Origin of the sequence: Rhodococcus sp. UYP9 (assembly GCF_040547235.1) — a bacterium.
Lineage (GTDB): Bacteria > Actinomycetota > Actinomycetes > Mycobacteriales > Mycobacteriaceae > Rhodococcoides.
This window is the reverse complement of sequence record NZ_JBEPPH010000011.1, coordinates 1-57355: the sequence shown is the minus strand read 5'-3', so window position 1 is coordinate 57355 and position 57355 is coordinate 1. Positions and strand designations below refer to the sequence as shown.

The window sequence follows — 57355 nt, the reverse complement described above, 5'->3', positions numbered from 1 at the left end:
ACCATCGGAATGTGCACGACCCAGACGGCAAAGAGGAACCCGTTGACGGCGAATATCGTGAAAATTGCGACGCGTGCCCGTTTCATGCGCGGCGGTACGCCAACGGGAACATCTACCACGAAGCCCAACGTTACCTGGCGATTGTCGGTCGAGTCGGGCCCTGGCGCACTGCATGCCTGTTCGGAAGAAGTATTCGGTGCTGAGTCAGGTGCGGATTGCGCCACTGCTGTGACGCTGGTCACAACGCGTGATTTCGTCTGGCGGCACCAGTGGGAGAGGGCGTAGTTTCTTCCCATCGGCCATGAGCGGTATTCGTTACAGATGGAGCGTAACGATCCTGAAACGGTCTCGACCAGGTCAATGCCTCTTGGGTCTCATCGGCATCACGAGGCGGAGCCGCTCGAAGGAGAAATCATGACGCTCGCAGACGCTCGTTGTTCGGATGCTGTCGCTACTGCCAGCGGTGAAGCGCAGACCCTCTCTCGAAGTCAGCTCGACATGATGCGTGCATTCTTTTGCTATGAATTCGAGGTTGCTCGACTCGAACGCACCTCGCTACCCGAGGCCACTCCCGAGGTCGTAGCCGAGTGGGTCGGCGCCCTCGAGATGAGCGGGCTGTTCGCTGGAGCAGAACTACGCACAATGGCAGACGCCTGGCTCCGTGAGCCCGAATCGCTCGTGTCTCTCCTGGTGGGCGACGTCGATGAGATCGCTGCCCGCCGCGAGGTGGGTTCGACGGTAGAAAGTGTGACCTCCAGCGATGCCGATACAGATTTGATGCGCGCCAGCTGATCCCACCCCCGCTGTCGGGGTCTTGGCTACCATCCTCCCAATCGAGTAAGTGCTGGAGGGAAGGAAGCAAATGACCACAGCAGGTGTGGACGAACCCGCAGTCGCCGAGTGGATCGGAAGTCTGGGTATCGGTGCGGTGTCGCCGTTGAATTTCGAGCGCGTCGGCAACGGACAGTCCAACTTGACCTACTCCGTCAGTGATGCGGGCGGGAGTCGGTGGATCATGCGTCGGCCACCGCTCGGTCACCTGCTGGCGTCGGCACACGACGTCGTGCGTGAGCATCGAATCATGTCCGCGTTGCAGAACACACCTGTTCCGGTACCCAAGATGCTGGCTGTGTCGGACGATCCCCGGATATCGGAAGTACCTCTCGTACTGATGAGCTTCGTGGACGGCGTGGTCCTAGACTCGGTGAACACTGCGGAACGGTTACCAGCGGAGGTCCGTAGAGCAGTCGGCCTCAACATGGTGGGGGCCTTGGCCGCCATCCATCGCGTAGATCTCGAGAGCGTCGGCCTTCTCGACCTTGCAAGCCACGGCTCGTACGCGGCCCGTCAACTCAAGCGCTGGACAAAGCAATGGGAGCAGTCCAAGTCTCGTGAGGTGCCCGCAATCGACTCCCTCGCCGAGCGATTGGCGGCAAACATTCCCGAGCAACACGAGCTTTCGCTGGTACATGGCGATTTTCATCTCAACAACGTGATCGTGTCACCGACCAGGGGTTCGATTCTCGCCGTGGTCGACTGGGAGCTCAGTACGCTCGGTGATCCACTCGCCGACCTCGGCGGGCTTCTCGCCTACTGGCCCGAGGCAGGGGACGCCGTCGCGGGCCCCTTCATGGCGTCCACTGCGGCAGGATTCCCGACGCGCGATGAACTGACTGCCGAATATGCGGCCAAGACGGGCCGTGATGTCACGTCGGCAGGATTTTGGCAGGTGCTGGCGCTGTGGAAGCTTTCGATTATCGCCGAGGGTGTCATGCGTCGGGCCGAGGCCGATGTCCGTAACCGCGCCGACGCCGGATCTCCCACGACTTCGTTGATCGACGACATCGTGGGGCGGGCCGTGTCGACCGCGGACGATATCGGCATTTAGTTCGGTATCACCAGAGTGCGTGCTGCTGCTTCGATTTCGGTGGGAATCGGCACAGGTCGACGGGTCTGGGCGTCGACGTAGACGTGTACGAAGCGGCCGGTTGCAGCAAGCTGCAACTCCTCGCCTACGGCTTCACGAAAGAGGGCGAGCTTGTAGACGATGCTGCGTGTTCCGAGTTTTTCGACCGACAGCCCGACTTGGAGTCGATCGGGGAACGACAGCTCGCGGTGGTAATTGCACGAAGTTTCTGCGACGACGCCGATCGCGGACAGTAGCCGAATGTCGAGGCCGGTCGTCGCCATCAGCCACCCGTTCACCGCAGTGTCGAAATACGAGTAATACGTGACATTGTTGACGTGGCCATAGTGGTCGTTGTCGTCCCACCGCGTCCCGACGGGCCACAGAGCGGGGTATTCGGATGCCGGGTTGTGCTCGGCGCGCTGATCGGCGGAGGCAGTCATGCATGCTTACTCTATCGGCTTACGCGCTAGAACCCAGCGCAGGAGCAGGCCGACAACCAGAGCCCAGAATGCCGATCCGATACCGAAGACCACCACGCCCGAAGCGGCGATGAGGAAGGTGAGGATTGCAGCCTCACGACCGGTCACTGCTTTCAGTGCGCCGGCGAGCGATGCACCGAGTGTTCCGAAAAGTGCAAGACCGGCAACCGTTTCGACGACGCCGGGTGGAGCAACCGCGACGAGGGTAGCCACGGCTGCCGAGCACAGTGCGAGGAAAAGGTAGAACCACCCTGCCGAAAAGGCTGCGATCCAGCGTCGTTTCGTGTCCGGATGCGCACTGGGTCCAGCTGCCAGCGCAGCGCTGATGGCGGCCAAGTTGATTGCGTGACCGCCGAATGGGGCACCGAGGACAGTGCCGATTCCGGTGATACTCGAGACCGGTCGCCACGGGACGTCGTAGCCGAACGAGGTCATCACCGCCACTCCCGGGATGTTCTGCGACGCCATGGTCACGATGTACAACGGCAGCGCTATTCCGATGATTGCCTGCCATGTCCAGTGCGGCATCGTCGGATCGATTCGTGGAATCAGATCGAGTGCGCGGGGAATTCGATCCTGACTCGACACATCGATGGCGATGACGATCGCAGCCGCGCCGAAGGCAGCAGGAACCGCCCAACGCTGGGAGAATCGTTGCAGGACAAGCCATACCAGAATTACTGGAGCGATCACCGCCGGGGAAGTAGCAAATGCTGTGACCGGTTGCAGGCACAACGGCAGCAGTACCCCGGCGAGCATCGCTTGGGCGAGTGATGTCGGAATCGATTGGATCAACTTGCCCAGTCGGGGCCACAGCCCCGTTGCGACGATCAGGACACCCACCACGACGAAGGCTCCGACGGCTGCAGGCCAGCCGCCGACGACAGTTCCGGTGCCCGCCAGCAACGCTGCGCCAGGAGTCGACCAGGCGAGCGTGATGGGCTGTCGATAGCGGCGCGAGAGATACACCATGCCGACACCTTGGGTGATCATGACGGCGAGGAGTCCTGAGGCTGCTTCGGTCGGCGTTGCTCCGACGGCACGAAGTCCGGTGAGGACGACGGCGAACGAACTGGTGAATCCGACGAGCGCGGCGACGATGCCTGCGAGGATCGGCTGCACTCGTCCCTCATCGGGCGCAGTAGTGGTGGCTGGGTGATCGGGCACGAATGTAGATGATGCCCTGTGACATGCGATGGCGCGCGATCAGCGAGTTCGAGAAAACAGGGCACGCGGAGGCGCATACTTTTCACATGCTCGTCCGAAACCTGGCAAGTGTGGTTGTTCTGCTGATGGCCGGTGCGTTCTGTGCCCCTAGTGCGCAGGCTGGTCCGATCGTCGAGCACGTCAACCTCGGTGACAGCTTCAGCGCGGGCAGCGGTGTGCTTCCACTGGCCGCGGGCGCTCCACTCGGGTGCCTGAGGTCGGAAAGAAACTTCGCTCGGATCGTTGCAGAAGAGCGCGGTCTTCAGCTCGAAGACGTGAGCTGCGGCGGGGCGTCGACCGAGGACTTCTACGGCCGTCAGCACCCCGACACCCCGCCTCAATTCGATGCGCTGTCGGACTCGACCGACCTGGTCACCCTGATGATCGGGGGGCGACAGCGACGTTTTCGCCCGTGCGATCTCCTCGTGCGTCAGTGCGGCACTGCAATCGCCGGGTGCGTACAGCCCGTGTGCAGATCAGTACGGGACAAGTTTCGAAGACACCATCACCTCGCGGACCTACCCGGCCATTCGGCAGGCGCTCGGCGACATCGAGCGGCGCGCTCCACGGGCGCGCGTGGTCGTCGTCGGCTATCAGTGGCTCCTCCCGCCCACGATCGGGTGCGCGCCGCAGATGCCGGTCGCGCCGGGAGACGTCCCCTACCTGCGCAGTCTGCAGCGGACGCTGAACACGAGCATCGCCAGCGCAGCCGCCGAGACCGACACGACGTTCGTCGACATGTCCGTGGTGTCCGAGGGGCACGATGGTTGTCAGGCTGTCGGAACGAGGTGGGCCGAACCGCTGTTGTTCTCGGATCAGTTCGTACCGGTGCACCCCAACGCTGCTGGAGAGGCCGCCATGGCCGCGGAAGTGGAGAAAGCGTTAGCGTCGTGAAAACTCGGATGCACGGGCGATTTGATCGCCTGTAGGCCGAACACCGGTGTAGAGGAAGAACTGCTCTGCCGCCTGCAATGCGATGACCTGCGCGCCCGTTACTGCCGGTTTGCCTGCGGCACGTGCTGCGGCAACGAACGGCGTCTCCGACGGCATCGCCACGACATCGAATACTGCTTGCGCAGAATGGATCTGGGCGTCGGTGAACGGTGACGCGTCGGCATCGGGCCCGCCTTCCATGCCGATGGGAGTGACGTTCACCAGAAGGTCCGCAGCCACGGACTCCGGTGCCCAGTCGTACGCGTAGGCCTCCGCGAGCGTATTTCCGGTCGTGGAGTTGCGCGCAACGACTGTTCCCTTGGTGAAACCAGAATCGCGAAGCGCCGCGACGACAGCTTTCGCCATCCCACCGCTGCCGGTGACGGCGACGGTGAACTCTGATGAAAAGCCCGAAGCAGCAAGGAGATCCGCGACGGCCTGGTAGTCGGTGTTGTAAGCGTGCAGGACGCCGTCTTCGTTGACGATGGTGTTCACCGACTCGATGGCACGCGCCGAATCGTGCACTACGTCGACCAGCTCTATGGCAGCTTCCTTGAACGGCATGGACACGGCGCAACCACGGATACCGAGCGCGCGGACACCGCCGATGGCCGCGGGCAGGTCGGTGGTGGTGAACGCCTTGTACAGGTAATCCAGGTCCAACTCGTGGTAGAGGTAGTTGTGGAATCTGGTGCCGATGTTGCTGGGACGCCCGGACAGTGACATGCAGAGTCTGGTGTCCTTGGTCAACGAGCGAGTCATGACCCCAAGTCTATTCCGGCCGGCCGTAGGCAGTATCAGCAGTTCTCGGCCACCGTGGCCAGGGCGCGCTGATCCGCCTGCGTGATGGGTAGCCCGTATTGCGCGGCCACGGAGAGATATTTCCCTGCGTAGAAGCAGTGATATGCCTTGTTCGGGGGCAGCCAGTGCGAAGGTGTGTCGTCGCTCTTCGACTGATTGTCGTGTCCGTTGACAGCGAGAAGATTGAAATCGAGGTCGTTGGCGAATCGCACTCGCTTGTCCGGTAGCCACCCGTTGGCGCCCATGTCCCAGGCTGCGGACAACGCGTACACGTGATCGATCTGAACCGCGCTTGCGTCCGATTTGCTGAACTTCACGACCTCACCCGAGTACGGGTCGGCAAGAGAGCCTTCGAGGACGACACAGTTGTGGGTGCCTTCCCGGAACACCAACGCGCTCATACTGCGAGCGAGGACGTTGTTGCGGGTGTCGCAACCGTCGTGACCGCCGGGTCCGTCGTAGTCGTCGGTCCATGCTGGACCGAAGACGCAACCTTCACTCTTTTTGCACCCACGCTCGTAACCGAGGGCATCCGGCCTCGCGGCAACGACCGGCACCTGGGCGAGAAGTTCCTCGATCTGCACGCGGGTGGGGCTGCCCGGCGCAGGAGGCGGAGGTGCGAAACCGGGTATCCCGCTATCGCAGGAACCGAACGCCGCCATCGCGAAAGTGACCGCCACCAACAGCAGCGCGATACGCAGCTTCTTCACACACACCCAATCCTCGAACCACAGTTGACTCTCGAGAGTGTGCCGTATGGCACCGACAAAGGTGCAATCAGCCGACTTCCAGGACGACCTTGCCCGCAACGTGCCCATCTTCTACGAGTGCCAATGCCGTGCCTGCTTGCTCCAGAGGAAAAACATGATCGATACGTGGACGTAGAACTCCCGAGGCAACCAGTTCTGCCAGACGCGTGAAGGCGACCGCAGTGCGATCCCGGACCACCGAAGTACCGCCCAGCGAACCCGCGAGTGTCGGGTCGGCCACGCTGATGATCGGGGCACCTGATTTCGCCAGCTTTGCCGCGGCTCTCAAGGTGTCACCCCCGACCAGGTCGAAAATGCCGTCCACTCCCTCCGGCACGGCAACCATGATCTCGTCGGAGAAACTGTCGCCGGACTCGACGAACTTCGCGCGCATACTCTCCACCCACTCACGCTTTGCCGCGCTCGCTACTCCGACCGCGGCGATTCCGTCGGCGTGAGCCAACTGCAGCGCCGAGGATCCGACGCCACCGCCCGCACCGAGCACCAGCAGAGTGTCCTTCTTGCGCAGCCCCAGCTGATCGAGTGCGTCGTACGCCGTGCCGGCCGCGACTGCGAGTGTGGCGGCGGAGGTGAACGGAACGCTCTCCGGCTTGTGCGCTGCATTCGCAGCGTTCAACACGGTGTACTGCGCATAGCCGCCATGGCCGGACGCCGTCGCGCCGAAGACGTGATCGCCGACCGAGAATCCGTCGACGTGGGGGCCGATCCGAACGACGGTCCCCGCCACCTCTCGTCCCAGAACCGCAGGCAGAGGCGTCCGAACAGTGTCCTTGCGGTTACCTGCCCTTACCTTCCAATCAGCCGGATTGACCCCAGCGGCATGGACGGCGACGAGTAGTTGTCCCGGCCCAGGATCGGCGATGGGAATGTCGAGAAAGTATTCGGTTTCGGGGCCACCGTACTCACTGAATCCGTAAGCGATCATCTACATACTGTGCCTCAATGTCCGGTTCTTCCGTTACCGAAGTCGCCTCGATTCGCCGATTTATCGGTCTCCGAATGGGCATGGTGTTCCGATTACGCACCGAGCGGACGGGATCCCGTCGGAAATGGATGCAACTGGAACACCACACCCAACTGCGCTGATACCGCCCTGCTTGGATGGACCAATGCTGCATGGTCTCTGGTCTCCAGGTTCGGGGCTGATGCTGTGGCAGGAAGGGGTGTCCGGCAGTGAACCGGATCTTCCGGCCACGCACGCCCGGGCGGCGGCCCGGACCTTCCGTCACAAGGTCGAGGTCGCGTTCCCGCCTGCAGGTGCGGGCGACCCACGGGTGGTACGTGTGCCTGCTCTTGCGCTCGCGCCGGTCGATGCTGCCGAGCTTCTACTGCGCACCCCGGCCTCGCACGCGGCGATGTCCGGGGACCTTCGGTATCTCGGGCATGTTGCGCGAGGAGTCGAGCGATGGGTGCGGGCCGGGCGCGTCGTGCCCGCGCTGATCCTCATCGAGGGGCACTGGTGGCCCCGGTGGCGTCTCGTCGGTGGGGAACGTCAACGCGCATGGCTCAGCGAACTGGCTGTGACGATGCCTTCGGTCCAGTGTCATGGCAACAGGCCGAAGAAGTTGCTGGAGGACTTCCTCGAAGAGATCACCGACCCGATCGTGAGATCGATACTGGGAAGGCCTGATTCGGATCATCCGTTGTTGGCAGCCCTCGTTCGCGACGATTCCGTCGAAGACGGTACAACGCAGACCGCGACGTTGTTGGACAAGTGGCGGGCAAGCCTCACCGTCGACGAACCCGCGCTCGTGTTGCGTCTGCTGGAGCCGGACGACGAGGCCGCGGAGGCAGACGAGAGCGAAGGGGCGTTGTGGAAGCTTCAGGTGTGCCTGCGGGCCGATGGGGAAGCTCCGATTCCGGTGCCCATGAGCCGAAAGGTCGACGCGAGCCTGTTGAGCACGGCGGTCCGCAAGCTCGGAGAGGCGGTCGCGGCGTACCCGCGGTTGCGTGACCTCCCGTCCCACCCTGGGACCCTGGATCTTCTGCTGCCCACCTCTGTGGTGATCGATCTGGTCGAACACGGCGCGAAAGCACTTTCGGAGTCGGGGACGACCGTCCTGCTGCCCAGGGCATGGAGTCGACTGGACCCGTCGATGCGACTGCGGGTCGATTCGCCTGCCGTGACGAAGGCCGCCGAGAACCGCGCCGTCGGGATGGATGAGTTGGTTTCGTACGACTGGCAACTGCAACTCGGCGACATGGTGCTGACGGAGGCCGAGTTGAATCGGCTGGCAGTGTCCAAGGGCGACCTGGTTCGTCTTCGTGGGGTGTGGGTGCTGGCCGACGGAAGCCAGCTCGCCGCCGCCGCCAAATACGTTGCGCAGCATCATGGCGACGGAACCGAACTGGGCAAGTTGATGCGCGAAATGACGATCTCCTCGCCGCCGCCTGCACCCGTCGAGGAGATCACCGCTACCGGGTGGGCGAAGACGCTGCTGCAGCCCGACGCCGTCCCGGAGCGGATTCCGTTGCCAGCGGGGGTGAATGCTGTTCTGCGGCCCTACCAGGAACGTGGTCTGGACTGGTTGGCGTTCATGTCTCGGTTGGGGTTGGGCGCAATTCTGGCTGACGACATGGGTTTGGGGAAGACGCTGCAGGTGCTGGCTCTGCTCGCGCACGAGAAGAGCCCGACGCCGACGCTGTTGGTCGCACCCATGTCGGTCGTCGGCAACTGGCAGCGTGAAGCCGCGAAGTTCACTCCTGACTTGCGGGTCCTGGTTCATCACGGTCCGGCGCGGTTGCGGGACGACGCCCTCGAGCAGGCGATCACCGAGCACGACCTCATTGTCACGACTTACGCCCTGATGGCCAAGGATCGAGCGCAGTTCGCGGCACGGACGTGGCGTCGGGTGGTTCTCGATGAGGCTCAGCACATCAAGAACGCCGGGACGGTTCAAGCCAAGGCTGCTCGCGCGATTCCCGCCGATCTGAAATTGGCATTGACCGGCACGCCCGTCGAGAACAGGCTGGACGAGCTTCGATCCATTCTCGATTTCGCGAACCCGGGAATGCTCGGTGCGCCTGCCGATTTCCGCAAGCGGTTCTCGGTGCCTATCGAGCGTGAGCAGGACGAGAGTGCGGTCACACGATTGCGCGCGATCACCTCGCCGTTCATTCTTCGTCGCGTCAAGACCGATCCGACGGTCATTGCCGACCTGCCGGACAAGGTCGAGATGACGGTTCGCGCGAATCTGACGGCCGAGCAGGCGGGGCTCTACAAGGCAGTCGTGGACGAGATGATGGCTCAGATCGCGGACGCGAAGGGCATGAAGCGTAAGGGGGCAGTGCTCTCTGCCCTCACTCGCTTGAAGCAGGTCTGCAATCATCCTGCGCATTTCCTGTCCGACGGTTCGCCGGTGATCAAGCGTGGTCAGCATCGGTCCGGCAAGGTCGGATTGGTGGAGGACATTCTCGATTCGGTTCTCGGGGACAACGAAAAGGTGCTGCTGTTCACGCAGTTTCGCGAGTTCGGGGAACTCGTCGGACCGTATTTCGCCGAGCGGTTCGGTACCGAAGTTCCGTTCCTGCACGGTGGCGTCAGCAAGACGAACCGTGATGCGATGGTCGAGAAATTTCAGGAGGACGGCGGGCCGCCGATCATGATGCTCTCCCTCAAGGCAGGCGGCACCGGTCTGAACTTGACTGCGGCCAATCATGTTGTGCACCTAGATCGGTGGTGGAACCCGGCGGTGGAGAATCAGGCTACCGATCGTGCGTTTCGAATCGGTCAACGCAAGAACGTTCACGTGCGAAAGTTGTTGTGCGTGGGCACCGTCGAAGAACGTATCGATGGGATGCTGGATTCGAAACAGGATCTTGCGGACCTCGCCGTCGGGACGGGTGAGAACTGGGTGACCGAGATGGACACCGGCGAATTGCGTGAGTTGTTCCGCCTCAGCGAAGATGCGGTGGGGGAGTGATGGCAGACTTCGGGCAGTACGGTAGACGTCGTAAAGTCAAGGGCGGCATCGAATCACAGAACAAGCGTGGAGCTTTCGGGCAGACCTGGTGGGGCCGCCACTTCGTCACCGCCATGGAAGAGCTGGCAGATCCGGGTCGGATTGCGCGGGGGCGTACGTATGCCCGAGGTGGTCAGGTGCTGACGCTCGGGGTCGAACGAGGTCAGATCTACGGTGAAGTTCAGGGAAGTCAACTCGAACCGTTCTCTGCATCGGTGACCGTGGATCCGCTGTCACAGGGTGAGGTTTCGGCTCTGGTGGGCAGGGTGCGCTCCAATCCGGGGATGCTTGCCGAACTGGCGTCCAACGCGATTCCGCAGGCGCTTGCCTCGACGCTTCTGCCGCACGACAAGGGTCAGCTCGATTTCGATTGCACGTGCCCGGACGACGGGTGGCCGTGTAAGCATGCGGCCGCGCTGATGTATATCGCGGCCGAGCATATCGACGCTTCGGCAGCGACGATTCTGACGCTGCGTGGCGTCGATCTGGAAATGTTGATCGAGGATGTCGGGGAATCCGAGGTCGAGTTCGATCGCGAGGACTGGTTCGGCAACGAGATGCCGTTTCCGTCGTTGCCGCGTGTCGAGTTTTCTCCGGCAATCGACGATCTCGACCCGCTGATCCTGCGCCGCGCCTTCCGCTCGGGTGGCTACGAGGAGTTCGAGGTCAGCTCCGCTGTCGCCGATCTCGTGGGCTTCTATCGGAGGTTGGGCGAGTAAGCCTCTAGACATACATGGATGTCCGACTATAGGATGACAACACATCATCTTCTCGTATCGGTTAGGACGGATCTCATGACTCGCGAGCTCTCGCACTTCATCGGCGGCAAGCACGTCTCCGGCACCTCGGGCAACTTCGGTGACGTTTTCGATCCGAACACCGGCGAGGTGCAGGCACTCGTGCCGCTGGCCAGTGATGCCGAGGTCGAGGCCGTGATCGCGGACGCAGAGAAAGCCCAGATCGAATGGGCCAAGTGGAACCCGCAGCGTCGCGCCCGCATCCTGATGAAGTTCGTCGAGCTCATCAACCGGGACATGGACGAGCTGGCCCGGTTGCTCTCGAGCGAGCACGGCAAAACCGTCGCAGACGCCAAGGGTGACGTCCAGCGTGGGCTCGAGGTCATCGAGTTCGCGATCGGTGTTCCGCACCTGCTCAAGGGCGAATACACCGAGGGCGCCGGTGGAGGCATCGACGTCTACTCCATGCGTCAGCCGCTCGGCGTCGTTGCAGGTATCACCCCGTTCAACTTCCCCGCAATGATCCCGCTGTGGAAGGCCGGCCCAGCCATCGCTACCGGCAACGCATTCATTCTCAAGCCTTCCGAGCGAGACCCCTCGGTGCCGCTCAAGCTGGCCGAACTGTTCCTCGAAGCAGGTCTGCCGCCGGGCGTCTTCAACGTCGTCAACGGTGGCAAGAACGCCGTCGACGTTCTACTGAACGACGATCGCGTCAAGGCCATCGGCTTCGTCGGCTCCACGCCGATCGCGCAGTACATCTACGAGACCGCCGCCAAGAACGGCAAGCGTGCACAGTGCTTCGGCGGCGCCAAGAACCACGCCCTGATCATGCCCGACGCCGATCTCGACCAGGTCGCCGACGCACTCCTCGGTGCCGCGTACGGCTCTGCGGGTGAGCGTTGCATGGCGATTTCGGTTGCTGTTCCGGTCGGTGAAGAGACGGCCGACGCACTGGTGGCCAAGTTGACCGAGCGTGTCAAGAACCTGAAGATCGGCCGCAGTGACGACGAGAACGCGGACTTCGGTCCACTCGTCGGTAGCGATGCACTGAAGCGAGTCAACGACTACACCCAGATCGGCGTCGACGAGGGTGCCGAACTCGTCGTCGACGGGCGCGGCTTCGAGCTCGAGGGCCACGAGAACGGATTCTTCGCCGGCGCAACACTGTTCGACAAGGTGACGACGGACATGCGCATCTACAAGGAAGAGATCTTCGGTCCCGTCCTGATCGTCGTCCGCGCCGAGGATTACGAGGATGCACTGCGTCTGCCGTCCGAACACGAGTACGGCAACGGTGTCTCGATCTTCACTCGCGACGGTGACACCGCGCGTGACTTCTGCTCACGCGTTCAGGTCGGCATGGTCGGCGTCAACGTCCCGATTCCGGTGCCGATCGCGTACCACACCTTCGGTGGTTGGAAGCGTTCGGGATTCGGCGATCTGAACCAGCACGGACCCGATTCGATTCGCTTCTACACCAAGACCAAGACGGTCACGCAGCGTTGGCCTTCGGGCAAAAAAGAAGAAACTGCGAACCACTTCGTCATCCCGAACATGGACTGACCGCCGATGTTCACATTGACCGAGGACGAACGGGCGATCAACGAAACAGCACGCGACTTCGCCGACGAGTTCCTGGCACCGAAGGCAGTCGAATGGGATCAGAACAAGCACTTTCCCGTCGACGTACTGCGCAAAGCTGCCGGCCTGGGTATGGGCGGAATCTACATCGGTGAGGACGTCGGCGGGTCGGATCTGACGCGCGTGGATGCGGTGCGCATCTTCGAGCAACTTGCCACCGGTGATCCGTCGATCGCGGCGTACATCTCCATCCACAACATGGTGACGTGGATGATCGACACCTATGGCAACGACGAGCAACGTCGTCAGTGGGTGCCGGGGCTGTGCGCGATGGACCAGCTCGGAAGCTACTGCCTCACCGAACCAGGTGCCGGATCCGATGCCGCGGCACTGACGACCAAGGCTGTCCGCGACGGCGACGACTACATCCTCAACGGAGTGAAGCAGTTCATCTCCGGGGCCGGGGTATCCGAGATCTACGTCGTGATGGCGCGAACGGGCGAAGCTGGGCCCAAGGGCATTTCGGCAATCGTCGTACCGAAGGACTCCGCAGGCCTGTCGTTCGGAGCGAACGAGAAGAAGATGGGCTGGAATGCCCAGCCGACGCGGCAGGTCGTCTTCGAGGATGTCCGTGTTCCGGCCGCCAACGTGCTCGGAAACGAGGGCGACGGTTTCCGCATCGCGATGAACGGCCTCAACGGCGGACGCCTCAACATCGCCGCCTGCTCGATCGGTGGCGCACAGAGCGCTCTCGACAAAGCGGTGTCCTACCTCGCCGAGCGCAAGGCCTTCGGCAATCGATTGCTCGACGCGCAGGCCCTGCAGTTCCGACTGGCAGATATGAAGACCGAGCTCGAAGCCGCCCGAACTCTGCTGTGGCGCGCTGCGGAGGCGTTGCAGACCGGGGCCGAGGACAAGGTCGAACTCTGCGCTATGGCAAAGAGATTCGGAACCGACACCGGATTCGACGTCGCCAACGCCGCACTGCAGTTACTCGGTGGCTACGGCTATCTCGCGGAGTACGGTGTGGAGAAGATCGTCCGAGACCTTCGTGTCCATCAGATCCTCGAAGGGACCAACGAGATAATGCGAGTCGTCGTGGCTCGCTCGATTGTGGGAGCAGCATGAGCGAACCCGAGGTGTTGTTCGACCTGCGCGGTGGCGTCGGCCGAATCACGCTCAACCGTCCGAAAGCCATCAACGCGTTGAATCATGCGATGGTGCTCGACATCGCGCCGCAGCTCGAGAAGTGGGCCGTCGACGATGAGGTCGAACTGGTACTCCTCACCGGCGCAGGCGAACGTGGCTTGTGTGCCGGTGGTGACATCGTCTCGATCTACCACGACGCAAAAGAGGGCGGTAGCGGGTCGAAGGTCTTCTGGCGCGACGAGTACATCCTCAATGCGGCTATCTCGCGATTCCCCAAGCCGTACGTGGCAATCATGGACGGAGTGGTGATGGGCGGCGGTGTCGGACTGTCCGCCCACGCCAACACCCGAATCGTGACCGACCGCTCGAAGCTCGCGATGCCCGAGGTCGGTATCGGTTTCATCCCCGACGTCGGCGGGACGTTTCTGCTCTCCCGTGCCCCCGGAGAATTGGGAACGCACCTCGGCCTCACCACCGCCCGCATGGGTGCAGGTGACGCCATCGCGGCCGGGTTCGCCGACCACTACATCCCCTCCGACAAGTTGCCGGACTTCTACGCTGCACTCGAAACCGGAACCCTCGCCGATGCGTTGGCTTCGTTCACCGAACCGGCACCCACATCGAGTCTCGACGCTGCACGCAGCTGGATCGACGCCGCGTACAGCGCCGATACCGTCGAAGAAATCGTGGACCGCTTGCGGCGCAGTGAGGTACCCGACGCACACATGGCTGCCGACGACATCGAATCGAAGTCACCGGTCGCCCTGAAGGTCACGCTGAAATCGCTGCGGCGGGCCGCCGATGCCGCCTCGCTCGAGGAAGTCCTCGACGATGAATATCGGGTGTCCTCGGCCAGTCTGGATTCACATGACCTCGTCGAGGGAATCCGAGCACAGGTGGTGGAGAAGGACAGAAACCCTAAGTGGTCTCCGCCGACACTCGCCGATGTCACCAGCGAGGACGTCGATCGCTATTTCGCCCCGTTGGGTGCCGCCGAACTGGGATTGAGCAACGAACTTGGAGGGCAGCGATGAGTGAGAACACGATCGGTTTCGTCGGTCTCGGCCATATGGGCGGACCGATGGCAGCGAACCTGGTGAAAGCCGGATACACGGTTCAGGGCTTCGATCTCGTCCCTGCAGCGCTGGCGCAGGCAACGAAGGACGGCGTGACCGTCGTCGAATCTGCCGTGGCTGCAGTGTCGAACGCGGATGTCGTGATCACGATGCTGCCCAACGGCAAGCTCGTGCTCGATCTGTACAAGGATCTACTTCCAGTTGCCGCGCCTGGAACCTTGTTCATCGATTCCTCCACCATCGATGTCGCCGACGCGCATGCGGCGCACAAGCTTGTCGACGACGCGGGCCACCGCGGTCTCGACGCTCCGGTATCGGGTGGTGTCGGCGGTGCGACTGCGGGCACGCTGACGTTCATGGTCGGCGGGTCCGAAGAGGACTTCGCCTCGGCTGCAGCTGTTCTCGATGTCATGGGTCGCAAAGTGGTGCATTGTGGCGCAGCAGGCAACGGCCAAGCCGCCAAGATCTGCAACAACATGATCCTCGGGGTGTCGATGATTGCGATCAGCGAGGCCTTCGTGCTCGGTGAGAAGCTCGGCCTCAGCAATCAAGCGTTGTTCGACGTCGCATCCACCGCGTCCGGGCAGTGCTGGGCGCTGACTACCAATTGCCCTGTGCCAGGACCGGTTCCGACCAGCCCGGCCAACAACGACTACACTCCAGGGTTCGCGGCAGCCTTGATGGACAAAGATCTCGGTCTTGCTGCCAATGCGCTGCGCAACAACGGTGTTCACGGCGTCCTCGGACTCAAGGCCGCTGAGCTCTACTCCGAGTTCAAGGAAACATCCGGTGGCGGAACGGACGTGGACTTCTCCGGCATCATCAACGACATTCGCGAACGTTCGACAGGGGAGAGTACATGAGCGACTACGAAACAATTCTGCTGGAGCGGCGAGGTCGCGTCGGTATCATCACGCTGAATCGGCCGAAGGCGCTCAACGCGTTGAACTCTCAGCTGATGCACGAGGTGGTGTCCGCGGTCGAAGACCTCGACGGCGACCACTGTATCGGAGCCATCCTGATCACCGGCTCGGAGAAGGCATTCGCTGCGGGTGCCGATATCAAGGAAATGCAGCCGAAGTCCTACATGGACGTCTATGTCGAGGACCTGTTCAGTGCCTGGGATCGACTGTCGGCAGCGCGCACACCGATCATTGCGGCTGTATCGGGATATGCGCTCGGTGGCGGCTGCGAGCTGGCGATGCTGTGCGATGTTCTGATCGCTTCCGACACAGCGGTATTCGGTCAGCCGGAGATCAAGCTGGGGGTCATCCCCGGAATCGGTGGGTCGCAGCGCCTCACTCGCGCAGTCGGTAAGGCCAAGGCGATGGAGATGGTCCTGACCGGGCGAAACATGAAGGTCGACGAGGCCGAGCGAGCGGGGCTCGTCTCGCGAATCGTGCCCGCCGCAGACCTGCTCGACGACGCTATCGCCACCGCGACGACCATCGCCGAGATGTCGCTTCCGATTGCGATGATGGCCAAGGACGCGGTCAACCGTTCGTTCGAATCCTCGTTGTCCGAGGGCATTCGTTTCGAGCGTCGGCTGTTTCATTCGACCTTCGCGACCGAGGATCAGAAGGAAGGCATGTCTGCCTTCATCGACAAGCGTAAGGCGACATTCGTCAATCGGTGACCGATGCGTTCAGCCCTGTTGTCCGACAGTGACAGCAGGGCTGCTTCGTGCGCGGACACAGCGAAGCTGAGCGTGCTCCCTTCACCAGGCCGGTGAGGACCCGATGTCCTCGAAGTCACCTGCTGTGCGCCTCAGTTCGGCAAGAATACGCACCAGCGACGTCAGGCGTTCCTTCGGCAAACCAGGCTTGCTGAATACCTGTTCGTTGAGTTTTTCGGTGGCGTCGACGGCCAGTGTGCGACCCGCTTCGGTGATCTCCACCAACGTAGTTCGACGATCACTCGGGTGAGGCATTCGGCGCACGTAGCCCGCCGCTTCGAGGCGGTCGACGGCGTTGGTGACGCTAGTGGGGTGTACCTGCAGTCGCGCACTGGCCTTCGCCATCGGCAGTGCACCGTTCTTGGTGAACGTCAGCAGGGTGAGAAGTTCGTAGCGGGAGAACGTCAATCCAGTGGGCTTGAGCGTCTCTTCTACTCGCGCGAGCATGATCTGCTGAGCCCGCATCAACGAAGTGACAGCGGCCATTCCGTCGGCGACGTCACCCCATCCATGTGCGGTCCACTGACGGTGGGCCTCTGCTATGGGATCGAGTGGAAGTGGCGCTGGCATTCCTCCATCCTCCCATGGGACGCGGGGAGGATGCCCGTCTCTGCCCAGTAGAACGATGCCTGCTGCAATCGTGTCCTCGACCCGAAAGGTCAGGCAAGCAGTTGAGGAGCTCTGGCTACGGTCACAGCCCAGTCCGCACCCTCGTGCCACGGTCGCAGATCCCACGTCGAGAAGCGGTGCTCGTGAAGTAAGCCGGCCGACTTCAGGTCGGCGTCGAACTTCTCCACGGTGTACTCCCTGTCGGTGGCGAATCCGGCGACGAAGACTCCTCCGGGCTTCAGGTGCGCCGCCATCCGCTCGAGAGCTGATCGTTCGGTGCCCGGTGTCATGAAGACCATCACGTTGCCGGCGACCACGACGGCATCGAATGTCTCACCGAGGTCGAGTTCGGTCAGATCGGCCTGATGAACTGTCAGGTCGGTGTGCTCTCGTGCGGCTTCGACGAAGACCGGATCGAGATCCACTGCGGTGACTCGATGTCCGCGCCGGGCGAGTTCGGCGCCGAGACGGGCTGTGCCACAACCTGCGTCGAGGACCGAACTGCCCGGCGCCAGGAGTGCGTCGACCATCCGCGCCTCGCCGTGTAGGTCGACGCCTCGCGCTCGAAGTCGCGCGAAACGTTCGACATACTCTCTGGACTGGTCCTCGGTGTTGTCGATCTGCCAGCGTGTCGGAGCCATCCCGCCACCCTAGCGTTCACCGGGGTCGTGCATCACCGACCTGCGGAGTTATCTCGTCCCGAACCGGCGGTCGATGTCTTCGCCGTCGAGGCCGAAGTCTTCGAGCGTGTACTTGTGAGCGGGCCGCCGTTGCCCACTTCTGCTTTCGGTGTGCATGGCGTCCATGGCGGAGCGTGCATTCTCGGTGAGATCGAGTCCGAAGTTCTGGTACACCTGCTCGACTGTGCGGAGGGGGTCGGCGACGAAGTCGTGGTAGTCGACGTCGTAGAACTGCGCCGAGTTCGCACCGGACCGTGCGGCGGAGAAACTGTTGAGCCCACGCTCCCACAGATCGACCTGGGTGCGCCCGATGACGTTGCCGCGGAACAGGTCCGACCAGCCTTCGGTGGCGTGTTCGGCGAGGCTGCACATCGACGGCATGATCGTGCGGGGTTCGCGGTGGCACTGGATGACCAGCGCGTCCGGGTAGACCTGTAGCAACTCGTCGAGTGCGAACAGGTGGCTCGGATTCTTCAGAACCCAACGGCGATCGGTGTCGTTCATTCCGATGAGCTGGAGGTTCTTCCGGTGTCGCTGGTAGGTCGAGAGCCAGCTCTGTTCGGCCAGCCACGCCGAATAGGTCGGTAGGTAAGCAAGGCATTCGTAGGCTATGGACTGCCCCGATTGTCGCAGTAGCTGCCAGCATTCCTCGACTTCGGCGGCGGACATGTAGTGCACCCCCATGAACTCGGGGTGTTCGACGTGGTGTTGCGCAAACCCTTTCTCGATCTGCGCGAACAGAGGATTGGTTTCCCAGGTCTCACGCGGCGGCCGAGGTTGCGGCATCTCGGTCAGCCACATCTCCAAACCCTGGTGCGACGGGTCGGCGGTGAGCAGCCGATGCAGCGCCGTCGTGCCGGTGCGAGGAAGGCCGGTCACGAAGATCGGCCGCTCGATCGTGACGTCGGCGTGTGTCGGATTCTGCTTCCACGCGAGCTCACTGAGTGAACGCGCGACCAGCGCGCCGCGCAGGAAGTACCGGCTCATCTTCGATCCGAGTGCGGAAAGTTGGGCATCACGGTTGTACGAGTCGAGCAGGACACCGAGAGCTTCGACATAGTCGTCGGAACCGAAATCGTCGAGGCCGGTGAACTTGGTGGCCGATCTGTGTAGATCCTCGACGGTACCGACGTCGGTGCGTTCCGTGCTGGTCATGTGCGCTCCTAGTGGTGGTATTCGCCGCAGTTGACGTCGAGACATTGGCCGGTGATCGCGCGAGCCGACGGGGAAGCGAGGAATACGACGGCGTCGGCGATCTCGTCGGGTTCGGGCAGCCGTCGCAAGTCCATCGTCGCGGCAGTTTGCTCGTAGATCTGTTCGCTGGTGATGCCGTACTTCTTCGCCATGTGGTCGAAGTAGCCTTTCAGTGACTCGCCCCAGATGTATCCGGGCGCAACAGTGTTGACCCGAATTCCCTGCGGGCCCAGCTCGCTGGCGAGGGTTTGCGACATGGCGAGCAATGCAGCTTTGGCGATCTTGTAGCCGCCGTACTTGGGCTGCGAGTGCCTGATGACGGCCGAGTTGATCATGACGATCGAACCGGTGGACTCCGCCAACGCCGGGGTGAACAACTGCGAGAGGCGCAGCGTTCCGAACAGTGACAGTTCCAATCCCTGCCGGATGACGGCAGGGTCGGTGTGGGCGAGGTCTTTCATCGACGGTATCGCGAAGGCATTGTTGACAAGTACGTCGACGTGGCCGAACTCCTCGACTGCACGGGTGACCAGCGCTTGGGAAGAAGCTTCGTCGGTGATGTCGGTCGTGACGGTGACCGCTGTTCGGCCGAGTTCGGCAACTTCTTTGCCGACTTCGAGAAGGTAGCTTTCGGTGCGTGCGGCCAGCACCAGATCGGCGCCCGCGGCGGCGCTGCGTAGTGCGATGGACCGGCCGAGGGATGGTCCGACGCCGGAGACGACGACAACTTTGCCGTCGAGTTGTCCTGTCATCCGAGCATCCTTCGTCCGACAGCGTCGCGACGGGCTGCGATGCGCAGGGCGAAGTCCGCCGGTGAAATCTTGTTCGCGTCGTAGTGCGGTAGATGCGAGGAAATGTCGTCGAAGTCGACTACTTCTACGGTGGGTCCGTCTGCCGCGGTCATCTCTCGGGCGACTCGTTGCCATCGGAACTGCGCGTAACCGCGGGCATGACCTGTCGTTTCGATCCAGTTGGTCACCTGCGGGTTTCGTTCGCTGACCACCAGCCGGATGTAGCCGTCCGGATCGGTCTGCGCCTGCTCTGCAGTCAACGAAGTTTGGTGGTTGATGTAGTCGAGGGAGATGTACCACATGCTGCCCAGCTGGAACCCTTGATACGGTGCGTCGGACACGGGCACCGTGATGATCATGGCCTGGTCCTCGCGCAGTTCGTAGTGACCGGCCGAAGAATACTGGGTGCTCAATCCTCCTGGCGTGAGCCGCGGTTCGGTGAGGGTGTTGACGTCGAGATTGAGGTAGAACCACTGTGGGAACTGCAAAAAGGTGTGGATGCGGCCGAGGAGCATCTTGCCTGCGGTGGCATAACGTTTCGCCACAGATTCTTTCGTGGGCGGCGCGGGGGATTCCCCTGATGTGCCTGCCCGATGGATGGTGAGCGTGCCCCTCGCTGCGGACCAGTCGTTGTAGACCTCGCGGACAACCAGCATCGAGGAACCCTCGCCGAGGGTGAAGTGGTTGGGCAGGTCGGAAGGACGACCGAAGTGCACTTCGAATGTGCCGTCGTCGGCGATGTCGATCGAGCGATCGTCGAAGGCGGTCAAGCTGTCCGGCACATCGACGGGGGAGTAGTCACCCTTGAGTATCTGAAAGCTGAGATCGGTTGTGGTGCCCCGTGTTCCGCGTACGATGTATTCCGCATCGTCACGAATGTTGGCGTGAAAGTAGAGCGTGTCCGGGTTGTCGAGGCCCATCTTCGTGTACGGGCCGGTCGAGCTGGCGAAGAACGGGAAGTCCTTGTCGTACGCCCAGGCCATCTGTATGGATGCGCGGATGCTGCCGGCGAGGTAGTCGTATCCCTCGAGCAGGTCCTGTTCTGTTCGTATGTGCGGAGCGTCTTCGATGATCTTCTCGGCCGCTGTGATTGCTTCTGCGAGTGAATCGGTGAGCACACCCATCTCCTCGTGCCTAGTGGTACAAATATGTACCGATGTGGTAGAACGGGTTCTGTATCGACAATAGAACGTGTTCTAGGAGGGGTCAATGACCAGTCGCAACTCGCCCCCCACCGACCGCGTCGTCGCGGTGCTGGACTTCATGGTTGCCAGGAGTGACCGACGTTTCGGACTCTCGGCGCTGGCACGTGAACTCGGTCTGAGCAAGCCCACCTGTCTGGGCATCCTGACCTCACTGGTCGGCGCTGGATACCTGGTCCGCGACCCTGTTTCGGTCACCTACGGCCTCGGTCCCGCGCTGATCGCCGCCGGGCGTGCGGCGCAGCAGGGGTTCGCGGTCGGCCCGCTCGCGCGCACGCACCTCGAAGCTCTCAGTGCGCGATACGACACGACGTGCACGGCTTCGGGCGTGGTCGGCGATCGCATCACCATCCTCGAGTTGACCTGCCCCGACGGGCGGCAGGCTGCCGTGAAGGTGGGGCAGGTCTATCCGTTCGCGCCGCCGGTAGGGCTCATGTACGTGCTGTGGGATACCGACGAGCGACTCGATTCGTGGCTGGGTCGTGAACCGACACTGCCGGTGCGGATGGACGTCGCTCATCTTCGCCGCGTGGTCGACGAGTGCCGCAGAACCGGGTATCTCGTCGAGACGTTGACGGCTGTGGGGCAGAGGTTGCATACCGTCATGGCGGGTGTTGCCGCACACGATCTTCCGGGGGAGGTCCGCGAACTCCTCGGTGAGATGGTGTCCGGCCTGGGTGAGCGGGTGTACCTGGGCGCGGAGGAGGCTGGTGCCGAAGCTACGCACGAGGTCAGCGTCATCGCGGCCCCGACATACGACGCGCAGGGTCATCAGTCGTTGGTGCTGACTCTGCATGTCGGAGCGTCGATCTCGGGCGAGGACATTGCCGAGCGTGGGCAAGCGCTCGCTGCGGCTGCCGGTGCGATCACGGCAGAAGTAGGCGGTCTTGCGCCGACCCGTTGACCAATACTGAAACACGTTCTATTCTTCGATCACGGATTTGAACCGCACCGGTCCAAATATGGACCGATGCGTTGTGATCGGAGGGCTTCACCGATGTCGACCTCGTACGAACTCACGCACCTTGCTGCGCTCGAAGCGGAAGCCGTCCATATCTTCCGTGAAGTCGCCGCTACCGCCGAACGTCCGGTGCTGCTGTTCTCCGGCGGCAAGGACTCGGTGGTGATGCTTCATGTGGCAGCCAAAGCCTTCTGGCCCGCCCGGCTCCCGTTCGCCGTCATGCACATCGACACCGGCCACAATTTCGACGAGGTCCTGTCCTTCCGCGACCGTGCGGTCGAGCATTTCGGCGTCAACCTGACCGTGGCCAGCGTGCAGGACGACATCGACTCGGGACGCTCGATCGAGGAGAGCGGGCCGGGGGCCAGTCGTAACCGACTCCAGACCGCGACACTGCTACGCGCGATCGCCGAGAACTCGTTCGACGCCGTGTTCGGTGGTGCCCGTCGGGACGAGGAGAAGGCGCGTGCGAAAGAGCGTGTCTTCAGCTTTCGCGACGAACACGGCCAGTGGGATCCGCGTCGCCAGCGCCCGGAACTGTGGCAGTTGTACAACGGCCGTCACCGGCGAGGCGAGCACTTTCGGGTGTTTCCGCTGTCGAACTGGACCGAACTCGATATCTGGCAATACATCGAGGCAGAGCAGATCGAACTCCCACACATCTATTACGCGCACAATCGCACGGTCGTGCCACGAGCCGGAATGCTCCTGGCAGTCTCGAGATTCGTACCGGTGCTGCCAGGGGAAGAACCCTTCGAGGAGACGGTCCGCTTTCGTACCGTCGGCGACGCGACCTGCACCGGGTGTGTGCAGTCCTCGGCCGCCGATGCGCACGACGTCGTACTGGAAGTAGCCGCCAGCAGAATGACCGAGCGTGGCGCGACGCGGGCCGACGACCGCATATCGGAGGCCGGAATGGAAGACCGCAAGAAGGAAGGGTACTTCTGATGTCGCAACTGCTTCGAGTGGCTACTGCGGGAAGCGTCGACGACGGCAAATCGACACTCATCGGTCGGCTCCTCTACGACTCGAAGGCGATCTTCGAGGATCAGTTGGAGGCCGTGGAGAAGACCAGTCGTGAACGTGGCGGCGACACCGTCGATCTCGCACTGCTCACCGACGGACTGCGCGCCGAGCGGGAACAGGGCATCACGATCGACGTCGCGTATCGCTACTTCTCCACGCCGAGAAGAAAATTCATCATTGCCGATACGCCGGGGCACCAGCAGTACACCAGAAACATGGTCACCGGCGCTTCGACCGCCGATCTTGCGCTGATACTCGTCGATGCGCGTCACGGGATCCTCGAACAGACGAAGCGACATGCGTTTCTCTCGTCGTTGCTCGGTATCCGACATCTCGTGTTGTGCATCAACAAGATGGACCTCGTCGACTATTCGTGCGCTCGGTACGAAGAGATCAAAGCGGAGTTCCGCGAATTCGCGATGAAACTCGAAGTACCCGACCTCACGTTCGTACCGATGTCGGCCATCGACGGAGACAACGTCGTTCATCGCACCGCGCAGATGCCCTGGTACGAGGGGAGCTCGCTTCTGCACCACCTCGAGGACGTCCACGTTGCTTCCGACCGCAACCTCATCGACGCCCGATTCCCGGTCCAATATGTAGTACGGCCGAAACACAGCTCCGGTGAGCATGCCGACTTCCGGGGGTACGCAGGCACCGTCGCCAGCGGAGTGTTCAAACCCGGGGACGAAGTCGTAGCGCTCCCCTCCGGATTCGTCACCAGAATCGCAGCGGTGTGGGGACCGGGTGGAATGCCGCTCGACGAGGGGTTCGCGCCGTCGGCGGTATGTATCGAACTCGAGGACAAGGTCGACGTCGGGCGCGGGGACATGCTGTGCCGTCCCAACAATCGTCCGCTCGTCGGAACAGAGCTCGATGCCATGGTCTGTTGGCTCGCAGAGGGCGCACAGTTGCGCAGTGACGACCGGTACGTGCTGATGCACACCACGGCGTCGACACCAGCGCGGGTGGAAAAACTGGACTACCGGCTCGACGTCAATACTCTGCATCGTGACGAAGCTGCACAATCGTTGAGTATCAACGACATCGGCCGAGTGCAGATCCGCACCCACAATCCGATCCTGTTCGATCCGTACCGACGCAACCGAGTCACCGGCAGCTTCCTGCTCGTCGACGAGTCGTCCGGAGCCACCGTCGCCGCCGGGATGATCACCGGCCCCACGTTGTCGGCAGCGAAAGTCGTCTGGCATTCGTCCCGTGTCGCCCGCGAGGAACGTGCAACGCTCGGCGCCACGATCTGGTTGACCGGCTTGTCGGCTTCGGGAAAGTCGACTGTGGCAGCGGAACTGGAACGTCTGCTGGTGGCGTCGGGGCGACCGGCATATCGGTTGGACGGAGACAACCTGCGTCACGGGCTCAATTCCGATCTCGGGTTCGATGCAGCCGACCGCACCGAGAACGTACGGAGGGTGGGGGCCGTCGCCCAACTGATTGCCGACGCCGGAGTGGTCGCGATCGCCTGTCTCATCAGCCCGTACCGCGAAGACCGCGACGAGGTGCGGAAGGTGCACGAGAAGGCCGGACTGCCCTTCTTCGAGGTGTTCGTCGACACTCCGTTCGACGTCTGCGCAGCGCGCGACCCGAAAGGTATGTACGCCAAAGCTATCGCTGGTGAGATCACCGGTTTCACCGGGGTGGACGACCCTTACGAAGCTCCCGAGCACCCCGAATTGGTGTTGGCGGCCTCCGACGGTGATCCGGCAACACAGGCCGCTCGGATTGTGGAATTGTTGGGATCGTGAGCGCCCTACATTCGGCCGAAGACGATGCCCGATTCGCCGCCGACCTCGCCCAGTCCGCAGGCCGATTGCTGCTCGACATCCGCGAACGCGAAGGACGAACGACTCAGGGACGGGAGCTCGGCAGGCTCGGCGACACCGAAGCCGATGCCCTGATCCTGGGCCGATTGGCAGGTGAACGCCCCGGCGACGCAGTGCTTTCCGAAGAGTCGGCCGATGATCTCCGCAGGCTGGATGCGGCCCGTGTCTGGATCATCGACCCCCTCGACGGTTCCCGCGAATACGGCATCGACGGGCGAACCGACTGGGCAGTGCACGTGGGCCTGTGGGAAAAAGACAAGGGGATGACGGCGTCGGCAGTCGCCCAGCCTGCGCTGGGCGTCGTCTACTCGACGGCCGACGTCACCGGCCCGCCGCCGCAGTCCGGTAGGCCCACGCTTGTGGTCAGCGACTCTCGGCCGCCCTACTACATGAACGATCTCGCGCGCGCGGTCGATGCCGACGTCGTGACCATGGGTTCGGCAGGTGCCAAAGCCATGGCAGTCGTGCGCGGGGAGGTCGACGCCTACGTGCATTCCGGTGGCCAGTGGGAGTGGGACTCGGCAGCGCCCGTCGGCGTCGCACTCGCCGCGGGTTTGCATTGCTCGCGCATCGACGGAACACCGTTGCGGTACAACCAGTCCCATCCCTATCTGCCGGACTTGCTGATCTGCAGGCCGGAGCTCGCGCAACCACTCCTGGCTGGAATTGCCACCTACGCCACGCGTGAGGTGGATTCCGGTCGCGTCGCGATGGCACGTGAATACATCAAGGCTCTGCTCAGTCACGATGCCACCAAGGTCCGTCTCGCCGACGGGTGTCGACGTGTGGAGAACGGACAGCAAACCGGTGACACCGGAGCATTCATCAGGCACGAACTCGAGAACGGCGCCCAGTACACGCCGATCAGCGGCATCGGAGAGGTAGCGATCCGCGAATGGGGCAACAGCGTCGTGGCACGTTTCTCTCTCGAGTTCGACGGCGGTATGTCGGTGGCAGTGACCGAGCATTTCGACATTCCGGCAGGCGATATCGTGGCCATCACGGCGATCATCGAACCGGTAGGTTAGCGGCCGAGGCCCTCCACCGCGCTACGCAACTCGGCTGTTCTGGCCTCGGCATCGGTGAGAACTCGTCGCAGGCGTCGCGCTTGGCGATCCGCCGACTTCTCGGTCGTGCGGGCCGAAGCCTCCTCGACCTCGGCGTCGTGGAGTTCGGCACGTAGGCGGGCCAATCGCTCCTTGATCTCGGAAAGGTCCGTGGAAGCGGCTTCGGCCGCAGAGTCTGCAGAGTCGACGGCCTCGCGGGCGGACTCTTCGTCCTCTTGGGCGTCGGTGAGCTGTTCGCGGGCTTCCTCGAGGCGCGTGTCGGCTTTCGGTTCCTCCGGTGGTTCCTCGGCGGTGTTCTCGGGCTCGGGCGCCAAGGTGAGCACTGCGGGCCCGAAACCGCTGTAGGACTCCGCAGTCACGACGCGGCCTGCCTGCACCCGCGCGCCGATCTCGGGGTCCGCGAGCGCGGCACCCAGCGTCTGTCCGACTTCTCGTGCCGCATTCTCTGTGCTCGGGTGGCCGTGTTCGCGAGCAATCTCCACGGCCCGACGCGTCAGCGCGCGAATCGACTGTGCGCGCGCGGCGGAGAGTTCCTTGAGTTCGTCGGCCAATGATCTTCGCTGCGCCTCGCGCAGGCTGTTGCCGATATCGAACAGCTCTGCGATGTCCTCGGGTTCTTCGCGTACCAGGAGGTTGACCATCCATGCGACAGTCGTGGGTTTACGGAGCTTGCCGATCGCGGCCGCGAGTTTTCGGTTGCCGGATTCCTTGGCCGCTGCAACCGCGGCTGTGCGCGCGGCGACGAAGCCTTGTGGATCGACGGCACACAGTTCGGATGCGGTGTTGTCGAGTTCGGTATCGGCCACGACCCATGTTTGCATCAAGGGTGGCATTAGGAAAGCGTGTGACGCAGGTGTGCCCCCGGCAGGATTCGAACCTGCGACCTTTCGCTCCGGAGGCGAACGCTCTATCCCCTGAGCTACGGGGGCGCGCCGGAGTTGTGCGTACTGAAATTCCGGCGTGCCTGTGGGCGGGTCCAAGACTAGCGCATCCCATCCGTCACCTGAAATCACCCTCATGTTGACCTAGAAGGAGGACAGTCGGGGGGCATCTACGTAGAGGAAAGGACACACGTGACCGATCACAACTATTCGAGCGAAGATCTGGACCTCGATCTGAGGTGGTGGGCAGCTGCCAACTACCTGACCGTGGCCCAGATCTACCTGAAGGACAACACGTTGCTGCGTGAGCCCCTCACCGCGGCGCACATCAAGCCGCGTTTGCTGGGGCACTGGGGGACCAGCCCGTGCCTGTCGATGATCTACACCTTGCTCAACCGAAACATCAAGAACACCGGCGCGGACTGGCTGTACGTGACGGGCCCCGGCCACGGCGGGCCGGCACTCGTCGCGTCGACCTATCTCGAGGGAACGTACTCGGAGATCTATCCGCATATCTCGCGGGACACCGAGGGTGTACACCGTCTGTGTCGTCAGTTCTCCTCGCCCGGTGGCATTCCCAGTCATGTGAGTGTGCAGACGCCGGGCAGCATCCACGAGGGCGGCGAGCTCGGGTATGCGCTCGTACATGCCGGTGGTGCAGCGTTCGACCGGCCGGATCTGACGGTGGCGTGTGTGATCGGCGACGGTGAGGCCGAAACCGGCCCTCTCGCAGGCTCGTGGAAGTTGCCGGCGTTTCTCAACCCGCGCCGCGACGGTGCCGTGCTGCCGATTCTGAATCTCAACGGAGCGAAAATTGCAGGGCCCACGGTATTCGGACGCAGCAAAGACGAGGACATCGTCGACTTCCTGCACGGGCAGGGTTGGGACCCGGTCGTCGTTTCCGGTGATGATCCTCGACTCGTTTTTCCAGCCCTCGAAGAAGCAATACGAAACTCGCACAGCAAAATTCGTGACATTCAAGATGCAGCACGATCAGGCAGTGCCCCCGCCCAGGTGCGATGGCCGGCCATCATCGTGCGCACCCCGAAGGGGTGGACAGGGCCGCACACCGTCGAAGGGGTCCTGGTAGAGGGGACCTTCCGGGCCCACCAGGTGCCGCTGTCCGGAGTGCGGAGCAACCCCGCACATCTTGCGCAGCTCGAATCCTGGATGCGCTCGTACGAGCCGGAGGCGCTGTTCGACGCCGACGGCGCTCTCGTTCCCGAACTTGCTGCATTGGCACCGTCGGGGGACAAGAGAATGGGATCGACGCCGTACGCCAACGGTGGCAGACTCCTTCAGCCTCTTCGGATTCCGCCGCTCGAGAAGTACGAGATCGCGATCGAATTACCTGGAGGGGGCTTCCACGAGACGACCCGGGTCCTCGGCGAACTCATGCGCGACATCTACGCCGACAACAAACGCCCCGACGGCGGTGGCAACTTCCGGCTGTTCTGCCCGGACGAGACGTCGAGCAATCGACTGGCCGCGGTGTTCGAGGAAACCGATCGATGCTGGCAGCTGCCGACCGAGGAGTGGGACGACCATCTTTCGGCGGACGGTCGTGTCATGGAGGTGCTCAGTGAACACCTGTGCGAGGGATGGTTGGAGGCATACGTTCTCGCAGGCGGGCACGGCGTCTTCGCCAGCTACGAGGCGTTCGCGATGGTAAGCGTGTCGATGATGATCCAGCACGTGAAATGGTTACAACATGCAGCCGACCTGCCGTGGCGTGAACCAGTCGCGTCACTGAACGTCCTGCTGACCAGTACGTGCTGGCGAAATGACCACAACGGCTTTTCGCACCAGGGCCCAGGAATGATCGACGCCGTCATCCCGCTCTCACCTGCGGTCGTTCGAATCTGGCTGCCGCCGGACTCCAACACGTTGCTGTCGATCTCCGATCACTGCCTGCGCAGTCGTGATCACGTCAATCTGATCGTGGTCGACAAACAGCCCCACCTGCAGTATCTGACGCTCGAGCAGGCCAACGCGCATTGCGCAGCGGGAGCGTCGATCTGGGAGTGGGCGGGGACCGAGACCGACTCCGACGGCGCTCCGAACGTGCCCGACGTCGTCCTCGCCGCGGCGGGGGATGTTCCCACTCAGGAGGTACTTGCGGCGGCGGAGATCTTGCGCGATTGGGTTCCGTACCTGCGGGTTCGGATGGTCAACGTCGTCGATCTGATGGCGTTGATGACTCCGGACGAGCATCCGCACGGCTTCCCGGAGGACAAGTTCGTGGGTCTGTTCACCGCAGACACCGACGTCGTGTTCGCATTCCATGGCTACCCACGCGCAGTCCACGAACTACTGCACGGCCGCACCGGCGCGGGTCGCTTCCACGTCCGCGGGTTCAACGAACAGGGCACCACCACAACGCCGTTCGACATGGTCGTGCTCAACAAGATGAGTCGGTATCACCTCGTGCTCGAGGCGTTACGGCGATCGCGTCGAGTACCGGAAAACGGCAGTGAACTCGTGAAATTCTGTAATGCGCAATTGGTGCGGCATGCGAGCTACATCGTCGAGCACCTCGAGGATATGCCCGAGGTGACCGACTGGACGTATTCCGCGCGCTGACGCGAGCCGAAGGTTCGACCTAATTGAAAGGAAGTGGTTCGGCGCCACGCTCGGCGAGCATCTGCTTCATGAGCGTGGCTTCACCTTCCTGCGTCGAGATCATCGACTGTGCGAGCCGAACCAGCGCAGGCGTCTCCGCGTGATCTGCGGCGTATTCCATCATCGCAAGCCCACCCTCATGATGCCGCAGCATCAACTGCAGGAACATCACGTCGACGGCAGGGCCGGTTGCCTTCCGCAATGCGGCCAGCTCGTCGTTGGTTGCCATACCGGGCATGGCTGCCATCGAGCCTGATTCAGCCGGCGTCATCGATGCCATCGAATGGCCGTGCTCGTCCCCGGACATCCAGCCCATGTAGCCGTCCGGGCCCACAGGAGAGCGATCCCAGACCGCGAGCCAGCCCTGCATCTGACCGACCTGGTTCTGCTGGGAAGTCAGCATGTCGAACGCCAAAGTCTTCACGCGCTGATCCTCGGCGTTGGTCAACGCGACAGCGGACATGTCGATCGCTTGGTTGTGATGGACCGACATGTCCTGCGCGAAACCGACATCGACCGAGTCTGCGGCAGGAACCGAGTCGTCCCCGCCGAGAAACGTAGTGCGCGCGAGGAAGCCGAGTGCGAAACCGACCGCAATCGCGGCGACGGTGCCGAGAATCAGCAACGCCGTCTTCTGGCTCCGTACGGCCCGGGGCTGCTCCTCCACCGACGTCATGGTGTCGGAGCCTGCTGCTGCAGTTCGGGGGGCAACTGCAGATCGCTCGGAAGTTGCAGATCGGCCGGTAGACCCGCGGTGCCAGCACCGGCACCCGACATCTCACTCGCGTCCGGAGTGATCCCTGCACCATCCATGGGCACAGCCTCAGCGCCGGGCGCCGACGGATCGAACGGCGGTGGGTTGTCCGGATCGAACGAACCCGGAATGGTCGCGCAGCTCGCGCCGACCTCCGGGTATGCGTAACGGTTCAGACGCAGCGCTGCGATGAACTGGCCGATCCGCTCGTCGTCGACACTGTCCAACTTGAGCTGGTGGCCCCACGACTGCAAAGAGACCGGCGTATCCATTCCTGGGTACGGCGACATCATCATGTAGGACTCGCCGTCGACCTTGTCGGCCAGCTTCGAGATTTCGTCCTCGCTCAGTTCGTCGGGGTTGTATGTGACCCAGACGGCACCGTGCTCGAGACCGTGCACTGCGTTTTCAGTGCGGATGGCTTCCGGATAGACGACGCCGGTGCAGGTAGCCCACACCGCATCGTGCGGACCACCGAACGGTGGCAGCTGGTCGTACGCGACGCGTTGCTCGGGAGAGACGTGCAGCGCGGCGGGGTAATCCATCTTCACTACATCGGCGATCGACGACGAAGGGTCCTGGTTGCTTTCGCTCGGCGCGAACTTCTGCGCCTCGGCCTGGTCCTGATACTTGGGGAAGAGGTTGACGGCCAGGATTGCGACCAGGCCGACGACGACCACCACGGCACCGATGGTCAGCCAGGGAACCTGCGGTCCACTCTTGGCCAATCCGCCTTTGACGGCTGGTATGCCTCTGTTCTTCTTTTTTGCGCCTTTGATGGCCTTGTTGGCTTTGGCGGCCGACTTCTTGCCCTGACCGCCGCTCTCTTCACCCGTGGGCATCGCTGTCGTCGCTCTTTCCGTTGTGGGGCGTGTGCCGGAGCACACAAAGCTGGCAGGCTCTGCGACAAGATGGCGACCGTTATCGCAGAGCGCCACCACTGTACGTTCTCCGCTCCGAGCGGACCCTTCGAGGGAGCTGCAGCGGTGACGGTGGTCTCGAGTGGGTCTGGTGTAGGTACTGGCTGCGAACCGGCCGTGCTCCAGACCATAAGATGGTTACCTGTGACTCCCGCCGACCTTGCCGAACTGCTACGCGCGACCGCCGCGAAGGTGCTTGCCCAACGCGGCCTCGACGTGTCCGTGCTGCCCCCAACGCTGACGGTCGAGCGTCCGCGGAACCCTGAGCACGGCGATTACGCCACCAATGTTGCTCTTCAGGTCGCCAAGAAGGCGGGCGCGAATCCGCGTGACTTCGCCGGGTGGCTCGCCGAAGCACTTGCCGCCGAGCCCGCGATCGCCAGCGCCGAGGTCGCCGGGCCCGGGTTCCTCAATATCCGGCTTGCCGCCGATGCTCAGGGCGCGATCGTTGCGCAGGCTCTGGCAGAGGGCACAGCGTTCGGCAACGGAACGTTGCTCGACAACGTCAAGGTCAACCTCGAGTTCGTCTCCGCCAACCCGACGGGTCCGATCCACCTCGGTGGTACCAGGTGGGCCGCGGTCGGTGACGCTCTCGGCCGGATTCTTTCGGCACAGGGAGCCGAAGTGGTGCGTGAGTACTACTTCAACGATCACGGCGCGCAGATCGATCGCTTCAGTCGCTCGCTCATCGCGGCGGCAAAAGGCGAACCCGCACCCGAAGACGGATACGCGGGTGCCTATATAGGTGAGATCGCAGCGGCGGTACTGGCCAAGAACCCGCAAGCACTCGCATTGTCCCCGGACGACGCGGCCGAGACATTTCGGTCCATCGGCGTCGAGTTGATGTTCGAACAGATCAAGAAGAACCTGCACGAGTTCGGCGTCGACTTCGACGTCTACTTCCACGAGAACTCGCTGTTCGAATCCGGTGCCGTCGAGCGCAGCGTCGAGTACCTGAAGAATTCCGGCAGCCTGTACGAGGCCGATGGGGCATGGTGGCTCAAGAGCACCGACTACGGCGACGACAAAGATCGCGTCGTCATCAAGAGTGACGGCAACGCCGCGTACATCGCCGGCGACATCGCGTACTTCCAGGACAAGCGCCGCCGTGGCTTCGATCTGTGCATCTACATGCTCGGCGCCGATCACCACGGGTACATCGGTCGACTCAAGGCCGCTGCGGCTGCCTTCGGTGACGATCCGAACACCGTCGAGGTGCTGATCGGCCAAATGGTCAACCTGGTGCGTGACGGTGTCGCCGTCAAGATGAGCAAGCGCGCGGGCACGGTCATCACGTTGGACGATCTCGTCGATGCCATCGGCGTCGACGCGGCTCGGTACGCCCTGGTCCGGTCCTCCGTCGACTCGAGCATCGATATCGACTTGGAACTGTGGGCCAGCGAGAGCAGCGAGAACCCGGTCTATTACGTCCAGTACGCGCACGCCCGGCTCGCATCGCTCGCTCGCGGCGCCGTCGAACTGGGAGTCACCGCTGAAAACCCGGATCTGAGCCTGCTCACACACGAGCAGGAAGGCGAGTTGATCAGGACCATCGGCGAATACCCGAGAGTCGTCGCCAGTGCCGCAGACTTGCGTGAACCGCACCGCATCGCCCGCTACCTGGAAGAATTGGCTGGCGCTTACCACCGTTTCTATGGAGCATGTCGTGTACTTCCCCAAGGAGACGAGGAGCCAGGCCCAGTGAATACCGCACGTTTGGCGTTGGGTAGTGCAACCAGGCAGGTGCTGGCCAATGGCCTTGCGCTGCTCGGGGTCAGTGCACCGGAGCGAATGTGAGCGCACATCCTGCAGGACCGAAGCATGCCGCAACCTCGATCGGGGACACCGTGACCGAAAAGCCGGCAACTGCATCGGACATGACAATGCTTCCTGCGCATGTCTATCCGCGCAACGCCGAACGCGCCGACGACGGCGTTGTCTCCCTGGCCGGAGTGCCGGTCACTGAGTTGGCAGCCGAGTACGGAACACCGTTGTTCGTCATCGACGAAGACGACTTCCGTTCGCGTGCACGGGAAATGGCTGTTGCTTTCGGTGATCCCGCACGCGTTCACTACGCGTCCAAAGCGTTCCTGTGTGGGGAAATTGCGCGCTGGGTCGCCGACGAGGGGCTCTCGCTCGACGTGTGTTCCGGGGGCGAACTGAGTGTCGCCCTTGCCGCGGGGTTCCCGGCCGGCCGAATTGCCATGCACGGTAACAACAAGTCCGTCGCAGAACTTACTGCCGGCGTCACCGCCGGTGTCGAGCACGTGGTCCTCGATTCGATGATCGAGATCGATCGGCTCGACGCGATCGCCGGTGGAATGGACGTCGTACAGGACGTCCTCGTGCGCGTGACCGTCGGAGTCGAGGCACATACACATGAATTCATTGCAACTGCCCACGAGGATCAGAAGTTCGGCTTCTCGCTCGCCGACGGTTCTGCCCTCGAAGCCGTCCGCCGAGTGTTCGCGGCAGGGAACCTCCGGCTCGTGGGACTGCACAGCCATATCGGGTCGCAAATCTTCGAGGTCGACGGATTCGAACTGGCTGCGCACAAGCTGATCGGCATGCTGGCAGAGGTGGTCTCCGAATTCGGCGTGGACAAGACGTCACAGATTTCGACGATCGACCTCGGCGGCGGCATGGGTATTTCCTATATACCGAGCGACGATCCGCCACCGATCGATGAGCTTGCCGCCAAGTTGAAGTCGATCGTCGCGACCGAATCCGCTCGGGTCGGTCTGCCTGTTCCGAAGATCGATGTCGAACCTGGCCGCGCCATTGCAGGTCCTGGCACGGTGACTCTGTATGAGGTCGGAACCATCAAGGACGTCACCGTCGATGCCGCGTTGCGCAGGCGCTACATCAGCGTCGACGGCGGAATGAGTGACAACATCCGGACCTCGCTGTATCAGGCGGAGTACGACTGTCGGCTTGCCTCGCGAGACAGTGAGGCCGAGGGCGTTCTGGCGCGTGTCGTCGGAAAGCATTGCGAGAGTGGCGATGTGGTGATCAAGAATACTTGGATGCCGAGTGATGTCGGTCCGGGTGATCTGCTGGCGGTAGCTGCGACGGGTGCTTACTGCTACTCGATGTCGAGCCGCTACAACCTGCTTACTCGACCTGCCGTGGTGGCAGTGAAAGACGGAAAGTCCCGCCTCGTTCTGCGCCGGGAGACATCGCAAGATCTGCTCAGCTTGGAGGTGCAACCATGACATCGAAGAAGACCATAGGCATCGCGGTACTCGGACTCGGGAACGTCGGCAGCGAGGTAGTACGCATACTGACCGAGAACGCGTCGGATTTCGAAGCGAGAGTCGGTGTTCCCCTGGAGATCCGGGGTATCGCCGTACGTCGAGTCGACGGAGATCGCGGGGTCGACCCAGCGTTGCTCACCGATGACCCGGCCGCGCTGGTGGATCGTGACGACGTCGACATCGTGGTCGAGGTCCTCGGTGGGATCGAGGTACCGCGCAAGCTGATCCTCGCCGCGCTGGAGAAGGGCAAGTCGGTGGTGACCGCCAACAAGGCGCTGCTGGCGGAATACACCGGAGAGTTGGCGGACGCGGCCGAAAAGTCGCGCGCCGACCTGTACTTCGAGGCTGCGGTCGCCGGTGCCATTCCCGTCGTCCGTCCGCTCATGCAGTCCCTCGCAGGCGACCGTGTCAACAAAGTGGCCGGAATCGTCAACGGCACCACCAACTTCATCCTGTCCGCGATGGACGAGACAGGTGCGGACTACGCCGAGACATTGGCCGAGGCAGGGCGATTGGGCTACGCCGAGGCGGATCCCACCGCCGACGTCGAAGGCTACGACGCGGCATCGAAAGCAGCCATCCTTGCGTCGATCGCATTCCATACTCGCGTGACGGCAGGCGACGTCTACCGTGAAGGCATCAGCAAGATCACCTCGGCCGACCTGGAGATGGCGCGCTCGCTCGACTGCACCATCAAGCTGCTCGCTCTCTGCGAGCGCATCACCACACCCAATGGCCAGGACCGAATCTCGGCGCGTGTGTATCCGGCATTGGTTCCGCTGGACCACCCGCTGGCCACAGTGAACGGCGCGTTCAACGCCATCGTCGTCGAGGCCGAGGCTGCCGGACGTCTCATGTTCTACGGGCAAGGTGCCGGCGGCGCTCCGACTGCGTCTGCCGTTCTCGGTGACCTCGTCATGGCCGCCCGAAACAAGTTCTACGGTGGCCGTGGCCCGCTGGAATCCAAGTACGCAAAGCTGAAGATTGCTCCCATGGGCGACATCACCACCAGGTACTACGTCAACATGCAGGTGGCCGACCGCCCAGGTGTGCTGGCCACCGTCGCTGCTGAATTCGCCAACCACGACGTGAGCATCTCGACCGTGCGTCAACAGGGTTCGGGCGACGGCGCCTGCCTGGTGGTCGTCACTCATCTGGCGTCGGATTCCGCGTTGTCCAAGACCGTGTCGGCGTTGGAAAAGATGGACGTCGTCACCTCCGTTTCAAGCGTTCTCCGATTGGAAGGCACCACCGTATGAGCGTCCACACCCCCTGGCCAGGCCTGATCGAGGCGTACCGTTCTCGCCTCGCGATCGGTCCCGACTGGAAGACCGTGACGCTGCTCGAGGGCGCAACTCCGCTCATCCATGCAGAGCGACTGTCCGAGCTCACCGGTTGCGAGGTCCATCTGAAGGTCGAGGGCTTGAACCCGACCGGGTCGTTCAAGGACCGCGGTATGACGATGGCAGTCACCGACGCGCTTGCGCGCGGGCAGGAGGCTGTTCTGTGCGCCTCGACCGGCAACACCTCGGCGTCCGCGGCGGCCTACGCGGCCAAGGCAGGCATGGGCTGCGCGGTCCTCGTCCCCCAGGGGAAGATCGCCATGGGCAAACTTGCCCAGGCAGTCATGCACGGCGCGAAGATCATTCAGGTGCAGGGCAACTTCGACGATTGCCTGGAACTCGCACGCAAGACCACCGCAGAGTTCCCGACGATCGGACTCGTCAACTCGGTGAACCCCGTTCGTATCGAAGGCCAGAAGACAGCGGCATTCGAGATCTGTGACGCAATGGGAAATGCTCCCGACGTCCATGTGCTGCCGGTAGGCAACGCAGGCAACATCACTGCGTATTGGCGCGGCTATTCGGAGTACTTTCGGGACGGCCTTACTACGGTCAAGCCGCGGATGCTCGGAGTGCAGGCCGCAGGTGCGGCACCGCTCGTACACGGCGCGCCCGTTGCCGAGCCGGAAACGATTGCAACTGCAATTCGTATCGGGTCCCCGGCGTCGTGGAACGGTGCAGTGTCGGCCAAAGAGGAGTCGGGCGGTGCATTCCGTGCCGCCACCGACGAGGAAATCCTCGAGGCGTACCGTCTCGTGGCCAAGACCGAGGGCATCTTCGTCGAGCCTGCGTCCGCGGCGAGCATCGCCGGCCTGATTGCGGCGCGGAAGGAAGGTTGGCTCGACAGTGGCCTGACCGTAGTCTGCACGGTCACCGGCAACGGACTGAAGGATCCCGACACTGCTCTGGCGGGAATGCCTGTGGTCGAGCCGATTCCGGTCGATCCGGTAGCTGTCGCGTCGGCCCTCGAGCTGGCCTAGTGGCGAAGACTCAGCCCATGACGACAACACTCCCGCAGGGTTTGACGGTGACGGCCCGGGTTCCCGCGTCCAGCGCGAACCTCGGGCCCGGCTTCGACACCCTGGGAATCGCGCTGGGACTCTACGACGAGATCTCGGTGACGACGACTGCGTCCGGGCTGAGCATTCGTGTTCAAGGTGAAGGTGCGGACGACGTGCCTTGGGGTCCCACCCATTTGGTGGTGCGAGCGATCGAGAGGGGACTCGAAGCCGCCGGGGTATGGGCAGATGGTCTGGATGTGGTGTGCACCAACGTGATCCCGCACTCGCGAGGATTGGGATCTTCGGCGTCGGCCGTCGTCGGGGGTTTGGCCGCGGCCAACGGGCTCGCTGCCAAGCTCGATCCTGCCCTGACTTTGAGCCTCGATCAGCTCGTGCAGCTGGCGTCGGAGTTCGAGGGCCATCCTGACAATGCATCTGCCAGCGTCCTCGGCGGTGCTGTGGTGTCGTGGAGCGAGCCGGCGAGCGCGAGCATCACTCAACGAAAGTATTCGGCCGTCCGGCTGGCGGTTCATCCGGACATCCACGTCGTCGCGTTGGTTCCCGCCGAACGGTCCTCGACGTCGCACACTCGCGGGCTCTTGCCCGAACTGGTTCCGCACCGCGACGCTGCATTCAATGTCAGCCGCGGAGCTCTGACCGTCGTCGCGCTCACCCAACGTCCGGATCTTCTGATGCCCGCCACCGAAGATCTGCTGCATCAGGGGCAACGGTCGGTCGCACTACCGGAGTCCGCGAAGTGGATAGAGACGCTGCGCTCGAGGGGTATCGCAGCGGTGCTGTCCGGTGCTGGACCGACGGTGCTGGCACTGTGCACCGTGCCCTTCCCCGAGGACCTCAAAGTGCTGGCCGAGGATGAAGGTGTAAGGGTTCTCGAGCTCGCTGTAGCAGACGGTGTCTGCATTTCTTGAAACTCGCTGGTAACCGGTTGTTGCCGACTGCGCTCTCGGAGGCTATCCTGAGGAAAGTCCGTACATCGTGCGCTTCAGACGCCGGTTATCACCAGGGCAATCACGTCACAGTATTCGGGGGAATCAACGTCCGAGTTTCGTGATGTACCTGGCTCGGCCCCTCCCGTAGTTTGCATGCGGTCTCGGGTCGGTCGTCTGTCCGAATCGCGTCGATCATGAACGGAAATATCCGGGTTCGATACGACCTTCGTGCTCCGGAACGAACCCTCTGCTGCGCACTGCGAGCGAGGGAAGGAAAGGACCTCCGTGACCGATACGGAACTGATCTCCGCCCCTGACAAGACGCGCCGCGGAGCTGGGCTGTCCGGAATGGTGCTCACCGAGCTACGCAGCCTAGCTGGCGAACTCGGAATCAAGAGTGTCTCCGGCATGCGCAAAGGCGACCTGATCGCCGCCATTTCGGCGCGTCAATCAGGTAGCGGTGCGCAAAAGTCGGACGGCTCCAAGTCTGGCGCATCCAAGTCCGGCGCCGCTGAGCCCGATGCAGACAAGGCACCGTCGAGCCCAGGTACAGCCACCGTCGGTGTGAGCTCGACGCCTGTCGTCGATAGCCCTGCGCGTGCAGAGAATGCACCTGACCGGACTGCTGCGCAGTCGGCCGGACAGGCTCCTGCCGAAGACGCGACCGACGCCCCACGCCGTACCCGAGGCCGTAGAGCCGCAGGTCGCCGCGCAGGTGCGCCCGACCAGTTGCCGCTCGACGATTCCGCTACGCCGGCTGACGCCACGCCACAGGCCAACGCCGCTACGCAGGCAAACGCCGCCACTCAGCCTGGCGCCGCTGAATCACCCGAGGCCAACACCGAGCAGTCCTCGGTGAACGCAACCCCGAACAGTTCGGATCAGTCGGAGTCCTCGTCCAACGAGCGACCACGAAGGACCCGTTCAGAGCGCGGCAACGACTCACGCGGTGACCGTGGTAGTGAATCCCGTGGCAGTGAATCCCGTGGCAGTGAAACCCGTGGCAGTGAATCCCGCGGCAGTGACTCGCGTGGAAATCGTGGCGATTCATCGGACGAAGACGGCAACAGCCGCACCGACAACAACCGTGGTGAGAACAACCGCAACGACAATCGCAACGAGAACAACCGTGGCGAAGGCAGTCGCAACGAGAACAACCGCAACCGAAGTCGAAACCAGAGCGACGGTCGTGGCGAAGACCGCAATAGCAACAGCAGTGGCAACAACGGTGGCAACAACGGTCCTCGCGACAGTCGGGACAACAACAACCAGGACGACGAGGGCGACGGCCGGGGGCGTAGAGGCCGTCGGTTCCGCGAACGTCGTCGTGGACGCGATCGTGGCGAGGGTGGCGAAAGCCGCGAGCGTGAGCCCGAGATTCGTGAAGACGATGTCCTACAACCCGTAGCCGGCATCCTCGACGTCCTCGACAACTACGCGTTCGTTCGTACCTCCGGGTATCTTGCCGGGCCCAACGACGTCTATGTCTCGATGAACCTCGTCCGTAAGAACGGTCTTCGTCGTGGTGACGCCGTGACAGGCGCGGTTCGCGTTGCACGCGAAGGCGAGCAGTCCGGTCAGCGGCAGAAGTTCAATCCGTTGGTTCGTCTGGACACGGTCAACGGTGGCGACGTCGAGGCAGCACGTAAGCGCCCCGAGTTCGGCAAGCTGACCCCGTTGTACCCCAACCAGCGTTTGCGCCTGGAAACGACGCCGAACATTCTCACCACTCGAATCATCGACTTGGTGATGCCGATCGGTAAGGGTCAGCGTGCGTTGATCGTGAGTCCGCCGAAGGCCGGTAAGACCAGCGTTCTGCAGGCGATCGCCAACGCGATCTCGGTCAACAATCCCGAGTGCTACCTGATGGTCGTCCTGGTGGACGAGCGTCCCGAGGAAGTCACCGACATGCAGCGTTCGGTGAAAGGCGAGGTCATCGCCTCGACTTTCGACCGCCCACCGGGCGATCACACCGCGGTGGCGGAACTTGCGATCGAGCGTGCGAAGCGATTGGTAGAAGCAGGCCAGGACGTAGTCGTCCTCCTCGACTCGATCACTCGACTCGGCCGCGCGTACAACAACAGTTCGCCTGCCTCGGGCCGGATCCTCTCCGGCGGCGTCGATTCGACGGCGCTGTATCCACCCAAGCGTTTCCTCGGTGCGGCTCGAAACATCGAGAACGGTGGATCGCTGACGATCATCGCCACGGCGATGGTCGAAACCGGTTCCACCGGTGACACCGTCATCTTCGAGGAGTTCAAGGGCACCGGCAACGCGGAGCTCAAGCTCGATCGCAAGATCGCCGAGCGACGTGTGTTCCCGGCGGTCGACGTCAACCCGTCCGGCACGCGTAAGGACGAGTTGCTGCTCAATCCTGACGAGGCGGCAGTGCTGCACAAGCTGCGGCGTGTGCTGTCCGGCCTGGACTCGCATCAGGCAATCGACCTGCTTGTCGATCGTCTGAAGAAGAGCAAGAGCAACCTCGAATTCCTGATGCAGGTGTCCAAGACCGCTCCCGGCGGAATCGACGACAACTAGCAGGGAACAAGCCGACAGGTGCGAGTGTTGTTGCACCTGTCGGCATCGAGACATCGGGCGAAAGATCCGGTGATCGGGTCAGACATTTCGTCTGGCATACTGAACGGCTGAGTCCGGTTCCGGTTCACGTCCTCGATTGGCGAGGGCGACCCGGCGACCACTAGAAGAACGGTAAGGGACACCATGAAGGCAGGAATCCACCCCAACTACACGCTCACCACTGTTGTGTGCGGTTGCGGCAATACTTTCGAAACCCACAGCACCACCGACAAAGAGCGCATCAGCGTCGAGGTCTGCTCGCAGTGCCACCCGTTCTACACGGGCAAGCAGAAGATTCTCGACACCGGTGGTCGCGTTGCACGTTTCGAGGCTCGTTACGGAAAGCGCGCCGGCAAGAAGACCGAAGCCGACGCCGACGCATAGCTGTTCCGCCGACGCCCGTCCTGCGAAGTATGCAGGGCGGGCGTCGGCTTTTTCATGTGGTGACTGTGTCGTGCAGCGACTGTGGATCTATTGAAGACGGAGAAATATCATGGCGAGGACGACAAAGCCTTCGGCAATCGACGATATTCTCGCCGAGCATTCGGGCCTCGAGCAGCAGCTGGCCGATCCCGCGCTGCACAACGATCCCTCGGCGGCGCGTCGAGCAGGCAAACGTTTCGCCGAACTGGCACCCATCATGTCGGTGTACGGCAAGCTCACGACCGCACAGGACGATCTCGAAGCTGCCCGCGAACTTGCGGCCGACGATGCTTCGTTCGCCGCGGAGATTCCGGACCTCGAAGCGACGGTAGTTCGCTTGGAACACACACTCGCAGACCTTCTGGCCCCGCGTGATCCGCACGATGGCGACGACATCGTCATGGAGGTCAAGTCAGGGGAGGGCGGCGAGGAATCGGCGCTGTTCGCCGCTGATCTTGCGCGCATGTATCTCCGGTACGCCGAACGTCGGGGATGGCGGGTAGAGATACTGGACGCGAACGTCTCGGACCTGGGCGGATACAAGGACGCCACATTGTCGATCAAGGCCAAGTCCGGTTCGCTCGACGGCGTGTGGGCGCGGCTGAAGTTCGAAGGCGGGGTGCATCGCGTGCAGCGTGTGCCCGTCACCGAATCTCAGGGTCGAGTGCACACCTCCGCGGCGGGAATTCTGGTCTATCCGGAGCCCGACGAGGTGGAGGCAGTCCAGATCGACGAGACCGATCTCCGCATCGATGTCTATCGCTCGTCGGGCAAGGGCGGTCAGGGCGTCAACACCACCGACTCCGCCGTACGAATCACGCACCTTCCCACGGGAATCGTGGTCACGTGCCAGAACGAGCGATCACAGCTGCAGAACAAGGCCCGTGCCATGCAGGTGCTCGCAGCGCGAATGCAAGCCGCAGCGGAGGAGGCTGCCGACGAAGAGGCAGCGGCCGGACGGGCGAGCCAGGTTCGTACCGTCGACCGTTCGGAGCGGATTCGCACGTACAACTTTCCCGAGAACCGGATCACCGATCACCGCATCGGGTTCAAGGCGCACAACTTGGATGCCGTGCTCGACGGTGAACTCGACGCGTTGCTCGATGCGCTGGGCAAGGCCGACCGTGAAGCACGGATGCAGGCCGAGTAGTTTCGGCTGTTTTCCTCGTCCCCTTGTGCTCTGAACAGGCGTTTTCCTTCACCTCGCGGCGTCATGGCACGCTGTACCGGTGACCCGTAAACCACTACGCCTGGCAATTCTCGAAGCGACGTCGACGCTCGAGGCTGCTGGAGTTCCCAGTCCCCGCGTCGATGCCGAATTGCTGGCATCGCATCTCCTCGGTGTCGAGCGTGGTCGGCTGGGCCTCGTGCCGCTCGTGGAACCGGAGGTCATCGACGCCTATCAGAAGACGATCGCTCAACGGGCAAAGCGTATTCCTCTTCAATACATCACCGGCACAACAGCTCTGGGCAATGTCGACGTCGAGGTCGGCCCTGGTGTGTTCGTTCCGCGTCCGGAGACCGAGTTGCTGCTCGGGTGGGCGCTCGCCTTCCTCGAAGGCGTCGATCATCGCCCTCCCGTCGTCCTCGACCTGTGCACCGGGTCGGGAGCACTCGCCCTCGCCGTGGCGAACGCCAGACCCGACGCTCAGGTCCACGCTGTCGAACTCGACCCTTCGGCACTTGCCTGGGCGAGACGCAATGCCGACTTGCGCGCAGGGCTCGGGGACACCCCCATCACCCTTCACCACGGCGACGTCACCGATCGGTCACTACTGGCAGAGCTGGACGGTCGGGTAAATGTCATCGTCGCCAACCCTCCGTACATCCCTGAGGACGCCGTTCTCGAACCCGAGGTAGCCGATCACGACCCCCACATCGCGCTGTTCGGTGGCGTGGACGGACTGTCGGTGATCGGGCCGATGATCGACAACATTGCGCGGTGGCTTCGGGTCGGCGGGGGAGTCGGTGTCGAGCACGACGACTCGCACGGCGAACGGGTCGCAGAATTGTTCGAGCGCAGGCGAGTATTCACCGACGTTGCTCCGCACCCCGACCTGACCGGCCGTCCACGGTTCGTCGTCGCATCTCGAGCTGTCACTCCGGAGTCCTGAACTTCACCTGTGAGGCGCGCAGGGTGAGGCTCGGGAATCTGTGGCCGGAACGCAGTGACAGGATAGAGGGGTGAGCACTGTCTACGACTGCCAGCAAGCCGACTCCCGCGCGGCAGGATTGACCGCAGCCAGAGGCGCCCTCAAGTCAGGTCGTCTGGTCGTGATGCCCACCGACACCCTGTACGGACTCGGCGCCGATGCATTCGACAGCAGTGCTGTCACCGATCTGTTGCGCGCCAAGGGGCGAGGACGCGATATGCCCGTTCCGGTTCTCGTCGGATCCTGGAGCACCATCGACGGACTCGTTACCGGTGTACGCCCGAGGACGCGCGATCTGATCAAGGCCTTTTGGCCCGGGGCGCTGAGTCTCGTCGTCCAGCAAGCTCCTTCGTTGGCGTGGGATCTGGGAGATGCGCAGGGAACAGTCATGCTTCGGATGCCGCTGCACCCTGTCGCCCTCGAATTGCTGCGCGAAGTGGGACCGCTGGCAGTCTCGAGTGCGAACATCTCCGGCCAACCCCCAGCCACCACCGTCGGTGAGGCACGTGATCAGCTCGGTGGGGCGGCTGCGGTCTACCTCGATGGTGGTCCGTCCGAGCACGCTGTCGCCTCCACCATTGTCGATTTGACCTCCGAGACACCGCGGATCCTCAGGGAGGGCGCGATCTCTGCAGCGGCTGTCGCGGAGGTTCTCGGCGTGCCTGTCGAGAGTCTGCTGCGGGGGAGTGCCAGCGCATGAGTGAAGCGCCTTTCTACGGCCCGGACTTCGCCGAACTGCACGCTGAGGATCCGGAGATCGCCGATGTCCTGCTCGGTGAGCTGGAGCGGGTCCGCGGTGGACTGCAGCTCATCGCCAGTGAAAATCTGACCAGCCCGGCAGTGATGGCTGCGCAGGGAAGCATCCTCACCAACAAGTACGCCGAGGGGTATCCCGGACATCGGTATTACGGCGGTTGCGAGATGGTCGATCGCGCTGAGAACCTCGCTGTCGATCGGGCAAAGGCACTGTTCGGTGCCGACCATGTCAATGTTCAGCCGCACTCGGGCGCAAACGCGAATCTTGCTGTGTACGCTGCGTTCGCAAAACCGGGCGACGCGGTCCTGGCCATGAGCTTGCCTCATGGCGGACACCTCACTCACGGTTCGAAAGTCAGCTTCTCGGGCAAGTGGTTCAGCCCCGTTCCCTATCATGTTCGGAAAGACACCGAGCTGATCGATTACGACGAAGTACGAGATCTGGCGTTGGTGCATCGTCCCAAGATCATCGTTGCCGGAGCTACGGCGTACTCACGCCTCATCGACTTCGCTAACTTTCGTTCGATCGCAGACGAGGTCGGCGCCATCCTATGGGTCGACGCGGCTCACTTCATCGGTCTCGTTGCGGGCCAGGCTATTCCGTCTCCGGTCCCGTTTGCCGATGTCGTGTCCGCCACCACCCACAAGGTTCTGCGAGGTCCTCGCGGCGGCATGCTGATGTGCCGTGCCGATCACGCTCGTGCCATCGACAAAGCAGTCTTCCCGTTCAGCCAGGGTGGACCGCTCATGCACACCATCGCGGCAAAGGCTGTGGCGTTCGCCGAGGCTGCGACGCCGAGCTACCGCAAATATGCGCTGAACGTCGTAGCCAACGCCCAAGCCTTGTCCAACTCGCTCGTCGAGTCCGGAATGCGCACGGTGTCCGGCGGAACGGATACCCACCTCGCGCTACTGGATCTGCAAGGTCTCGCGATCGATGGCCGCAGCGCGGAATCGCGGTGTGAGGCAGCGGGGATAACGCTCAACAAGAACACGATTCCCTTCGACCCCGCTCCGCCTGCGGTGGCATCCGGTATACGGGTCGGATCGGCCGCGGTCACGACGCAGGGTTTCGACACGTCCGAGATGGCCGTCGTCGGAAAGCTCGTCGCACGTGCGGTTCGCGCAGAACAGGGGACGGTCGTCGGTGATCGTGAGATTGCCGCTGTGAAGGCAGAGGTCGGCGACCTCGTCTCACGCAAGCCGGCCTATTCTCGCGCATGAACGTCGTCGCCGTGGGTGCACCCTACGACGTGCTGGCCCAGGCGAACCAGGGCGCCGGCGTCCCCATTCGAGAATTGTTGTTGGTGTGTCTGACTGCTGCGGTCGTGACTTTTCTTGCGACCGGCGGCGTCCGGGTGCTGGCGAACAAGTTCGGCGCGGTTGCAGCACCACGTGAGCGTGATGTTCATGTCGTTCCGACACCGAGACTCGGTGGGACCGGCATGTATCTCGGAATGCTGGTCGCATTGCTGTTCGCATCCCAACTCCCAGCGCTTGCACGCGGTTTCGGGTACACCCAGGACATCCCTGCTGCGCTCGTCGCCGGCTTCGTGATCGTCGGCGTCGGAGTTATCGACGATCGTTGGGGCCTGGACGCACTCACCAAATTCGTTGGCCAGGTCACCGCGGCCGGTGTGCTCGTCGTGATGGGCGTGAGCTGGTACATCATCTATGTGCCCTGGTCGGACGGCGGCTTCACGGTCGTGCTCGATCAACTGCAAGCCGGTCTGGTCACGGTTCTCGTCACCGTGGTGATGGTCAACGCGATGAACTTCGTCGACGGCCTCGACGGCCTCGCTGCGGGCTTGGGGCTGATCGCCTCGGTGGCAATTTGTATCTTCTCCGTCGGTCTGCTCAACGAGCAAGGGGGAGACGTCGGCGTCTACCCGCCGGCGGTGATAGCTGCCGCATTGGCCGGTGCCTGCCTCGGTTTCCTGCCGCACAACTTTCAGCCGGCGCGGATCTTCATGGGTGACTCGGGTTCGATGCTGATCGGGCTGATGCTGGCCACGGTATCGACCAGCGCCTCCGGCCGTATCCCGCTGACCGCCTACGGGCCCCGGGATCTGGTCGGACTTCTTACGCCACTCCTCCTCGTCGGTGCCGTCATGTTCATTCCGATGCTGGACATGCTTCTTGCCGTCGTACGACGAACACGCGCCGGACGCAGCCCTTTCAGCCCGGACAAGATGCACCTGCATCACCGTTTGCTGCAGATCGGTCATTCCCATCGCCGCGTGGTGCTGGTGATCTATCTGTGGGTCGGGGTTCTGGCGTTCGGCGCCGTCGGATCGTCACTGATCGATCGGAGAATCGTCGTCCTGCTCGTGGCAGCGGGTTTGGTATTCGCGCTGGTGGTGACCGCCGTACCGACCGTCCGACTCGACATGGCACGAGAGCGAAGACGCGCGAGGAACAGCAGTCGACGAGGCCGTCGGTCCTGACGAGTGATTGTGCTGGGTAGTCTGTGCGTCTGTGAGCTTCTCTCCTGCGCCCGTGCCCGATCAATCCGACGCGATGCGTTCCGCCGTTCGCTACGGCGTCATCGGTTTGGTTGTGCTGACTGTTCTCGGCGCGATCATCGCTACCCTCTTCGCGGGGCTGCCAGGATTGTGGGGTGCGCTCATCGGCGCTGCCCTCGGAGGGGGGTTCATTCTGACCACGGCCCTATCCATTGCCTTGACGTCCAAGTTCCCGCCGACGATGGTCGGTGCGGTTCTCCTGGGCGGCTGGCTCGTCAAGATGTTGCTGGCGATCGTCGTCCTCGGGCTGCTCAAGGATATGGACTTCTACAGTGAGAAGTCGCTGGCACTCGTCGTGGTGGCGGCGTTGGTGCTCGTTTTGGGGGCGGAGGTCTACGGTGTCGTCCGTACCAAAGCGCCGTACGTGGACGAACAGCCCGACAAGCACGAGTCCGACTGAACGTAGTACGACACTGTGTCGTAATCGGTCAAGAAGAGGCCCCACCTACACAACGTCGTAGTTGGGTTGATAAAGTTCCGACCAAGTGAGGGTTGAACTGCCGCGAACAGGACATTTCGCGAGCACGACAATCTTTACAGGTAGCCGAAAGCGCGTGCGTAGTTTCGAGACGCGCTCGACAAGCTGCCGAGTCGACGTGAGTCGCCGACACCCGACAGACGCTGGCCGGTGAAGACAAGGCCTCAGCTGCTGACGACCTCGAGCCGATATCGTCGACTTGATAGATCGTCAATGTCCGATCGAACCGCAGTCTTAGCAGTCTGCGGCCCGAACACGGGAGAGACCGCTGAGCGTCACCAACCTGGCTGCGGAGTTCCATCCGCCGTCTATATCCGACTTCTTTCCTCCCGCCGTGTTGTTCGAAGGGACCCCTTTCGAACTCGACCGGCTGATGCTTATCCGCATCCTGATGAGCCTCGTGCTCGTAGTGTTGTTCGCGGTCGCCATGAGAAGCCCGAAGATCGTTCCTCGTGGGCTGCAGAACGTCGTCGAGTACGGACTCAGTTTCGTCAAAGAGCAGATCTGCGACGAGATTCTCGGCAAAGAGCAGGGCAAACGGTTCGCGCCCATCATCATGACCATCTTCTTTGCGGTTCTGTTCATGAACCTCTCGTCGGTGATTCCGTTCCTGAACATCTCGCCCAACGCTCGAATCGGTATGCCACTGGTTCTGGCCTTGATTGCGTACGTGGCGTTCAACTACGTCGGTATCAAGAAGTACGGGTTGTTCAAGTACGTCAAGAGCAGCATCGTGGTTCCGGATGTGCCCCTCGCGCTGCACTTCGTTCTGGTGCCGGTCGAGTTCATCTCCACCTTCATCCTGCGGCCGTTCACGCTGACTGTTCGTCTCATGGCCAATATGCTTGCCGGCCACCTCATGCTCGTGCTGTTCTTCAGCGCGACTCAGTTCTTTTTCTTCCAGGCCGCGGCGGGAATGAAGATCTTCGGTATTTTCTCGCTGACCGCAGGTTTCGGCTTCACTCTCTTCGAACTCTTGGTCATCGGCTTGCAGGCGTACATTTTTGCGCTGCTGACAGCCGTGTACATCGACCTTGCGCTGCACGCAGATTCACACTGATCCACCACTAGCTAGACCTGACCCACGCGCCGTCCGGCGAGTGGGCAACAGAAAGGGAACGGAATTCTAATGAGCCTCGCGTACCTGGCACAGGAAACGACCAGCACGGTGACCGGCGCTGGATACGGTGCAATCGGTTACGGTCTCGCCGCGATCGGACCTGGTATCGGTATCGGCATCGTGGTTGGTAAGGCCATCGAGGGCATCGCTCGCCAGCCCGAACTGCAGGGCACCATCCGTACCAACATGTTCCTCGGCATCGCGTTCACCGAAGCGCTCGCGCTGATCGGTATCGTCGCCGGCTTCCTGTTCGGTTAATCCCCACATGGCAACCAACATCGCAATCTTGGCCGCGGAGGCCGAAGAGGACATCAATCCTCTGCTCCCCGCGACATACGACATTGTTTGGTCTGCGATCTGCATCGCCATTATCGGCTTCATCTTCTGGAAGTACATTCTTCCGAGTTTCCAGAAGGTATTGACCGAGCGCGGAGATCTGATCGAAGGCGGCATCAAGAAGGCCGAAGAAGCTCAGGCCGAGGCCAAGGCAGCACTCGAGCATTACAATGCACAGCTCGCCGAGGCACGTTCCGAGGCTGCACAAATCCGTGAGGAAGCGCGCACCCAGGGTCAGGCGATCCTCGCTGAAATGAAGACGAAGGCGCAGGAAGAGAGCGACCGGATCGTGGCCGCAGGCCACAATCAGCTCGTTGCTCAGCGTCAGCAGATCGTCACGGAACTTCGAAGCGATCTCGGACGCACAGCAGTAGAGCTCGCTGAGAAGGTCATCGGAGAGCAGTTGTCCGACGAGGCGAAGCGAGCAGGCTCGATCGACCGTTTCCTGAGCGAGCTCGACTCCGTCACCGCTGACTCTGCAGCCGGAAAGTGAGATAACCATGTACGCAACTTCTCGTGAGGCTCTTGCCCGCACGCGTTCGGTTGCGAACGATGCACTGGGTTCTGCGTCGGCAGGAGTTGCAACTGCTGCTGCCGCGCAGACGGGTGCCGAGCTCTTCGCAGTCGTGGAGACGCTCGACGGGCAGCGCACGTTGCGTACCGCGCTCGCGGATGCGTCGGTTTCGGCCGAACGCCGCAGCGCGCTCGCTCAGCAACTGTTCGCAGGCAAGGTGTCCGAGACCACTACGAAGATTCTCGTGAGTGCTGTTTCGGACAGCTGGTCCAAGCCATCGGATCTGCTGAATTCTCTGGTCGAACTGGGACGTGAAGCTCTGCTTCGCGCCGCAGCAGATCAGGATCAGCTCGATACGGTCGAGGACGAATTGTTCCGGCTGGGTCGGATCGTGGCGGCCAACCCCGTGCTCGAACAGAACCTGTCGGATCTCGGCAAGCCTGTTCACGCGAAACGCGAACTTCTCGGACGCCTGCTCTACGGCAAGGTGACAGCAGTTACCGAGGCGTTGGCACTCCAGTCTGTCGGTCGACTCCGCAAGGCGGCGCCTGCCGACGCATTCGACCATTTGGCAGGACTTGCCGCGCAGGTGCGCAATCAGATCGTTGCGCACGTCTCCAGTGCGGCTCCACTCAGTGACAGTCAGCTCGAAAAGCTGACCGCGACGCTGACCCGTACGTACGGCAAGCCGGTCACCGTTCACGTCGAGGTCGATACCGAACTGCTCAGCGGACTCGTGGTCCGGATAGGCGACGAGGTCATCGACGGTAGTGGGGCAGGCCGCCTCGCTGCATTGCGAAAGACACTCAAGTAGTCCGAGTACGGACACCACAGTCCGATAAGAAGCGCTTCGAAAATTCGAAGCCTTGGACACCGCGATCATTTAAGGAAGAGCAGGAAAAAATATGGCGGAGCTGACGATCTCCTCCGACGAGATCCGTAGCGCGATCGAGAACTTCACCGCGAGCTACTCACCGGAGTCCTCCCGCGAGGAGGTCGGCACGGTTACTGACACGAGCGACGGAATCGCCCATGTGTCGGGACTGCCGTCGGCTATGTCCAACGAGCTGCTCGAATTCCCCGGTGGAGTGCTCGGTGTTGCACTCAACCTCGACGCCACCGAAATCGGTGCCGTCATCCTCGGTGACTACGAGCACATCGAAGAGGGCCAGGAAGTCAAGCGGACCGGTGACGTACTTTCCGTCCCCGTCGGTGACGGCTACCTCGGTCGCGTTGTCAACCCTCTCGGACAGCCCATCGACGGCCTCGGAGACATCGAGTCCAGCGAGAATCGCGCTCTCGAATTGCAGGCAGCCTCGGTGCTCGAGCGCCAGCCCGTCGAAGAGCCGCTCCAGACCGGTATCAAGGCCATCGACGCGATGACCCCGATCGGCCGTGGACAGCGCCAGCTCATCATCGGTGACCGCAAGACCGGTAAGACCGCGGTCTGCATCGACGCGATCCTGAACCAGAAGGCCAACTGGGAGAGCGGCGACGAGAACAAGCAGGTTCGCTGCATCTATGTCGCCATCGGTCAGAAGGGCTCCACGATTGCAGGCGTCAAGGCTGCTCTCGAGGAGCGCGGTGCGCTCGAGTACACGACGATCGTCGCGGCTCCCGCATCCGATTCGGCCGGCTTCAAGTGGCTTGCTCCGTACACCGGCTCGGCCATCGGCCAGCACTGGATGTACCAGGGTAAGCACGTTCTGATCGTGTTCGACGACCTGACCAAGCAGGCCGAGGCATACCGTGCCATCTCGCTGCTGCTACGTCGCCCGCCGGGCCGTGAGGCATACCCCGGTGACGTCTTCTACTTGCACTCCCGTTTGTTGGAGCGCTCGGCGAAGCTGTCCGACGAACTGGGTGGCGGCTCGCTGACGGCACTGCCGATCATCGAGACCAAGGCCAACGACGTCTCGGCCTACATCCCGACCAACGTCATTTCGATCACCGACGGTCAGGTCTTCCTCGAGTCCGACCTCTTCAACAAGGGTGTTCGTCCCGCAATCAACGTCGGCATCTCGGTCTCCCGTGTCGGTGGCGCTGCGCAGACCAAGGGAATGAAGAAGGTCTCCGGCTCGCTGCGTCTCGAGCTCGCTCAGTTCCGTGAGCTCGAAGCCTTCTCCGCTTTCGCCTCCGACCTAGACTCCGCCTCCAAGGCACAGCTCGAGCGCGGCGCTCGTCTGGTCGAGCTGCTCAAGCAGGATCAGTACTCCCCGGTCGCCGTCGAAGATCAGATCGTCTCGATCTGGCTCGCTGGCCAGGGTGCATTCGACTCCGTTCCGGTTGCCGACGTGCGCCGGTTCGAGACCGAGCTGCTCGAAGACCTGCATCGCAACGCCAGCGGCGTCTACGAGAGCATTGCCGGCGGCAAGGCACTCGACGATGGCGCGCAGAAGGCGCTGACCGAGGCCACCGAGAAGTTCAAGTCCGGCTTCTTGGATTCCGAGGGCAACCGGGTAGTCAACGAGGCAGAAGCGGACACGCTGAACGCCGACGAGGTTAACCAGGAACAGGTCAACGTCACTCGCAAGACAGTCAGCAAGTAGGTCAGCGACATGATCAGTGTTCTCACGAGTAGAGAAGGGAGCGTGAACAGCTAGATGGCAAGCATTCTCGAGCTGCGTTCCCGGATCAAGTCGGTCAACTCGACCAAGAAGATCACCAAAGCGCAAGAATTGATCGCGACATCGCGAATCATCAAGGCACAGGCCCGCGTTGCGGCGTCGAAGCCGTACGCGGAGGAGATCACCAATGTGCTCTCGGCTTTGGCGAGTGCGTCCGGTTCGCTGGACCACCCGCTACTGAACGAGCGTCCTGAGCCCAAGCGTGCCGCGGTTCTGGTAGTCACCAGCGACCGTGGAATGTGCGGTGGCTACAACTCCAACGTCCTCAAAGAGGCGGAAGAGCTTTTCCAGCTTCTTCGCAAAGAGGGCAAGGATCCAGTCATCTACGTGCTCGGGGCGAAAGGGCTCGGTTACTACACCTTCCGTGAGCGCGATGTGAAGGCAGCTTGGACGGGCTTCTCGCAGGAGCCCGGTTACTCCGACGCAGCCAAGGCCAGTAAGCACCTGGTCGAGCTCTTCATGGCAGGCTCCGGCAACGAAGTCGATGCGCCGAACGGTGAAGGCACCATCGAAGGTGTCGACGAACTGCACATCGTCTACACACGTTTCGTGTCGATGCTGACGCAAAAGCCCGAGGTGCGTCGGATGGCTCCGCTGGAGGTCTCGTACACGGACGAAGAAATCGAAATGGGTGCCGATGCACTCACCGATTCCCCGTCTGCGTCCGATGTCCAAGCCCAGTACGACTTCGAACCAGAGGCAGGAACGCTTCTGTCGGCTCTGCTGCCGAAGTACATCAGCACGAGGATCTACTCCTCGCTGCTCGATGCGGCTGCGTCCGAGTCGGCTGCACGCCGTACCGCCATGAAGGCCGCGACGGACAACGCGAACGAATTGGTCGAGACTCTCAGCCGTCAGGCTAACCAGGCTCGGCAAGCCCAGATCACCCAGGAAATCAGCGAAATCGTCGGTGGCGCTAACGCGTTGGCTGACAGCGCAGGAAGTGACTAAGCAATGACCGCAGCAGTAGCCCAAGAGAACGCGAGCGGAGCGGACACACAGTCCGGCCGTGTCGTTCGGGTCATCGGCCCCGTTGTGGACGTCGAGTTCCCGCGCGGCGCCATCCCCGCCCTGTTCAACGCTCTCCATGCAGAGATCACTCTGCCCACGGTGGCCAAGACCCTGACACTCGAGGTTGCTCAGCACCTCGGTGACAACCTGGTCCGCACCATCTCGATGCAGCCGACCGACGGCCTGGTTCGTGGAACCTCGGTGACCGACACGGGCAAGCCGATCTCGGTTCCTGTCGGCGACGTCGTCAAGGGCCACGTCTTCAACGCCCTCGGTGACTGCCTCGACACACCCGGCCTCGGCCGTGACGGCGAGCAGTGGGGCATCCACCGCAAGCCACCAGCCTTCGATCAGCTCGAAGGCAAGACCGAGATCCTCGAGACCGGTATCAAGGTCATCGACCTTCTCACCCCGTACGTCAAGGGCGGCAAGATCGGCCTCTTCGGCGGTGCCGGCGTGGGCAAGACGGTTCTCATCCAGGAGATGATTACCCGTATTGCTCGCGAGTTCTCGGGCACCTCGGTGTTCGCAGGCGTCGGTGAGCGCACCCGTGAGGGAACCGACCTCTACCTCGAAATGGAAGAGATGGGCGTCCTTCAGGACACCGCCCTTGTCTTCGGCCAGATGGACGAGCCGCCGGGCACGCGTATGCGCGTCGCTCTGTCGGCGCTGACCATGGCGGAGTACTTCCGCGATGTCCAGGGTCAGGACGTTCTGCTGTTCATCGACAACATCTTCCGTTTCACACAGGCAGGTTCGGAGGTGTCGACCCTCCTGGGCCGCATGCCTTCCGCCGTGGGTTACCAGCCGACGCTGGCGGACGAGATGGGTGAGCTCCAGGAGCGCATCACCTCGACCCGTGGACGCTCGATCACCTCACTGCAGGCGATCTACGTTCCCGCCGACGACTACACCGACCCGGCGCCCGCCACGACGTTCGCGCACCTCGACGCAACGACCGAGCTTTCGCGTCCGATTTCGCAGATGGGTATCTACCCCGCTGTGGACCCGCTGAGCTCGACATCGCGAATCCTCGAGCCCAGCATTGTCGGCGCAGAGCACTTCCGCGTCGCCAACGAGGTCAAGCGGATCCTGCAGAAGTACAAGGAACTGCAGGACATCATCGCGATCCTCGGTATGGACGAGCTTCAGGAAGAGGACAAGGTTCTGGTCGGCCGCGCGCGCCGTATCCAGAAGTTCCTCGGCCAGAACTTCATTGTTGCCGAGAAGTTCACCGGTGAAGCCGGATCGGTCGTGTCGTTGACCGACACGATCGAGGCCTTCGACAAGGTCACCAAGGGCGAGTACGACCACCTTCCCGAGCAGGCCTTCAACAGCTGTGGTGGTCTCGACGACGTCGAGGCAGCAGCCAAGAAGATGGCCGGAAAGTAGCCCGACGTGACTTCTTCGGAAACGAACGGCATGGAGGTTTCACTCGTCGCGGTCGAGCAGAAACTGTGGTCCGGTAACGCGACCCTGGTGAGTGCTCAGACCACGGAGGGCGAGATCGGCATCATGGTGGGGCACGAGCCCGTGTTGGGCCAGCTGGTCGAGGCCGGGACCGTGTCCATCACCACGACCGACGGAGAGAAGATCGTCGCTGCTGTGCACGGCGGATTCTTGTCGGTCACGGGAAAGACCGTCACCGTTCTGGCGGAGTCTGCGGACTTTGCTCAGGACATAGACGTCGATGCAGCTCGCTCGGTGCTCGACGCAGGCGGCGACGACAAGGAAGCCCTCGCAATCGCGAAGGGCCGAGTTCGCGCCGCTGAGCGCGCCTAGATCAACGAGAAGCCGCGACGGAGTCTGCGACATGCGCATCGGAATGATTGTTCTGGTCATTCTGGTTGTGCTGCTCGCAGCAATCGTCGCGGCTTTTCTGTATCGACTGACCATTCTTCGCCAAGGTGGAACCGCCGCGATCATGCGCGTGACGCCGTCCTCGGGCGGAAGTGGATGGCGCCACGGCGTCATCCGATACGGCGACAACACCGTAGTTTTCTTCAAACTCTCGAGCTTACGTCCGGGTCCGGACCACAAGCTGACCCGTCAGGGCATCGAGGTAGGCGAGCGGCGTAAACCCCGCGAGAACGAATTCGACATCATGAGCGACGAAATTGCGGTGCTCGAGCTGACCGACGCCGGCCGCCATTTCGAGATCGCCCTCGACCGAGGCGCACGGACCGCCTTCATGTCATGGCTGGAGTCACGTCCGTCCGGCAGATCGCAGCGCGGACGGCCGGCAGGTTGATCGCGTGGGGCGTTCGAGCGTGATCACTCGCCGCTAGAGCGCGACGCTCCCGGCACCCACTGAACATCGCCGCCAGGATTGGCATACCTACTGAGGATGAACAGTAGATCGGACAGCCTGTTCAAGTATTTGGACGGCAACGTGCTGGTGTCCTCGGGACTCGCGTCGACAGCGGCCCATGCAGCCCTTTCGGCGCGTCGAGCGATCGTCCGAGCCGTGTGGAGGAGCGCTCCGAGTGGTGTTCCACCCGGGAGTATGAACGACGTCAACGGATCGAGCTCTTCGTTGAATTCGTCGCACCATTGTTCCAATCTGTCGACGTACGACTGATCGATTCGTAGCGGCGGGTACTTGGGTTCTGCGACGACGGGTGTGGACAGATCTGCGCCTGCGTCGAACAGATCGCTTTGAATCGTCCGAATGACCTTCACGATCTTTTCCGGCGGATTTCCAAGCGCCAGAACGACTCCGAGACTTGCGTTGGTTTCGTCGCAGTCGGCGTAGGCGACAAGACGGGGGTCGTTCTTGGTGACACGGGAAAAATCGCTCAGTCCGGTCGTCCCGTCGTCACCGGTGCGAGTGTAGATACGGGTCAAGTGCACAGCCATGGAGCAACGGTACCGCTCCAGTAGGGAAGTCGGACCCGGCTACGCTGTTGAACCGTGAGCGAACGCTTTTTGGTATCCGGAGGAAACCGACTCGTCGGCGAGGTGTCTGTCGGCGGTGCGAAGAACAGCGTGCTCAAGTTGATGGCGGCAACCTTGTTGGCCGAGGGGACGAGCACCATTACCAATTGTCCGGACATACTCGATGTTCCTCTGATGGCCGAGGTCTTGCGAGGCCTGGGCTGCGAGGTTGTACTCGAGGGTTCGGTCGTGCACATCACCACGCCGGCAGAGCCGAAGTATCACGCGGATTTTCCGGCAGTCAAACAATTCAGGGCTTCGGTCTGCGTGCTGGGGCCGCTTGTTGCCAGGTGCAAGCGAGCGGTGGTTGCTCTTCCCGGTGGCGATGCAATCGGGTCGCGGCCCCTCGACATGCATCAATCCGGGCTCCGCTTGCTCGGCGCACACAGCGAAATCCAGCACGGTTGTGTGGTGGCGGAGGCTGACGAGCTACGCGGGGCAAACATTCGCCTCGCCTTTCCCTCGGTCGGGGCCACCGAGAACATCCTGATGGCTGCGGTACTTGCAAAGGGTGAGACCGTCATCGACAACGCTGCCCGCGAACCGGACATCGTCGATGTGTGCAACATGCTCAACAACATGGGGGCGCAGGTCTCGGGTGCTGGAACTTCGACTTTGACAATCAAGGGTGTCGAGTCCTTGACGCCGACGACTCATCGGGTTATCGGTGATCGCATCGTCGCGGCGACCTGGGGTATTGCTGCGGCCATGACGCGAGGCGATGTCCGTGTTCGCGGTGTCAACCCCAAGCACCTCTCCCTTGTCCTCGACAAGCTGCGCTCCGCCGGGTCCGAGATAAGCCTGGAGGCCGACGGATTCCGCGTCGTTCAACACCAGCGTCCGACAGCGGTCAATTTCGCGACGTTGCCCTTCCCCGGTTTCCCGACTGATCTGCAGCCGATGGCGATCGGATTGGCCGCGGTAGCGAACGGCACGTCGATGATCACCGAAAACGTGTTCGAGGCGCGTTTTCGCTTCGTCGAAGAGATGATCCGGCTGGGGGCCGATGCCAGAACGGATGGGCATCATGCGGTCGTTCGCGGTGTGCCTCAGCTGTCCAGCGCTCCGGTGTGGTCCTCGGACATCAGGGCAGGAGCAGGCCTGGTGCTGGCTGGTTTGTGTGCCGATGGCGTCACCGAGGTTCACGACGTCTTCCACATAGACCGTGGATATCCGAAGTTCGTCGAGAACCTGACCGACCTCGGTGGCAACATCGAGCGCGTGAGCGAAGAAGCTGCGCCCTTGGTGACAGAGCTTCTGCAGTGACGGCGCTGCACCGCTAGCTCGGGGTTGACAATCGTGCCCCAGGCGGTCAAGGCACTGGGGCACGTGGTGTTGCTTTCCGTGAAGTAGTCCGTGATCCAGGCGTGGGGTCGCGACCGTCTGAGGTAAGGAGCCAACGGTCAGGTCGAGGTGTGACGTAACTACGCGGGTGCTGGATGATCCGACCACGGCCAGTTGGTCGGTCAGCAGGTGAGTCTGCCGGATACGGCTGTGCCAGAACGGCTTTCGCAAACGCTGGCATTCTGCGACGCGTCCCTTCTCGTTCGAGGTTGCATCGGTGTGTTCGCGTGGTGTGCTCGACAAGAACGAAGTCGTCCGCGCACTGCCCTCTCCCGCCGTTCGGAAGCGGGTTGCCGTTGAGTGTGGGCGGTGACCGCGCTCAGGCCCGGTGAACGAGACCCCTTCTTCGCCTGGCTGGTGAGTCCCATTGTCTCCGGTGTGGGCCTCCAATCCTTGCTCGACGAGGGCACGGGCTACAACACTCCTCGCCTGAAGTCGGTGCTCGCTCACGGTTTCGGCATTCCGCCACCGGTCTTCGGTATCGAACGGTGTGACGAGAGTGGACTTTGCGGCGATCGTCAGCCGGGGGTCCTTCCGTGCATCAATCCCTGACGCGATGGTGCCGAGGAGTGCGCTCGGCTAGCGAGTGATGACCGCCGGCGGTCCAAGGCCTGGCGACGATGCGATAGCCGCCGAAGCAGATCAGGTGCCGACGGCAGGTTTGTAGGAGCCGCAGTTCACCGCCGTCTCGATGCCGAATTCCAGGCGCCGGGGGACGTCCGCAACTGGACTCGAAGACCTTGGTGAACACTATGTCCGGCGTCACAGTCGGCAAATGTCGCTGGTTTGGGGAGTGTGGCGGCATTGACCGAGCGCTGAGCTGGGGCGATATGAGACTGGACTGCCGTGACCAGGCGATTTGCGTAGGGGTGCACTCTCGCGTAACTTTTGTCGAGTCAGAGCGACACGGACACCGACCCGGTCTTCACGGACAGGGACAACGAGGTTGTACGAAGTTCGTCTCAATGGCTTGTAGTAAACAGAATATCCCCCAAGAGTTGGATCTTTGCATCCGAGACCAAGCTGGGATACGCTGGAACAGTTGCCCCAGGCGCTGCGAGAACATTATTTTCGTGGTTGTGTGGTGTGTGCGTGTTCTTTGAGAACTCAACAGTGTGTCGATGAATGTCAGTGCCGAATTTTATATTTGGTGAAAGCATCCGATGTCGATGATCAT

At 62.4% G+C, this 57355-nt stretch carries 54 protein-coding genes and 1 tRNA gene (1 of these 55 cut by a window edge); 39 read left to right on the top strand and 16 right to left on the bottom strand.

The features are described 5' to 3' along the window. A protein-coding gene (locus ABIB36_RS21535) for an MFS transporter (protein WP_084346468.1) crosses the window boundary here: on the bottom strand, positions 1-86 show its beginning. Its footprint begins 1072 nt before the window's first position; only the first 86 of its 1158 coding nucleotides appear in the window; it begins with the start codon at positions 84-86; the stop codon falls past the left edge of the window. Positions 87-414: 328 nt separating this feature from the next. Between ABIB36_RS21535 and ABIB36_RS21530 the strand changes: the two genes are divergently transcribed. Further along, positions 415-792 (top strand): hypothetical protein, encoded by a 378-nt coding sequence (locus ABIB36_RS21530; protein WP_354563450.1) that lies wholly within the window; start codon positions 415-417, stop codon positions 790-792. Between the two features lie 70 nt (positions 793-862). Then, a complete protein-coding gene (locus ABIB36_RS21525; protein ID WP_354563452.1) occupies positions 863-1888 on the top strand; it encodes a phosphotransferase family protein in 1026 nt (341 codons plus the stop codon). Here the strand turns inward: ABIB36_RS21525 and ABIB36_RS21520 are convergent. Beyond that, the gene (locus tag ABIB36_RS21520; protein ID WP_084346465.1) at positions 1885-2349 is read right to left on the bottom strand and encodes an acyl-CoA thioesterase; all 465 of its coding nucleotides are present in this window, start codon (positions 2347-2349) and stop codon (positions 1885-1887) included. The two genes, ABIB36_RS21525 and ABIB36_RS21520, sit on opposite strands and share 4 nt — an antisense overlap. Positions 2350-2355: 6 nt before the next feature. After that, positions 2356-3555, bottom strand: a complete 1200-nt coding sequence (locus ABIB36_RS21515; protein ID WP_084346464.1) for a benzoate/H(+) symporter BenE family transporter — start codon at positions 3553-3555, stop codon at positions 2356-2358. Between the two features lie 456 nt (positions 3556-4011). Between ABIB36_RS21515 and ABIB36_RS21510 the strand changes: the two genes are divergently transcribed. Continuing rightward, complete coding sequence (locus tag ABIB36_RS21510) at positions 4012-4488, top strand: GDSL-type esterase/lipase family protein (protein ID WP_354571689.1); 477 nt, start codon at positions 4012-4014, stop codon at positions 4486-4488. Here the strand turns inward: ABIB36_RS21510 and ABIB36_RS21505 are convergent. The 3 genes from ABIB36_RS21505 to ABIB36_RS21495 form a co-directional block, all read right to left on the bottom strand. Then, a complete protein-coding gene (locus ABIB36_RS21505; protein ID WP_084346463.1) occupies positions 4477-5289 on the bottom strand; it encodes a shikimate 5-dehydrogenase in 813 nt (270 codons plus the stop codon). The two genes, ABIB36_RS21510 and ABIB36_RS21505, sit on opposite strands and share 12 nt — an antisense overlap. Positions 5290-5324: 35 nt before the next feature. Then, a complete protein-coding gene (locus ABIB36_RS21500) occupies positions 5325-5990 on the bottom strand; it encodes an HNH endonuclease family protein (RefSeq protein WP_354563512.1) in 666 nt (221 codons plus the stop codon). Positions 5991-6105: 115 nt separating this feature from the next. Further along, the gene (locus tag ABIB36_RS21495) at positions 6106-7023 is read right to left on the bottom strand and encodes an NADP-dependent oxidoreductase (protein WP_354563457.1); all 918 of its coding nucleotides are present in this window, start codon (positions 7021-7023) and stop codon (positions 6106-6108) included. A 184-nt stretch (positions 7024-7207) separates the two neighbouring features. Between ABIB36_RS21495 and ABIB36_RS21490 the strand changes: the two genes are divergently transcribed. From ABIB36_RS21490 to ABIB36_RS21460, 7 genes are all read left to right on the top strand, one after another. Beyond that, on the top strand, positions 7208-10021 hold the full coding sequence (locus tag ABIB36_RS21490) for a DEAD/DEAH box helicase (RefSeq protein WP_354563459.1): 2814 nt from the start codon (positions 7208-7210) through the stop codon (positions 10019-10021). Further along, positions 10021-10779, top strand: a complete 759-nt coding sequence (locus ABIB36_RS21485; RefSeq protein WP_269306544.1) for an SWIM zinc finger family protein — start codon at positions 10021-10023, stop codon at positions 10777-10779. Before ABIB36_RS21490 ends, ABIB36_RS21485 begins: the two co-directional genes overlap by 1 nt. A 75-nt stretch (positions 10780-10854) precedes the next feature. Then, entirely contained in the window at positions 10855-12360 is a 1506-nt protein-coding gene (locus ABIB36_RS21480) for a CoA-acylating methylmalonate-semialdehyde dehydrogenase (protein ID WP_354563462.1), read from the top strand. Positions 12361-12366: 6 nt separating this feature from the next. Continuing rightward, positions 12367-13506 carry an isobutyryl-CoA dehydrogenase gene (locus ABIB36_RS21475; protein WP_084346458.1) on the top strand — a complete coding sequence of 380 codons (1140 nt, stop codon included), beginning with the start codon at positions 12367-12369 and terminating at the stop codon, positions 13504-13506. After that, on the top strand, positions 13503-14561 hold the full coding sequence (locus ABIB36_RS21470; RefSeq protein WP_084346457.1) for an enoyl-CoA hydratase/isomerase family protein: 1059 nt from the start codon (positions 13503-13505) through the stop codon (positions 14559-14561). Before ABIB36_RS21475 ends, ABIB36_RS21470 begins: the two co-directional genes overlap by 4 nt. After that, entirely contained in the window at positions 14558-15466 is a 909-nt protein-coding gene (gene mmsB, locus ABIB36_RS21465; RefSeq protein ID WP_084346456.1) for a 3-hydroxyisobutyrate dehydrogenase, read from the top strand. The genes ABIB36_RS21470 and mmsB overlap by 4 nt, the downstream gene beginning before the upstream one ends. Further along, positions 15463-16239 (top strand): enoyl-CoA hydratase, encoded by a 777-nt coding sequence (locus ABIB36_RS21460; RefSeq protein WP_354563466.1) that lies wholly within the window; start codon positions 15463-15465, stop codon positions 16237-16239. The genes mmsB and ABIB36_RS21460 overlap by 4 nt, the downstream gene beginning before the upstream one ends. An 81-nt stretch (positions 16240-16320) precedes the next feature. Here the strand turns inward: ABIB36_RS21460 and ABIB36_RS21455 are convergent, their stop codons facing one another. The 5 genes from ABIB36_RS21455 to ABIB36_RS21435 form a co-directional block, all read right to left on the bottom strand. Continuing rightward, positions 16321-16848 carry a MarR family winged helix-turn-helix transcriptional regulator gene (locus ABIB36_RS21455; protein ID WP_354563468.1) on the bottom strand — a complete coding sequence of 176 codons (528 nt, stop codon included), beginning with the start codon at positions 16846-16848 and terminating at the stop codon, positions 16321-16323. Between the two features lie 89 nt (positions 16849-16937). After that, positions 16938-17528: a class I SAM-dependent methyltransferase gene (locus tag ABIB36_RS21450; protein WP_354563470.1), complete on the bottom strand. Its 591-nt coding sequence runs from the start codon at positions 17526-17528 to the stop codon at positions 16938-16940. A 48-nt stretch (positions 17529-17576) separates the two neighbouring features. Then, positions 17577-18722: a sulfotransferase family protein gene (locus tag ABIB36_RS21445; RefSeq protein WP_354563473.1), complete on the bottom strand. Its 1146-nt coding sequence runs from the start codon at positions 18720-18722 to the stop codon at positions 17577-17579. Positions 18723-18730: 8 nt separating this feature from the next. Next, the gene (locus ABIB36_RS21440; protein ID WP_084346451.1) at positions 18731-19513 is read right to left on the bottom strand and encodes an SDR family oxidoreductase; all 783 of its coding nucleotides are present in this window, start codon (positions 19511-19513) and stop codon (positions 18731-18733) included. Beyond that, positions 19510-20670 carry a hypothetical protein gene (locus ABIB36_RS21435; RefSeq protein WP_084346490.1) on the bottom strand — a complete coding sequence of 387 codons (1161 nt, stop codon included), beginning with the start codon at positions 20668-20670 and terminating at the stop codon, positions 19510-19512. The genes ABIB36_RS21440 and ABIB36_RS21435 overlap by 4 nt, the downstream gene beginning before the upstream one ends. Before the next feature lie 91 nt (positions 20671-20761). Between ABIB36_RS21435 and ABIB36_RS21430 the strand changes: the two genes are divergently transcribed. The 4 genes from ABIB36_RS21430 to ABIB36_RS21415 all read left to right on the top strand — a co-directional run bounded on the left by ABIB36_RS21430 (position 20762) and on the right by ABIB36_RS21415 (position 25610). After that, entirely contained in the window at positions 20762-21658 is an 897-nt protein-coding gene (locus ABIB36_RS21430) for a helix-turn-helix domain-containing protein (RefSeq protein ID WP_084346450.1), read from the top strand. 93 nt (positions 21659-21751) lie between these two features. After that, on the top strand, positions 21752-22663 hold the full coding sequence (cysD, locus tag ABIB36_RS21425) for a sulfate adenylyltransferase subunit CysD (RefSeq protein ID WP_136171407.1): 912 nt from the start codon (positions 21752-21754) through the stop codon (positions 22661-22663). Beyond that, entirely contained in the window at positions 22663-24504 is a 1842-nt protein-coding gene (gene cysC, locus ABIB36_RS21420; RefSeq protein WP_354563478.1) for an adenylyl-sulfate kinase, read from the top strand. Before cysD ends, cysC begins: the two co-directional genes overlap by 1 nt. Beyond that, positions 24498-25610 (top strand): 3'(2'),5'-bisphosphate nucleotidase CysQ, encoded by a 1113-nt coding sequence (locus ABIB36_RS21415; RefSeq protein ID WP_373270527.1) that lies wholly within the window; start codon positions 24498-24500, stop codon positions 25608-25610. The genes cysC and ABIB36_RS21415 overlap by 7 nt, the downstream gene beginning before the upstream one ends. Here ABIB36_RS21415 and ABIB36_RS21410 read toward each other — a convergent pair. Continuing rightward, on the bottom strand, positions 25607-26455 hold the full coding sequence (locus ABIB36_RS21410; protein ID WP_084346446.1) for a hypothetical protein: 849 nt from the start codon (positions 26453-26455) through the stop codon (positions 25607-25609). The genes ABIB36_RS21415 and ABIB36_RS21410 overlap by 4 nt on opposite strands. Before the next feature lie 50 nt (positions 26456-26505). Then, a tRNA-Arg gene (locus tag ABIB36_RS21405) sits at positions 26506-26578 on the bottom strand. A 144-nt stretch (positions 26579-26722) separates the two neighbouring features. On the opposite strand from ABIB36_RS21405, the gene ABIB36_RS21400 reads away from it, so the two are divergent. Then, positions 26723-29113: a phosphoketolase family protein gene (locus ABIB36_RS21400; protein ID WP_354563481.1), complete on the top strand. Its 2391-nt coding sequence runs from the start codon at positions 26723-26725 to the stop codon at positions 29111-29113. Positions 29114-29132: 19 nt separating this feature from the next. Here the strand turns inward: ABIB36_RS21400 and ABIB36_RS21395 are convergent, their stop codons facing one another. Both ABIB36_RS21395 and ABIB36_RS21390 read right to left on the bottom strand, forming a co-directional pair. Further along, on the bottom strand, positions 29133-29828 hold the full coding sequence (locus ABIB36_RS21395; RefSeq protein ID WP_354563484.1) for a DUF305 domain-containing protein: 696 nt from the start codon (positions 29826-29828) through the stop codon (positions 29133-29135). Beyond that, a complete protein-coding gene (locus ABIB36_RS21390; protein WP_354563486.1) occupies positions 29825-30748 on the bottom strand; it encodes a thioredoxin-like domain-containing protein in 924 nt (307 codons plus the stop codon). Before ABIB36_RS21390 ends, ABIB36_RS21395 begins: the two co-directional genes overlap by 4 nt. A 222-nt stretch (positions 30749-30970) precedes the next feature. Here ABIB36_RS21390 and argS point away from each other — a divergent pair, with 222 nt between their 5' ends. From argS to ABIB36_RS21280, 22 genes are all read left to right on the top strand, one after another. Further along, complete coding sequence (gene argS / locus ABIB36_RS21385) at positions 30971-32623, top strand: arginine--tRNA ligase (protein ID WP_354563488.1); 1653 nt, start codon at positions 30971-30973, stop codon at positions 32621-32623. Further along, positions 32620-34041, top strand: coding sequence for a diaminopimelate decarboxylase (lysA, locus tag ABIB36_RS21380; RefSeq protein ID WP_354563490.1), 1422 nt, complete (start codon positions 32620-32622; stop codon positions 34039-34041). The genes argS and lysA overlap by 4 nt, the downstream gene beginning before the upstream one ends. Continuing rightward, the gene (locus tag ABIB36_RS21375) at positions 34038-35342 is read left to right on the top strand and encodes a homoserine dehydrogenase (RefSeq protein ID WP_354563493.1); all 1305 of its coding nucleotides are present in this window, start codon (positions 34038-34040) and stop codon (positions 35340-35342) included. The genes lysA and ABIB36_RS21375 overlap by 4 nt, the downstream gene beginning before the upstream one ends. Then, the gene (gene thrC, locus ABIB36_RS21370; RefSeq protein WP_084346439.1) at positions 35339-36406 is read left to right on the top strand and encodes a threonine synthase; all 1068 of its coding nucleotides are present in this window, start codon (positions 35339-35341) and stop codon (positions 36404-36406) included. Before ABIB36_RS21375 ends, thrC begins: the two co-directional genes overlap by 4 nt. A 17-nt stretch (positions 36407-36423) precedes the next feature. Then, positions 36424-37356 (top strand): homoserine kinase, encoded by a 933-nt coding sequence (thrB, locus tag ABIB36_RS21365; protein WP_354563496.1) that lies wholly within the window; start codon positions 36424-36426, stop codon positions 37354-37356. A gap of 369 nt (positions 37357-37725) precedes the next feature. Further along, positions 37726-39915, top strand: a complete 2190-nt coding sequence (gene rho, locus ABIB36_RS21360; RefSeq protein WP_354563514.1) for a transcription termination factor Rho — start codon at positions 37726-37728, stop codon at positions 39913-39915. A gap of 183 nt (positions 39916-40098) precedes the next feature. Further along, positions 40099-40338: a 50S ribosomal protein L31 gene (gene rpmE / locus ABIB36_RS21355; protein WP_084346438.1), complete on the top strand. Its 240-nt coding sequence runs from the start codon at positions 40099-40101 to the stop codon at positions 40336-40338. Between the two features lie 109 nt (positions 40339-40447). Continuing rightward, entirely contained in the window at positions 40448-41527 is a 1080-nt protein-coding gene (gene prfA / locus ABIB36_RS21350; RefSeq protein ID WP_084346437.1) for a peptide chain release factor 1, read from the top strand. Positions 41528-41606: 79 nt separating this feature from the next. Continuing rightward, positions 41607-42491: a peptide chain release factor N(5)-glutamine methyltransferase gene (prmC, locus tag ABIB36_RS21345; protein WP_354563499.1), complete on the top strand. Its 885-nt coding sequence runs from the start codon at positions 41607-41609 to the stop codon at positions 42489-42491. A 70-nt stretch (positions 42492-42561) separates the two neighbouring features. Then, on the top strand, positions 42562-43230 hold the full coding sequence (locus ABIB36_RS21340) for an L-threonylcarbamoyladenylate synthase (RefSeq protein ID WP_084346435.1): 669 nt from the start codon (positions 42562-42564) through the stop codon (positions 43228-43230). After that, positions 43227-44510 carry a serine hydroxymethyltransferase gene (gene glyA / locus ABIB36_RS21335; protein ID WP_084346434.1) on the top strand — a complete coding sequence of 428 codons (1284 nt, stop codon included), beginning with the start codon at positions 43227-43229 and terminating at the stop codon, positions 44508-44510. Before ABIB36_RS21340 ends, glyA begins: the two co-directional genes overlap by 4 nt. Beyond that, the gene (locus ABIB36_RS21330) at positions 44507-45733 is read left to right on the top strand and encodes a glycosyltransferase family 4 protein (protein ID WP_084346433.1); all 1227 of its coding nucleotides are present in this window, start codon (positions 44507-44509) and stop codon (positions 45731-45733) included. The genes glyA and ABIB36_RS21330 overlap by 4 nt, the downstream gene beginning before the upstream one ends. Positions 45734-45764: 31 nt before the next feature. Next, the gene (locus ABIB36_RS21325; RefSeq protein WP_084346432.1) at positions 45765-46211 is read left to right on the top strand and encodes a Cg1360 family ATP-synthase-associated protein; all 447 of its coding nucleotides are present in this window, start codon (positions 45765-45767) and stop codon (positions 46209-46211) included. 361 nt (positions 46212-46572) lie between these two features. After that, positions 46573-47349, top strand: a complete 777-nt coding sequence (gene atpB / locus ABIB36_RS21320; RefSeq protein ID WP_176224990.1) for a F0F1 ATP synthase subunit A — start codon at positions 46573-46575, stop codon at positions 47347-47349. Positions 47350-47418: 69 nt separating this feature from the next. Continuing rightward, positions 47419-47667, top strand: a complete 249-nt coding sequence (locus ABIB36_RS21315) for an ATP synthase F0 subunit C (protein WP_084346430.1) — start codon at positions 47419-47421, stop codon at positions 47665-47667. Positions 47668-47674: 7 nt separating this feature from the next. Further along, positions 47675-48238 (top strand): F0F1 ATP synthase subunit B, encoded by a 564-nt coding sequence (locus ABIB36_RS21310; protein WP_084346429.1) that lies wholly within the window; start codon positions 47675-47677, stop codon positions 48236-48238. A gap of 7 nt (positions 48239-48245) precedes the next feature. Next, positions 48246-49073: a F0F1 ATP synthase subunit delta gene (locus tag ABIB36_RS21305; protein WP_084346428.1), complete on the top strand. Its 828-nt coding sequence runs from the start codon at positions 48246-48248 to the stop codon at positions 49071-49073. Positions 49074-49164: 91 nt separating this feature from the next. Continuing rightward, positions 49165-50808 carry a F0F1 ATP synthase subunit alpha gene (atpA, locus tag ABIB36_RS21300; protein WP_084346427.1) on the top strand — a complete coding sequence of 548 codons (1644 nt, stop codon included), beginning with the start codon at positions 49165-49167 and terminating at the stop codon, positions 50806-50808. A gap of 54 nt (positions 50809-50862) precedes the next feature. Beyond that, entirely contained in the window at positions 50863-51837 is a 975-nt protein-coding gene (locus ABIB36_RS21295; RefSeq protein WP_084346426.1) for a F0F1 ATP synthase subunit gamma, read from the top strand. Positions 51838-51840: 3 nt separating this feature from the next. Continuing rightward, complete coding sequence (gene atpD / locus ABIB36_RS21290) at positions 51841-53289, top strand: F0F1 ATP synthase subunit beta (RefSeq protein ID WP_084346425.1); 1449 nt, start codon at positions 51841-51843, stop codon at positions 53287-53289. A 30-nt stretch (positions 53290-53319) separates the two neighbouring features. Then, positions 53320-53679 carry a F0F1 ATP synthase subunit epsilon gene (locus ABIB36_RS21285; RefSeq protein WP_084346424.1) on the top strand — a complete coding sequence of 120 codons (360 nt, stop codon included), beginning with the start codon at positions 53320-53322 and terminating at the stop codon, positions 53677-53679. 31 nt (positions 53680-53710) lie between these two features. Further along, positions 53711-54148 carry a DUF2550 domain-containing protein gene (locus ABIB36_RS21280; RefSeq protein WP_084346423.1) on the top strand — a complete coding sequence of 146 codons (438 nt, stop codon included), beginning with the start codon at positions 53711-53713 and terminating at the stop codon, positions 54146-54148. A gap of 23 nt (positions 54149-54171) precedes the next feature. Here the strand turns inward: ABIB36_RS21280 and ABIB36_RS21275 are convergent, their stop codons facing one another. Next, positions 54172-54756: a cob(I)yrinic acid a,c-diamide adenosyltransferase gene (locus tag ABIB36_RS21275; protein WP_084346422.1), complete on the bottom strand. Its 585-nt coding sequence runs from the start codon at positions 54754-54756 to the stop codon at positions 54172-54174. A 54-nt stretch (positions 54757-54810) separates the two neighbouring features. Here ABIB36_RS21275 and murA point away from each other — a divergent pair, with 54 nt between their 5' ends. Then, positions 54811-56100, top strand: a complete 1290-nt coding sequence (gene murA / locus ABIB36_RS21270) for a UDP-N-acetylglucosamine 1-carboxyvinyltransferase (protein WP_084346421.1) — start codon at positions 54811-54813, stop codon at positions 56098-56100. A gap of 387 nt (positions 56101-56487) precedes the next feature. After that, positions 56488-56730, top strand: a complete 243-nt coding sequence (locus ABIB36_RS21265; RefSeq protein WP_143542096.1) for a hypothetical protein — start codon at positions 56488-56490, stop codon at positions 56728-56730. Positions 56731-57355: the final 625 nt, after the last annotated feature.

What these genes read in the sequence shown, in the direction of transcription:
- ABIB36_RS21475 (WP_084346458.1), top strand. Translation starts at nt 12,367, where the DNA reads ATGTTCACATTGACCGAGGACGAACGGGCGATCAACGAAACAGCACGC.
- glyA (WP_084346434.1), top strand. Translation starts at nt 43,227, where the DNA reads ATGAGTGAAGCGCCTTTCTACGGCCCGGACTTCGCCGAACTGCACGCT.
- ABIB36_RS21390 (WP_354563486.1), bottom strand. Translation starts at nt 30,748, where the DNA reads ATGCCCACGGGTGAAGAGAGCGGCGGTCAGGGCAAGAAGTCGGCCGCC.
- ABIB36_RS21285 (WP_084346424.1), top strand. Translation starts at nt 53,320, where the DNA reads ATGGAGGTTTCACTCGTCGCGGTCGAGCAGAAACTGTGGTCCGGTAAC.
- ABIB36_RS21455 (WP_354563468.1), bottom strand. Translation starts at nt 16,848, where the DNA reads ATGCCAGCGCCACTTCCACTCGATCCCATAGCAGAGGCCCACCGTCAG.
- ABIB36_RS21280 (WP_084346423.1), top strand. Translation starts at nt 53,711, where the DNA reads ATGCGCATCGGAATGATTGTTCTGGTCATTCTGGTTGTGCTGCTCGCA.
- ABIB36_RS21500 (WP_354563512.1), bottom strand. Translation starts at nt 5,990, where the DNA reads ATGGCGGCGTTCGGTTCCTGCGATAGCGGGATACCCGGTTTCGCACCT.
- ABIB36_RS21430 (WP_084346450.1), top strand. Translation starts at nt 20,762, where the DNA reads ATGACCAGTCGCAACTCGCCCCCCACCGACCGCGTCGTCGCGGTGCTG.
- cysC (WP_354563478.1), top strand. Translation starts at nt 22,663, where the DNA reads ATGTCGCAACTGCTTCGAGTGGCTACTGCGGGAAGCGTCGACGACGGC.
- ABIB36_RS21450 (WP_354563470.1), bottom strand. Translation starts at nt 17,528, where the DNA reads ATGGCTCCGACACGCTGGCAGATCGACAACACCGAGGACCAGTCCAGA.
- ABIB36_RS21375 (WP_354563493.1), top strand. Translation starts at nt 34,038, where the DNA reads ATGACATCGAAGAAGACCATAGGCATCGCGGTACTCGGACTCGGGAAC.
- thrC (WP_084346439.1), top strand. Translation starts at nt 35,339, where the DNA reads ATGAGCGTCCACACCCCCTGGCCAGGCCTGATCGAGGCGTACCGTTCT.
- ABIB36_RS21275 (WP_084346422.1), bottom strand. Translation starts at nt 54,756, where the DNA reads ATGGCTGTGCACTTGACCCGTATCTACACTCGCACCGGTGACGACGGG.
- ABIB36_RS21495 (WP_354563457.1), bottom strand. Translation starts at nt 7,023, where the DNA reads ATGATCGCTTACGGATTCAGTGAGTACGGTGGCCCCGAAACCGAATAC.
- ABIB36_RS21445 (WP_354563473.1), bottom strand. Translation starts at nt 18,722, where the DNA reads ATGACCAGCACGGAACGCACCGACGTCGGTACCGTCGAGGATCTACAC.
- thrB (WP_354563496.1), top strand. Translation starts at nt 36,424, where the DNA reads ATGACGACAACACTCCCGCAGGGTTTGACGGTGACGGCCCGGGTTCCC.
- ABIB36_RS21485 (WP_269306544.1), top strand. Translation starts at nt 10,021, where the DNA reads ATGGCAGACTTCGGGCAGTACGGTAGACGTCGTAAAGTCAAGGGCGGC.
- ABIB36_RS21315 (WP_084346430.1), top strand. Translation starts at nt 47,419, where the DNA reads ATGAGCCTCGCGTACCTGGCACAGGAAACGACCAGCACGGTGACCGGC.
- mmsB (WP_084346456.1), top strand. Translation starts at nt 14,558, where the DNA reads ATGAGTGAGAACACGATCGGTTTCGTCGGTCTCGGCCATATGGGCGGA.
- ABIB36_RS21305 (WP_084346428.1), top strand. Translation starts at nt 48,246, where the DNA reads ATGTACGCAACTTCTCGTGAGGCTCTTGCCCGCACGCGTTCGGTTGCG.
- ABIB36_RS21460 (WP_354563466.1), top strand. Translation starts at nt 15,463, where the DNA reads ATGAGCGACTACGAAACAATTCTGCTGGAGCGGCGAGGTCGCGTCGGT.
- atpA (WP_084346427.1), top strand. Translation starts at nt 49,165, where the DNA reads ATGGCGGAGCTGACGATCTCCTCCGACGAGATCCGTAGCGCGATCGAG.
- ABIB36_RS21470 (WP_084346457.1), top strand. Translation starts at nt 13,503, where the DNA reads ATGAGCGAACCCGAGGTGTTGTTCGACCTGCGCGGTGGCGTCGGCCGA.
- ABIB36_RS21505 (WP_084346463.1), bottom strand. Translation starts at nt 5,289, where the DNA reads ATGACTCGCTCGTTGACCAAGGACACCAGACTCTGCATGTCACTGTCC.
- prfA (WP_084346437.1), top strand. Translation starts at nt 40,448, where the DNA reads ATGGCGAGGACGACAAAGCCTTCGGCAATCGACGATATTCTCGCCGAG.
- ABIB36_RS21525 (WP_354563452.1), top strand. Translation starts at nt 863, where the DNA reads ATGACCACAGCAGGTGTGGACGAACCCGCAGTCGCCGAGTGGATCGGA.
- ABIB36_RS21395 (WP_354563484.1), bottom strand. Translation starts at nt 29,828, where the DNA reads ATGACGTCGGTGGAGGAGCAGCCCCGGGCCGTACGGAGCCAGAAGACG.
- ABIB36_RS21330 (WP_084346433.1), top strand. Translation starts at nt 44,507, where the DNA reads ATGAACGTCGTCGCCGTGGGTGCACCCTACGACGTGCTGGCCCAGGCG.
- ABIB36_RS21310 (WP_084346429.1), top strand. Translation starts at nt 47,675, where the DNA reads ATGGCAACCAACATCGCAATCTTGGCCGCGGAGGCCGAAGAGGACATC.
- ABIB36_RS21490 (WP_354563459.1), top strand. Translation starts at nt 7,208, where the DNA reads ATGCTGCATGGTCTCTGGTCTCCAGGTTCGGGGCTGATGCTGTGGCAG.
- atpD (WP_084346425.1), top strand. Translation starts at nt 51,841, where the DNA reads ATGACCGCAGCAGTAGCCCAAGAGAACGCGAGCGGAGCGGACACACAG.
- rpmE (WP_084346438.1), top strand. Translation starts at nt 40,099, where the DNA reads ATGAAGGCAGGAATCCACCCCAACTACACGCTCACCACTGTTGTGTGC.
- ABIB36_RS21440 (WP_084346451.1), bottom strand. Translation starts at nt 19,513, where the DNA reads ATGACAGGACAACTCGACGGCAAAGTTGTCGTCGTCTCCGGCGTCGGA.
- ABIB36_RS21520 (WP_084346465.1), bottom strand. Translation starts at nt 2,349, where the DNA reads ATGACTGCCTCCGCCGATCAGCGCGCCGAGCACAACCCGGCATCCGAA.
- cysD (WP_136171407.1), top strand. Translation starts at nt 21,752, where the DNA reads ATGTCGACCTCGTACGAACTCACGCACCTTGCTGCGCTCGAAGCGGAA.
- ABIB36_RS21530 (WP_354563450.1), top strand. Translation starts at nt 415, where the DNA reads ATGACGCTCGCAGACGCTCGTTGTTCGGATGCTGTCGCTACTGCCAGC.
- rho (WP_354563514.1), top strand. Translation starts at nt 37,726, where the DNA reads ATGGTGCTCACCGAGCTACGCAGCCTAGCTGGCGAACTCGGAATCAAG.
- ABIB36_RS21480 (WP_354563462.1), top strand. Translation starts at nt 10,855, where the DNA reads ATGACTCGCGAGCTCTCGCACTTCATCGGCGGCAAGCACGTCTCCGGC.
- ABIB36_RS21295 (WP_084346426.1), top strand. Translation starts at nt 50,863, where the DNA reads ATGGCAAGCATTCTCGAGCTGCGTTCCCGGATCAAGTCGGTCAACTCG.